This is a genomic window from Pseudarthrobacter sp. NamE5 (assembly GCF_005796225.1).
Lineage (GTDB): Bacteria > Actinomycetota > Actinomycetes > Actinomycetales > Micrococcaceae > Arthrobacter.
The window spans coordinates 1-56617 of sequence record NZ_VAHO01000008.1; the positions used below are offsets into that span (position 1 = coordinate 1).

Consider the following 56617-nt stretch of genomic DNA (forward strand, 5'->3'; position numbering starts at 1 on the left):
ACGTTCCCTCGAGATGCTGGCGCGCCGTGGCGAGGTTGACGCCCAGGCTCCAATGAAGGCAATCGAGAAGTACAGGCTCCACAACGTGAACGCCGGCACCACCGGCAACGCGGGCGGAGAGGCCTGACCTCACCGTTTGACCCCGTACAGTGACGGCGGCCCCCTCCGAAAGGCGGGGGCCGCCGTCGTCCGTTTGGACTGCCCCCCTGTGACGCACGGCAAAGCGGATTGTAGCCTTCGCACAAATGGAGGTTGGGCGGCACTGCCCGTATGCTCAAAGAATGCCAGCACCTGCCACTCCGTCGGCCCAGCGCAAACCGTCAACTCCGAAGGTCACGCCGGAGAAGTCAGAGACGCTCAAAAAGCTGCGGGCGAACGTGGGCCAGCTCTCCACCACCACTATGCGCGAGCTGGAAAAATCCCTTCCCTGGTACAGCCGCCTCAGCTCAGACGAGCGCTCGGCGCTGGGGATGGTGGCCCAAAACGGCATCGCCGCCTTTGTCACCTGGTATGAGCGGCCAAGCTCGCCCTCGTGGATCCTGACGGACGTTTTCGGAACAGCCCCCACCGAACTGACCCGCTCCATCAGCCTGCAGAAAGCCCTGCAGCTGATTCGGATCGTGGTGGAAGTGGTGGAGGACCAGGTCCCGGTCATCGCACCCGAAGCCGACCAGCCGTCGCTTCGCGAAGCCGTGCTGCGGTATTCACGTGAGGTCGCCTTCGCTGCCGCCGATGTTTACGCCCGCGCCGCCGAATCCCGCGGGTCCTGGGACACCCGGCTCGAGGCCCTGATCGTGGACGCCATCCTGCGCGGGGAGAACACGGACGCCCTGCGCTCCAGAATCGCTGCGCTGGGCTGGAAAGCCCAGGAGCGGTTCACCGTCATGGTGGGCAATTCCCCCTCCGAGCCCAGCGCCAGCTACGTCAGTGAACTCCGCCGCATGGCAGGCCGCTACGCAGAGGATGCCCTGGTGGGGATCCAGGGTGACCGGCTCATCCTCATCTTGGGCGGTGTCACGGATCGCGAAACCGCGTATGTGAAGCTCAGCGACATGTTCGCTCCCGGACCGGTGGTGTACGGCCCCGAAGCAACTTCCCTGCTGGAGGCCAGCGGGTCGGCCCAGTCAGCCTTCGCCGGCCTGACCGCGGCCAGGGCCTGGCCCTCCGCACCGCGCCCGGTGGCCGCGGACGACCTGTTGCCGGAACGGGTGATTTCCGGCGACGACGCGGCACGCCGTTCACTTGTGAAGAACATTTATCGGCCGCTCCTGGCGGCCTCCAACGGCCTGGTGGAAACGCTGGGAACCTACCTGGAACTCGGGCATTCATTGGAGGCCACGGCCCGGGAACTCTTCGTCCATGCGAACACCGTTCGGTACCGTCTGAAGCGTGTCTGCGACGTAACGGGCTGGGATCCCCTCCTGCCGAGGGAGGCATTCGTACTGCAGGCAGCACTGGTGGTGGGCCGCCTTTCCGCCCCGCCGAAGGCTGCCGCCGAACGTCAGGCGTCCCGGAACCAGCCCTGAGTCGTTGTAGACTTCCTACAACCTGACCCCGTGAGCTTGGTGCGGACAAACACCGCTGGATCACACCGCAATTTGGAAAGCTGGATACGTGCTTGCAATAGTCTGCCCTGGACAGGGCTCACAGACCCCGGGTTTTCTGGCCCCATGGCTCGAACTGCCCCCGGTGGCAGGCCAGCTGGCCTCCTTGAGCGACATCGCAGGCATCGACCTGATCGCCCACGGCACCACCTCGGATGAAGAAACCATCAAGGACACCGCCGTCGCGCAACCCCTGATCGTCGCTGCCGGCCTGGTGGCGGCAGCTTCCCTCTTTGACGTCGAACTAAGCTCGCTTCCGATCGTCCTGGCGGGTCACTCTGTTGGCGAGATCACCGCATCCGCCCTCGCCGGCGTGCTCACCGACGAGGAAGCCATGACGTTCGTCCGCGAACGTGCCAACAGCATGGCAGAGGCGGCATCGGTCACACCCACCGGCATGAGTGCCGTGGTGGGTGGTGATCCTGCTGACGTCCTTGCAGCCATCACCGCCTCCGGCGCTGCCCCCGCCAATGTCAACGGTGCTGGCCAGACCGTCGCCGCCGGAACTTTCGAACAGCTCAGGGCCCTTGCGGACAATCCGCCCGCCAAGGCCCGCGTGATTCCGCTGAAGGTCGCCGGCGCCTTCCACACCAGCCACATGGCACCCGCCGTAAGTGCGTTGAAGGCGCTGGAACCGCAGCTGAAGCCGCAGGCTCCCAAGGTTCCGCTGCTGTCCAATTTCGACGGCGCGGAAGTTACCGACGGCCGCGACGGCGTCGAGAGCCTCATTGCCCAGGTGTCACGTCCTGTCCGTTGGGACCTGTGCATGGAAACAATGGTCAAGCGGGGCGTCACCGGCGTCATTGAGCTTGCTCCCGCCGGCACCCTGGCAGGCCTTGCGAAGCGGGGCATGCCCGGCGTCAAGACCGTCGCCGTCAAGACCCCCGACGACCTTTCCGCAGCCCTGGCACTCTTCGCAGAACTGGAGGGAAACGCATGAGCGTTCCCACGCTGAAGCAGGCTCCCCTCCAGGAGCACACCCGCATCCTTGGACTGGGCGCCTACCGCCCCGATGTCATCGTCACCAACGAGGACGTGTGCCAGTGGATCGACTCCTCGGACGAGTGGATCCGCCAGCGCACCGGTATCGTCACGCGCCACCGGGCCGCAGCAGATGTCAGCGTCATTGACATGGCCGAGGGTGCCGCCCGCGAGGCAATGGACAAGGCCGGCATTGAAGCTTCCGACCTCGGCGCTGTCATTGTCTCCACCGTGACGCACCCCTACGCCACACCCTCTGCCGCTGCCAGCCTTGCTGACCGCCTCGGCGCCACCCCCGCCCCTGCGTTCGACATCTCGGCCGCATGCGCCGGCTACTGCTACGGGATTGCCCAGGGCGACGCGCTGGTCCGGTCCGGCACTGCCAAGTACGTCCTGGTGGTCGGCGCGGAAAAACTGTCCGACGTCATCGACAACCGGGAGCGCACCATCTCCTTCCTGCTCGGGGACGGAGCGGGCGCCGTCGTCATCGGACCTTCCGAAGCCCCCGGCATCGCCCCGTCGGTCTGGGGTTCGGACGGCAGCAAGTGGGACGCCATCGGCATGACGCGGTCCATGCTGGATGTCCGCGACCTTGGCATGGCCGCCCGGCAGTCCGACTCCACCGGTGACCTCGCGCTCCTTGAGGAGGCGCAAGCGCTGTACCCAACCCTTCGGCAGGACGGCCAGACGGTCTTCCGCTGGGCGGTATGGGAGATGGCCAAGGTTGCCCAGCAGGCCCTTGAGGCTGCGGGCATCGAGGCCGAGGACCTGGTGGCCTTCATTCCCCACCAGGCCAACATGCGCATCATTGACGAGATGGTGAAGAAGCTGAAGCTGCCCGAGACGGTTACAGTGGCACGGGACATCGCTGACGCCGGCAACACCTCTGCAGCCTCCATCCCGCTCGCGACGCACCGCCTCCTCCAGGAGAACCCGGAGCTCAGCGGCGGCCTGGCCCTCCAGATCGGTTTCGGTGCGGGACTGGTCTTCGGTGCCCAGGTAGTTGTCCTTCCCTAGAAATGCCCAAGGGCCGCACCCGCGGCCTGACCCATTTCCGGCAGTCCCTGCCGGCAATACAAGAAAAGGAGCCACCAATGGCTAGCAACGAAGAGATCCTGGCCGGATTGGCTGAAATCGTTAACGAGGAAACCGGCCTTGCCCCCGAGGCCGTGGAACTCGACAAGTCCTTCACCGAGGACCTGGACATCGACTCCATCTCCATGATGACCATCGTGGTTAACGCGGAAGAGAAGTTCGGCGTCCGCATCCCCGACGAAGAGGTCAAGAACCTGAAGACCGTTGGCGACGCCGTCAGCTTTATCGCCGGAGCACAGGCCTAGCTCCGAGCTTCCGCCGTCTTTTCGGCATGGCAGGGCTGCCGGTCCGGTTGACCGGACCGGCAGCCCGCCGCATTTTTCCGGCACATTTCCCGAAGCGGAATGCGCCGATCATTACAACGCGGGACCTCCGGCAGACGGATTCCCCACCGACGAAAGAGTGATCCCATGACACGCAAAGTAGTCATTACCGGTCTGGGCGCCACCACGCCCATCGGCGGCGATGTGCCCACGATGTGGAACAACGCGCTTAGGGGGGTCTCCGGTGCCCGCACCCTGGAGGACGACTGGGTCAGCAAGTACGAGCTGCCTGTCCATTTCGCTGCCCGCTGCAGCACGCCCGCCCTTGAGGTGCTCAGCCGCGTGGAAGCCAAGCGCATGGACCCGTCCACCCAGTTCGGCGTCATTGCCGCCCGCGAAGCCTGGGCCGATGCCGGCATCACGGAAATTGACAAGGACCGGCTGGCCGTTGCCTTCGCAACAGGCATCGGTGGTGTCTGGACGCTGCTGGACGCTTGGGACACGCTGAAGGAAAAAGGACCCCGCCGGGTCCTCCCCATGACCGTTCCCATGCTGATGCCCAACGGTGTTGCCGCTGCCGTCAGCCTGGACCTGGGTGCCCGCGCCGGCGCCCACACCCCGGTCTCGGCATGCGCCTCAGGCACCGAGGCCCTGCACCTGGGACTGGATCTTATCCGCTCCGGCAAGGCGGATGTGGTCATGTGCGGCGGCGCCGAGGCTGCCATCCACCCCATGCCCCTGGCCGCTTTCGCTTCAATGCAGGCCCTTTCCCGCCGTAATGATGAACCCGAGCGCGCCTCCCGCCCCTACGACACGGCCCGCGACGGCTTTGTCATGGGTGAGGGTGCGGGCGCGCTGGTCCTCGAGGCCGAGGAACACGCGCTGGCACGCGGTGCGCGCATCTACGGCGAACTGGCGGGCACGTCCGTCACCGCCGACGCATACCACATCACTGCCCCGGACCCTGAGGGTCTGGGCGCCACCCGTGCCCTCAAGGCTGCGATGTTCGATGGCAGGATCCAGCCGGAGGACGTGGTGCACGTAAACGCCCACGCCACGTCGACCCCCGTGGGCGACAAGCCTGAGTACACGGCCCTCCGCGCTGCCTTGGGAGCCCATGTGGACAGCGTTGCCGTATCTGCGACCAAGTCGCAGATGGGCCACCTCCTGGGCGCATCCGGTGCCGTCGAGGCTGTCCTTACAGTGCTCGCCGTCCACGAACGGAAGGCGCCCGTCACCATCAACCTGGAAAACCAGGACCCGGAGATCCCGCTGGACGTCGTCACCTCTGCCCGCGACCTGCCCTCGGGCAGCATAGTGGCGCTGAGCAACTCATTCGGCTTTGGCGGGCACAACGCCGTGATTGCCGTCCGCAGCGCCTGACAGACCGTGGCGGTCCTGATACCGCGCACGCATAAGAGGAGGCCCCGCCGGTTGGCGGGGCCTCCTCTTTGCTATGGAATAGCGTCTGCTCGACGGCGGTCAGCCCACCTGGTGGAGCCAGCGCACAGGTGCTCCCTCGGCGGCGTGCCGGAAAGGCTCGAGTTCTTCGTCCCAGGCTTCGCCGAGGGCGAGGGACAGCTCGTGGTAGACGGCGGCCGGATCGCCGGAGCCGGATTCGTACGCGTAGCGGATCCGGTCCTCCGACACCATGATGTTGCCGTGGACATCCGTCACGGCGTGGAAAATCCCCAACTCCGGCGTATGCGACCAGCGCCCGCCGTCAACGCCGGGGCTGGGCTCCTCGGTAACCTCGTAACGGAGGTGCGCCCACCCGCGCAGGGATGAGGCAAGCTTGGATCCAGTACCGGGGGCACCGGTCCAGGACAGCTCAGCCCGGAACATTCCGGGCGCAGCAGGCTGAGGGGTCCACTCAAGGTCCGTCCGCTTGTCCACGACGGATCCGATGGCCCACTCAACGTGGGGACACAAGGCCGTAGGGGCCGAGTGAACAAACAGCACACCGCGGGTCATTGCAACAGACATTCCATCCTCCATAGCTCTAGGTACGTCTTCCCCAACGACCTCTGCCTGGATGGAACTGCCGTGCCCTGCACTGCGGCGGTGGTTCCTGCCCGAATATTCAGATGTAGTACTGCTGTTGTCCGTACCCCCGTGGCGCAGGAAGCCGTAGAGCTTCAAGCGCGACTTGAAAGTTGCCGGACGTGACTCTTATTGTGCCGTACCCCACCGAATTACGCCAGTGCGATTCCTGCTGGCCCTTTATGCCCTGGGGTGTGCCTGTTGGTAGCTCTTCCGCAGCCGGTCCACGGAAACATGGGTGTAGATCTGGGTAGTGGCAAGGCTGCTGTGTCCCAGGATCTCCTGGACGGCGCGCAGGTCGGCGCCGCCGTCCAGCAGGTGGGTTGCCGCGGAGTGCCGGAATGCGTGGGGCCCTAATGCGGAGGTGTCGCCCAATTCGTCGAAGAGGGTGTTGACCATGGCCCGGACCTGGCGCTGGTCCACCCTGCCGCCTCGGGAGCCCAGGAAGAGGGCAGGGCCACTGGTGGCCTTGGCGAGCACGGGCCGGCCCCGCCGGAGCCAGTCATCCACCGCAAGGGCAGCCGGAACGCCGTACGGGACGGTCCGCTCTTTGTTGCCCTTGCCGATGACACGCAACGTCCGCCTGTCCGGGTCGAGGTCGTCAATGTCCAGCCCGGCCAGTTCGCCCACCCGGACACCCGTGGCGTAGAGCAGCTCCACGATGGCCCGGTTGCGGACGGCAAGCGGAGCACCTTCCGCCGCCGCCTCTTCCAGGCCTGCGAGCAGCCGGGCCAGCTGCCGGGCCTGCAGCACGGCGGGCAGGGAGCGTTCCCGTTTCGGGGCCTTGAGCCTCAGGGCAGGATCGGCGGTAAGGCGTTCCTCGCCCAGCGCCCAGGCAGTGAAAACCCTGATGGAAGCTGACCGCCGGGCAAGTGTCGTGCGCGCTGCACCGGCCTGGCTCTGCGTCCCGAGCCAGCGCCTAAGGGTGCCGAGGTCAAGGTCCTCGAGGGCGCGTGCACCTTCGCCTGAGGCATGGGCAAGGAGGCTGCGGACATCCCCTACGTAACCGCGGAGGGTATGCGGCGAAACGGCGCGCTCGGCGGTGAGGTAGCGCGCGAAGGCGCCAAGTGCAGCGCCGAGCTCCGCGGGCAGTTCCTCATTTTCCACTCTCCTACTGTCCCAGCTCCGGCCCGGAATGTAGCGCCTGACACGGTCCCTTTGGAGCCGTACCTGGCCGATTGGGGCCCTGGTCATGGCGCCTTCAGTCGTTGACCTTCCCACGTTTCCAGCCGCCGCGCTCCGAGACGGCAAGGCCCAGCAGTCCCAACCGGCCCAGCCCTGCACGGACTGATTCCTGCCCCAAACCGGCCACCACGGAGAGCTTGTCAACGGACGTGGTGGACCGCAGCGGAAGCGCGTCCAGAAGGATCAAGTCTTCGAGCGTCAGCCCGTCCTGCACCGCAGCCTCCCCGTGGCGGGCATCAGGAAGCGCCGAGCCGCTTGGGGCTGCAAGTTCGGCGATTTCCGCAGCGTCGGTCACGCAGACTGCTCCCCCGTCCCGCAGAAGCCGGTGGCAGCCCGCCGAGTTGGCGCTGTGAACCGATCCCGGGACGGCGCCGACAGCACGTCCAAGAGTCTCCGCGTGATGTGCGGTGTTGAGCGCTCCGGAGCGCCACCTGGCCTCGACCACCACCGTCACGGCAGACAGTGCGGCAATGATCCGGTTGCGTTGGAGGAACCGGTAGCGCGTCGGGGCGGAGCCCGGCGGCACCTCCGCGAGTACTGCTCCCTGGTTGCACACTGCCCGCAGGAGATCCTCATTGCCTGAGGGATAGAACCTGTCCACTCCCCCGGCCATCACAGCAATGGTGGGAACGGTACTGGAAGCTCCGGCCAGGGCGGCACGGTGGGCATGGGCGTCAATGCCGTACGCTCCGCCGGACACCACGGTAAGGCCTCTTTGTGCCAGGGAGTAGGCGATGTCCCCGGTGACGGCTGCCCCATAGCTGGTACTGTCCCGGGAACCGACAACGGCAACCGATGCAGCAACTGTGGGAAGCTGTTGTTCCTGCCCCCGCCACCAGAGGCAGATTGGCTCCTGGATCCCGAGGTCGGCCAACTGAGTGGGCCACAGTTCGTCCGCGGGAGTGATCAGCCGCCCGCCGAGGCGGGCCATGGTTGCGAGGTCCCGCTCGGGAGCAAGGTCGGGTATCCGGGGTTGCCACCGCTTCAGGGATGCGGCGAGCCCGGACCATGCGGAGGAAGAACCGCAACCGGCCAGGAGTGCGGTGATTTCCTGTTCCAACTCCGGTCCTGCCGTTAACTGGCCGGTGGCGACTCGCAGCGCATCCACTGCCCCGGTTGCCTGTACGAGTGCAAGGCCTGCCGCGTCCTGCGGCTCCATCAGGCGTGACAGGGCTGCCCGGGATAGGCGTTCGCTGTCGGCCATGGCTGCTTCCTTCATGCTGCGGCCGCCGCTGCCTGTCGAAGCCCCAGGGCCTGCCCGATATCGTTCGTGTCCGGCCTCTCTCCGTGACCCAGATCGGACAGCGTCCACGCCAGACGAAGTACCCGGTCGTACCCGCGGGCAGTCAGGACCCCGCGCTCCAGTGAGTGGTCCAGGATGCGGGTGACGGCGGGAGGCAGCCGCAGTTCGCCCCGCAATACGCGGCCGGGGACCTGCGCATTCGTCTCCAGTCCGTAGGGCGCGAGTCGCTCCTGCTGCCGAGCACGGGCATCCCGCACACGCCGGGCAACGGTGGCTGTGTCCTCTTCGGCTCTTGCCTGGCCAAAATCGGCGAGGGAGACTCTCTCCACCTGCAGCTGGATGTCCACCCGGTCCAACAGCGGCCCGGACAGCCGGGCCATGTACCGCCGCCTCATCAGCGGCGTGCAGGTGCACTCCAGCCCTTTTCCGGTGGCCTTGCCGCATGGACAGGGATTGGCCGCAAGGACCAGCTGGAAGCGGGCCGGATAGGCGGCGGTTCCGGCAGACCGGTGAATCACCAGCTCACCGCTCTCCAGCGGCTGGCGCAGCGCGTCCAGCACGCGGCGTTCATACTCCGGTGCCTCGTCCAGGAACAGGACGCCACGGTGCGCCCGCGACGCCGCTCCCGGCCGGGGAAGCCCGGAACCACCGCCGATGATGGCTGCGGCAGTAGCAGAATGGTGCGGGCTCTCGAATGGCGGCCGTCTCAGGAGCTGGACCGAGGATGACGGCAGTCCGCACAGCGAATGGATTGCGGTGACCTCCATGGACTCATGGTCACCCAAGTCCGGCAGCAGCCCGGGCAACCGTTCTGCCAGCATCGTCTTCCCGGCGCCGGGCGGACCGGTCAGGAGAAGATGGTGTGCACCGGCTGCCGCAACTTCCAGCGCGCGCCGGGCATCGCCCTGGCCGGAGACGTCAGACATGTCGGGGCAACTGCCGGTTTCCGCGCCAGCGTCCCCGGTGCTGTCCGTGTCCTCTGGTTCGAAGTCCAGGGCCAGCTCCTGGGGGTCGGCCCCGAAATCGAGCGCCAGCCGCGCCAGCGTGCTGTACCCGCGCACGTTGGCGTCCGGCACCAGCGCCGCCTCTGCCAGGTTTGCCTGCGCAACAACGATGTCTGGGTAACCGGCCCGGACTGAGGCCATGACAGCCGGGAGGATGCCCCTGACAGGGCGCAGCCTGCCGTCGAGTCCCAGCTCGGCTATGAAGACTGTGCGCCCGGTGGGTTTGATGTCATTGGCGGCCCGCAGCACCGCTATGGTGACCGCCAGATCGAAACCCGAGCCCCGCTTGGGCAGTGAGGCAGGAATGAGGTTGGCGGTGATTTTCCGGCGGCTAAGGGGAATACCGGAGTTCTTGGCAGCGGACCGGATGCGTTCCTTGGCCTCGTTAAGGGAAGCGTCCGGCAGGCCCAGGAGCACGAACGCCGGAAGGGTTTGGCCGATGTCGGCTTCCACCTCGACCAGGTATCCGTTCAACCCCACCAGGGCGATGGAGTAAGTACGGCCCAGGGGCATCACCCCACCCCCTTGAGATGTTCCACCAGGGGGGAGCCGCCGCCGTCGTCAATCACCGCAATGACATCAACGCGCCGCAGCGGCATTCGCAGCTCGCGGTCACGGCACCAGGCGGCACCAAGCCGATGAAGGCGGGCGAGTTTGTCGGGGCCGACGGCCTCGAACGGATGGCCGTAATCCAGGGAACGGCGGGTCTTTACTTCGGCGATCACCAGGGCGTCGCCGTCAAGGGCGACAATGTCTATTTCACCTTCGGTGCACCGCCAGTTGCGCTCCACCACCAGCATGCCAAGGGCTTCCAGATAACCAACGGCAAGGTCCTCGCCGTGGCGGCCAAGCAGGTCTTTTGATTTCATTTCTACCTCCGCAACCAGCCTGATACGGCTGGTTTACAGAGGACAGGGGCCCCGTCCCGTATGTGGACTAGTGTGGGGCCGGCCACCCCTGTGCAGGACAAGTCCGGGCGATGGGCGGAAAGCTAGTGGCCCAGGTCGACGTCCTTGGGCAGCGCCAGTTCCTCGCTGCGCGGCAACTCTTCGACGTTGACGTCCTTGAAGGTCAGGACGCGGACACTCTTGACAAAGCGCGCCGAACGGTAGACGTCCCAGACCCAGGCGTCCTGCAGCGTCAGGTCGAAGTAGACCTCGCCGTCCGCGCTGCGGGCCTGGAGATCCACATGGTTGGCCAGGTAAAAGCGCCGTTCGGTCTCGACCACGTAACTGAACAGCCCGACGACATCGCGGTATTCACGGTAGAGCTGAAGCTCCATGTCGGTTTCGTAGTTTTCAAGGTCCTCAGCACTCATGCTTCCATCTTGCACCATCCGCACGTCAGCTGGTGTCCGAGGCGGGAAGCTCAGCCTTCGCCGGCGGGCACTTCCCCTTCAGCCCGCTCCTCGTCGCCCAGCTCTTCGCCGCCGGCCAGCCCGCCGTCGAGCAGGTCACCGCCCAGAAGCCGCCAGCTGACCCGGTGGTAGGGCGTGGGGCCGGCTGCGCGGAGGACATCGCGGTGCAGTACCGTGGCATACCCCTTGTTGATGTCCCAACCGAAGTCGGGAAACTCAAGGTGCAGTTCCCGCATCATCCGGTCGCGTTCAACCTTGGCGATGACGCTTGCCGCCGCGACGCTCAGGCACTGCATGTCGGCCTTGACCTTGGTGTGCACGGGAGCGTCGCAGCTGACCTCGAAGACCGGCTCCTCAAAGAGAGAGAGCTGTTCGGCGGGGGAAAGCCAGTTGTGGCTTCCGTCCAGGAGCACGGCCTCCGGGCGGATCCCCGTTGAGACAACGTCCTGCCAGGCCCGGGTCCCGGCCAGGCGCAGCGCAGCGATGATCCCGAGGGAGTCGATCTCCTGGGCGGAGGCGTGTCCAACGGCGGCTGCCACGCTCCACCGGCGGACCAACGGGTCCAGGCGTTCCCGCTCGGCAGGGGTCAGCAGCTTGCTGTCCCGCACGCCGGCCAGCGGTTTCTGGCGTTCCAGGTCCACCACGGCGATGCCTACGCTGACGGGGCCGGCAAGGGCACCACGCCCCACTTCATCCACTCCTGCCAGGTAGCGGATACCCTGCGCCTTAAAAGTCCGCTCATGCCTGAGGGACGGCGCCTTGCTGCGGAGGGGCGCCTTGGACCCCGGGCGGGCCTTGACTGCGGGAGGCATGGTCAGGGTGCCGACGGCACGTTCCGGAAAACGTCCGGGTAGTTGTCGAGGGTGGTGATGCGGTTCAGCGGCCAGGCAATGACGGCGGCCTTGCCTTCGAGGTCGTCAAGATCGATGAAACCGCCGTCGGAATCCATGTGGGCGCGGGAGTCGGCGGAGTGGTTCCGGTTGTCGCCCATCACCCACACCTTCCCTTCGGGAACAACCACGTCGAAGTTGCGGATCTGCGGGACCTCAGCGGGATTGACGTAGGTCTCGTCAATCGCAGTCCCGTTGATGGTCAGTTTACCGCCGGCGTCGCAGCACACCACGTGGTCACCCGGCAGTCCGATGACTCTTTTGACCAGGTGCTGTTCGGAGTTGTCCGGCAGAAGGCCTACGAACGTCAGGCCTTCCTGAACCCATGTGAAGGGTCCCTGTGGCTGCTCCGGCGCGGCCGGCAGCCAGCCTTTGGTGTCCCGGAATACCACCACGTCGCCGCGGCTGAGAGAGAACGGCTCGGGTACCAGGAGGTTGACGAAAATGCGGTCGTCCACGTCCAGCGTGTTGACCATGGACTCCGACGGAATGAAAAAAGCCCGGAACAGGAACGTCTTGATCAGGAAGGAGAGTACGACGGCGATGACCACCACCGTGGCGATTTCCTTCAGCCAGGCAAAGACCGGGTTGCCTGCAGGCTTTCCTGCCGCTTTCGCGGCGGATCGGCTGCCTGCGGTGGCGGGAGCAGGAGCGTCAGGACGCTGGCCGGACGCCGCGGGGGCATCGGCCGGAACGTCCGAAGCGCCGTCGTGGCGCGGCTCAGGAATCCGCGCGTGGTTCTCGGGCATCTACTGTCCGTTCTCTGTTGTTTGTCCTGCCGCAGGCGGACGAGGTACTGGAGCAAATCTATCAAGGGGCCAGATGATCTGGACGGGCCTGCCGATCACCCTGTCCAGGGGAACCATGCCGCCGCCGGGGGCGCCAAGCAGGCTTCGGGAGTCGGCTGAAAGGGACCGGTGGTCGCCCATCAGCCACAGCCGCCCCTCGGGGACCAGGGCACTGAACTTCTGGGTGCTGGGCACGTCGCCGGCGAAGATGTACGGCTCTTCCAATGGCTGCCCGTTGACCGTCACCTTGCCGTCGGGACCGCAGCAGGCCACCGAGTCGCCAGGCAAACCAATGACCCTCTTGACATAGGTGGTGTCACTGCCGGAGAGCCCGAGCCACTGGGTGATGCCGGCAGCAGTTTCCGCCAGCGGGCCCCGGCCGCTGTTCAGCGGGGCGAAGGTGCCCCGGCCGTCGAAGACGACGATGTCCCCGCGCCGGATTGGTTCCTCCTGGAAGTCGGTCCGGGAAACCAGGATTCGGTCCCCGCCGTCCAGGACAGGTTCCATGGAATCGGAGGGGATGAAGTAGACATCAAGCCACAGTGACCTCACCAGCCCGCTGATGGCGACTGCCAGAAGTACGGCAAGGAACGCAAAACGCCAGCCCATGTTCCGGGGCTGGCGTTTTGTCTGGTCCATAATCCGTATCCTGGCGCTGGTGCATGGCTCCGGCGCTGGCCGGATACGGCTGCGGCCCAGCCTTTGTAGGTCCGAAGGACTTACTTGGCGGTGCTGAAGTCGCGCTTTTCCTTGATCTTCGCAGCCTTACCGCGCAGGGCGCGCATGTAGTAAAGCTTGGCACGGCGGACGTCACCCTTGGTGACGACCTCGATCTTTTCGATGATCGGGGAGTGCACCGGGAAGGTACGCTCCACGCCGACGCCGAAGGAGACCTTGCGGACCGTGAAGGTCTCGCGGACGCCCTCGCCCTGGCGGCCCATGACGAAGCCCTGGAAAACCTGGACACGGGTGTTCTTGCCTTCGATGATGTTCACGTGCACCTTGAGGGTGTCGCCCGCGCGGAACTCGGGAACATCGCTGCGCAGCGAAGCGGCATCTACGGAATCGAGAATATGCATGATCGCACTCCTGGTGAACGCCACAGGTCATTCACTTTGGGTCACGGCAGGAAAGCCAGGGACGCCGTACTGGCGGACCGACGATTTCTGCCGAAAGTTAGGTGGTCCGGTCCCTTCACTGTTTGACGGGGCCGGTTGTCTTGGCTGTTGGTTGCGCTCCCCCTGTGGCAGGTGCGGACCCAGCAGACACAAGGACTAATTTTGCCACACCGCGGAGGTTACAGCCAATCCCGGCAGGTCAGCCCTGCGGGGCACCCCCGCTGTCCGGCCGGCGGCGCAGACGGCCGTCTACGACGTCGTACCCCAGGTCCTGCAGTTCCGCGCGGTCGGCACGCGGCAGCTTGCCGGCGTCCAACCCATCGAGCAGGTCAGGACGCCGCTCAGCGGTCCGGCGAAACTGTTCGTGCCGCCGCCACTGTGCGATCCTGCCGTGGTTGCCGCTCAGCAGCACCGCCGGCACTTCCCGCTCCCGCCAAACCGAGGGTTTGGTGTAGACGGGGTACTCCAGCAGCCCGTCCGAGTGGGACTCCTCCACCAACGATTCGGGGTTGCCCACCACACCGGGCAGGAGGCGGCCAATCGCCTCCACCATGGCCAGGACAGCCACCTCCCCGCCGTTCAGGACATAGTCCCCAAGGCTGACGGGACGGACGTCGAAGTGCTCCCGGGACCACTCCATCACGCGCTCGTCAATCCCCTCGTAGCGGCCGCACGCGAACGCCAAGTGCTCTTCTTCCGCCAGTTCGTAGGCAAGAGCCTGGGTGAAGCGTTCACCCGCGGGCGACGGGACAATCAGGACAGGCTTTCCCGCATTTTGCGGGCTGTCTTCAACGATCGCCGCAAGGGCCTGGGCCCAGGGTTCGGGCTTCATCACCATGCCGGCGCCGCCGCCATAGGGGGTGTCATCCACGGTCCGGTGCCTGTCCGTGGTGAACGCGCGGAGATCATGGACGCGCAGGTCCAGCAGGCCGTCCTGCCGGGCCTTTCCGATCAGCGAGAGCTCCAGCGGTGCCAGGTAGTCCGGAAAAATGGTGACGACGTCGATCCTCATCTACGCTTTGCCCTCCGCCTCAGGAGAGGCAGGCACATCTTCCGAATTCAGTTCGAAGAGGCCGTCCGGCGGGGTGAGGAGGATGTACCCTTCGTCGACGTTGACTTCGGGAACAATCTGCTCCACGAAGGGGATCAGGATCTCGTCGCCGTCCGGGGTAGTCACCACCAGCAGGTCCTGGACAGGCATGGTGTTGAGGGCGGCAACCTTGCCGACGACCCGGGAGCCCACCCGCGCCTCAAGTCCAACGAGCTCATGCTCGTACCAGCCTTCGTCGTCGTCCTCGTCCAGTTCTTCCGTTTCGATGAAGAGCTTGGCCCCGCGGAGGGTTTCCGCTTCAGTGCGGGTGGCAATTTGGTCGAACCCCAGAAGCAGGATGTCCTTGTTCCAGCGGGCGCTGCTCACGGTCAGCGGGCCATGGGACGCCGGTTCAACCACGAACTCGGTGCCAGGCACAAACCGTTCCTCAGGGGCATCGGTCAGGACCTGGACCGTAACTTCCCCGCGGATGCCGTGGGGTTTGCCGATTCGTGCCACCTGAAGCTGCATGTGTTCCTCTGTTTGGGTTGTGGTTGGTCCACGTGTGTACTGGTGAAAGCACTCCGGCCCCTCCACCGCATTGGTGAAGGGGCCGGAGCCAAAAACTGGAGGTTGCCGAGCGCTCAGCGGCGGCGGTCGGTGTCGACGACGTCGACCCGCACCGGCTCCCCGCCGGCCAGGGCTGCCACCACGGTGCGCAGTGCGCGCGCCGTGCGGCCCTGGCGGCCAATCACCCGTCCGAGGTCGTCCTGGTGCACACGCACTTCGAGGGTGTCCCCGCGGCGGTTGCTCTTGGAGCTGACCTTGACATCTTCCGGAGAATCAACGATCCCCCGGACCAGGTGTTCCAGCGCTTCTGCCAGCAATCTACTCAGCCTCGGTGGTCTCTGCTTCGGCCTCGGCAGGTGCTTCGGCGGCGTCAGACTTGGATGCCTTCTTGGTGATGGCTTCCGGGATGATCACGGAACCCTTTTCCGGGGCAACGAAGGCTTCCTTTTCAGACTTGGTCTTCAGGGTGCCTTCCTGGCCCGGCAGGCCCTTGAACTTCTGCCAGTCACCGGTGATCTTGAGGATCGCGGCGACCTGCTCGGACGGCTGGGCGCCCACGGACAGCCAGTACTGCGCACGCTCAGAGTCGACCTCGATGTACGAGGGCTCTTCGGTAGGGTGGTACTTGCCGATCTCCTCGATGGCGCGGCCGTCACGCTTGGTGCGTGAGTCCGCGACGACGATGCGGTAGTACGGGGCGCGCATCTTGCCGAAGCGCTTAAGGCGAATCTTTACGGCCACTGTTGTGGTCACTCCTGTTTCAGAAAAGGGGTGAACCCGACGTTCTGCACCCGTGGGGCGGGCCGTACTTGCGGGTTCGAAGGACAGGATCCTGACGCGGAGAGAGGGGCCACGCCGATCGAGTACCTGTTTATTGTGCCAGATCAGCGTCCGGATTTCGACTTGGCACCGGCGCCGGCCCCGACAGGTTGCGCGAGGGACAGCTCAGACGGACCAGACATAGAGGCCGGTGCGCTCCGAGTCGCCAACTCCGCCGGCGAGTTCGGCCACCTGCTGCACATACGTCCGTGCCTCGGCGGCGCCGAAGGGCATGTCTTCCTGGGCAGCCCATTGTTCGGCAACATCATCGAGGACGTTGCCTTCGCCTTCGGTTTCATAGGACAACAGGTCGGCCAGGGCGCGCACCATGGCCGGCGGAACCGCCAGGAGCGAGTCGCTCGCCACGTCGACCATGGTCAGCTCGTAATCCGCCCCGCCGGCGTGCACCGCGGTCCCGGCCAAATCGCCCAGCTGTTCAACCTCGAAGTCAGTGATTCCCGGGATTCGGACTGCGTCGCCGGCAGGCGCATGGCCGCCCTGGTCAAGGATGCCTGCGCGTTCCAGCGCGGCATCATGGGTGGCGACAAAGATTTCGGTGAAGCCCATGGGAAGTGCCCTCATTCCGTTGATGGTGCGGCCCGTCGGGAAGCAAAACTGCCGCCCGGCCGTTCGGGTTCAGCAGGTTCGGATTCAGCCTAGTACAGCCGCCGCCGGCTTCCCCGGCGGCGCGGCCCTCGTCAACGCACCGCAACCCGGATCCGGTTGCGCCATGGATCCTCAAACCGCAGTTCGGCTCCAGTGTGGTGGGCAGCAACGCCGGCGACCCTGAGGCGGTCTGCGAGGGCGCCGACGTCGTCCCCTGACGGGACCTCGATGAGCACCTCGCCGAGGCCGAGGGTGTCCTTCCGCGGCCCGGCGCCGCGGCTGTTCCACACGTTCATGGCCATGTGGTGGTGGTAGCGCCCCGCCGAGACAAACAGCGCCTGCCCATGCCAGCCGGCGGTCTTCTCGAAGCCAAGTGTCCCCACGTAGAAGTCGCGCGCCGTCTGGACGTCGCCCACCTGCAGGTGCACGTGGCCCACTCCTGCCACACTGCCGCGCTGGCGTTCGAGGGATTCCTCGGTGAGGTGCTGCTCAAGGTACCGCTGCGGCGGCAGCGCCAGGCTGTCCATCACCACATCCGTGCCGTTCCAGGACCAGTTGCTGCGCGGCCGGTCCCAGTAGAGCTCAATCCCGTTGCCCTCGGGATCGTTGAAGTAGAACGCCTCGCTGACCAGGTGGTCGGCACTGCCCGTGAAGGAACGGGGTTCGTACTGCGCTGCAGTGGCGATGGTGGCAGCCAAATCCGCCTGGTTCTCGAACAGCAGCGCAGTGTGGAAGAGCCCGGCTTCCCCCCTGCCCGGAAGGTTCAGCCCGGGAGCCGGAGCAAGGTGCACCAACGGCTTCTGCAGCCGCCCGAGGTACAGGCCGCCGTCCTGTTCGGCGACAACCTCAAGGCCAAGGGCCCGCTGGTAATAGTCAGTCATGACCCTCATGTCGCCCACCTTGAGCATGACAGTGCCCATCGCGAGGTCGGCAGGAAGAAGATCCTGGCTGGCGGCTTGTGCAGTCATTGAGAACTCCCGGTGGTCGGGGCCGTCCTGGAGCAGAGGCCTTTCACTCTTAAGATTACTTGAAGCTTCAATTTATTCCAAGCCTGCAGGTAAAACTTGTGCCGCCGGTTCTCAGCCGACCACCTGCCCGCGGAGGACAACATGCGCGGGCTCCTTCACCGCTCCGGGCACCTTCCGCGGATCGTCGCGGAAGACGACGACGTCCGCGGGTGCTCCCTCCCGGATTCCCGCCGCCCCGAGCCACGTCCGCGCACTCCACGCAGCCGCATCCAGGGCAGCTGGCATGGGCAGTCCTGCTGCGTGCAGGGCAAGGATTTCGTCGGCGATCCTGCCGTGCCGGATGACGCTGCCGGCATCGGTACCGGCATAGATCCGCACCCCTGCCTCATATGCCTCAAGCACCCGCTCTGCCCGCTGTTGCCACAGCGACCGCATGTGCGCAGCGTACCGCGGAAACTTCCGTTCTGCCCGGGCGGCAATGTCCGGAAAGGTGGCGATGTTGATCAGGGTGGGCACAATCGGTACCTGCTGCTCCATGAACCGGGCAAGGTGCCGTGGCAGCAGTCCAGTGGCGTGCTCCACGCAGTCGATCCCGGCATCGAGCACGTCGTCGAGCGTGTCTTCGGCAAAGCAGTGCGCCGTGACCCGTGCGCCCTCGTCGTGGGCTGCATGCACAGCATCACGGACGACGGCGGGCGGAAAGGAAGGCGCGAGGTCGCCGGCGTCCCGGTCAATCCAGTCGGCAACGAGTTTGACCCACCCGTCGCCGGCCCGGGCCTGCTTTCGGACGGCTTCCACCAGGCCATCGGGTTCAACCTCCTCCGCGAACCCCCGCAGGTACCGGCGGGTGCGTGCAACGTGCCGGCCGGCGCGGATGATCACCGGGACGCCGCTGCGGCCCTGCAGCCATCGTGTATCAGCAGGGGACCCCGCGTCGCGGACCAGCAGGGTGCCGGCGGCAAGATCCGTCCGGGCCTGTTCTTCGGCAACGGCAGGATCAACCGGCCCGTCCGGACCGAGACCAATGTGGCAGTGCGCGTCCACGAAACCCGGCAGCACCCAGCCGTCCAAAAGCATGTCGGGCCCCTGCTTGGGGCGGGTGAAGGTCAGTGTTCCGCCAACTGACCAGAGCCCTTGCTGCTCACGGTGGGGCCCGGTCAGAACCGTCCCGGTGAACCCGATGATTTCCGGCATGCGCACCCCTTCTTCTTCGCCCGTCAGGCTAGCACCGCAATATGACAACCGTTTTTCCTTTACCCGCCGGGGCGCTGTGGTAGCTTCGTTCCTGACCACACGGGTGCCCCTGCAGGGGCTGAGATCGGGCTGAGGCAGCCTGCGACCGTCGAACCTGTCCGGGTAATGCCGGCGAAGGAAGTGAGTATTCCTTGAGTACACCAAAAGAACAGTTCCACCCTGCCCAAAATCAGGCCGGTAGTGCCCGGTCCGGGGCTGCAGGGGCGCAGCCAGCCACACAGTCGCTGAAATCCCATTCACTGGCCTTTATCGAGGACGCGGAGTCCGGCATCCGGGTTCCGGTGACGGAGATTGCCCTGGAGCCCTCGCCCAGCGGAGAGGCGAACGCCCCCTTCCGGACCTACCGCACGGCAGGTCCCGGCAGTGACCCTGTCCGCGGCCTCCGCCCCTTCCGCTCCGGGTGGATCGTAGAGCGGGGGGACACGGAGGCGTACGGCGGCCGGGAGCGGAACCTGCTGGACGACGGCCGCTCGGCCGTCCGCCGCGGCGCAGCATCAGCGGAGTGGAAAGGGGCGCAGCCGGTGCCCCGCCGCGCCGTCGAAGGTAAGACTGTGACGCAGATGCACTATGCCCGGCAAGGTGTCATCACCCCCGAAATGCGTTTCGTGGCGCTGCGGGAGAACTGCAGTGTGGAACTCGTGCGGAGCGAAGTGGCCGCAGGCCGGGCCATCATCCCCAGCAACATCAACCACCCTGAGTCCGAACCGATGATCATTGGCAAGGCCTTCCTGGTCAAAATCAACGCGAACATCGGCAACTCGGCCGTCACCAGCTCCATAGCCGAAGAGGTGGACAAGCTGCAGTGGGCAACCCAGTGGGGCGCGGACACGGTGATGGACCTTTCCACCGGCGACGACATCCACACCACCCGCGAGTGGATCATCCGCAACTCCCCCGTCCCGATCGGCACCGTCCCCATTTACCAGGCGCTGGAGAAGGTCAACGGCCAGGCCAACGAGCTGACCTGGGAGATCTTCCGCGATACCGTGGTCGAGCAGTGCGAACAGGGCGTGGACTACATGACCATCCACGCCGGGGTCCTGCTGCGGTATGTGCCGCTCACCGCACACCGGGTTACGGGGATCGTCTCGCGCGGCGGTTCGATCATGGCCGGCTGGTGCCTGGCGCACCACCAGGAAAACTTCCTGTACACGCACTTCGACGAGCTCTGCGGGATCTTCGCCAAGTACGACGTCGCGTTTTCCCTCGGCGACGGGCTGCGGCCGGGTTCAACAGCAGATGCAAACGATGCAGCCCAGTTCGCTGAACTGGACACGCTGGCGGAGCTGACCGAACGCGCGTGGAAATACGATGTGCAGGTCATGGTGGAAGGCCCCGGGCACATTCCCTTCCACCGTGTCCGCGAAAATGTGGAGCGCCAGCAGGAACTGTGCAAAGGTGCGCCGTTCTACACGCTGGGGCCGCTGGTCACGGATGTCGCGCCGGGCTACGACCACATCACCTCGGCCATAGGAGCTACGGAAATCGCCCGGTACGGCACGGCAATGCTGTGTTACGTTACGCCAAAGGAACACCTTGGCCTTCCCAACAAGGATGACGTGAAGACCGGCGTCATCACCTACAAGATCGCCGCGCATGCGGCCGATCTCGCCAAGGGCCACCCGGGAGCGCACGAGCGCGATGACGCCCTGTCCAAGGCGCGCTTCGAGTTCCGCTGGCGTGACCAGTTCGCGCTGTCCCTGGATCCGGTAACGGCTGAGGCGTTCCACGACGAGACCCTGCCCGCCGAGCCGGCCAAGACCGCGCACTTCTGCTCGATGTGCGGGCCGAAGTTCTGCTCCATGCGCATCAGCCAGGACATCCGGGACGAATACGGGTCAGCCGGATCACAGGCAGCCCTGGCGGAAGCGGCCGCGGGAATGAAGGGAAAGAGCGAGGAATTCCTGGCAGCCGGGGGCAAGGTCTACTTGCCTGAACCTGCCGTTCCCATGACCGGACAGCGCTAGCGGTCCCTACACGCACCCGTCCGGCTGGCAATTTGGGGGCCGGCCGGACGGGGCTGCACCCCGGGAGGGAGTCAGGACGCGCGTGCCTGCACCCGGCTGGCGTCGCTGATGAAGGACCGGATGATGCGGTCCCCCTCGGCGGAGTCATGGGGCCGGTGACCGCCTGCGGCAGTGCGGTGGATGGCCCCGGTCTCCCGGAGGTAGCCGGCAATTTCCTCATACAGTGGTTCCCAGCCGCCGGTGAGGACGAGCGTGGGCACCCCGGGCACGATGTGCAGCGGAGCTTCCCAGGAAGGCGCCTGCAGCCGCAGCCGCCTGGCAGAGCGTTTCTCCTCCGCCGTGGCCGGCAGCTGAAGATCGGTGGCGTAGACTCTGCGGACGAATTCCCGCTGGAAGTCCTCGTCATTGAGCTGGTGCCGGACGGCGAACAGGGGCTGCATTAACCCGATGTGTGCCGACGTGGCCGGCAGTTCGGCGGTCAGGGACAGGCAGTCCGGTTCCACCAGCGTCAGCGAGTAGACCAAATCGGGACGTTCGACGGCGGCCATCATCGCTGCGATGGCGCCCTGGGAATGTGCCACAACGTGTCCGCCGGCGATGCCGCGGCCGTCATCGACAAGGGAACGCAGCAGGATGCGGGCATCCTCCTCGAAAGAGGACTCGACGGGTTCAGCTGTGGGATGGTATCCGTGCCGGCGCAGGAACAGGGCGTCGAAGGACAGGGCCATGCCATGCTGCCGGGGCCATGCCGCAGCACCGAAGCTCCCCGCGCCGTGCACGAACACTACCCTCTGCTTGAACATGACCCAACCCTATTCCACGACAGCGACAACCCAAGTAAGTAGCAGCAGGTGGCGTTCTGAGCCTTCACAACGACATCTGCTGCTACCGGGTTGGGGATGCTGTTACTTGCCGAGGAACTTGTCGAAGCCCTTGGGCAGGTTCAGCTGGGAAGGATCGAAATCACCCGGCTGCTGGCCGAAGGCTGCTCCGGTTGGAAGCGCCTTGGCAGCGTTGGCCCGGCGGGCCTCGGCTTCCTTGCGCTCCTGCGCAGCCTTGGCCGGGTTGCCGGACTTGGCCTTCTTCTTGGGCGCGTTCTTGGCGTTCTTCCGGGCCCCGCCGCCGGCACCGGGCAGTCCCGGCATTCCGGGCATTCCCGGCATGCCGCCCTGGGCCATCTTCTTCATCATTTTCTGGGCCTGGGCAAAGCGCTCCAGCAGGCCGTTGACCTCGGACACGTGGACTCCGGAACCGCGGGCGATGCGGGCACGGCGTGAACCGTTGATGATCTTGGGAGCCACGCGCTCGTGCGGGGTCATGGACCGCACAATGGCCTCCACGCGGTCGATCTCGCGCTCGTCGAACTGCTCCAGCTGCTGGCGGATGTTCTGGGCACCCGGCATCATCATGAGCATCTTCTTCATGGAGCCCATGTTGCGGATCTGCTGCATCTGGGCGAGGAAGTCCTCAAGGGTGAAGTCCTCCTGGTCGGCGAACTTCTTCGCCATCCGGGCTGCCTCGTCCTTGTCCCAGGACTTCTCCGCCTGCTCGATCAGGGTGAGGACATCACCCATGTCCAAGATGCGCGAAGCCATCCGGTCCGGGTGGAAGAGTTCGAAGTCGTCCAGGCCTTCGCCGGTGGACGCAAACATGACCGGCTTGCCGGTGACCGACGCGACCGAAAGGGCGGCGCCGCCGCGGGCGTCGCCGTCGAGCTTTGACAGGACGATGCCGGTGAAATTGACGCCCTCATCGAAGGCAAGCGCCGTGTTCACGGCGTCCTGGCCGATCATCGAGTCGATGACGAACAGGACCTCGTTGGGAACGATGGCGCGGCGGATCTGGCGCGCCTGCTCCATCATGTCAGTATCCACGCCCAGGCGGCCGGCGGTGTCAACGATCACGACGTCGTGCAGCTTCTGCCGGGCTTCCTCCACGCCCGCACGGGCAACCGCTACAGGATCGCCTGCGGGCTGGTCGAGCTCGGTGGACGTGGCACCGGGGTGGGGCGCGAACACCGGTACCTTGGCGCGCTGGCCCACCACCTGGAGCTGGGTGACGGCGTTGGGTCGCTGGAGGTCGCACGCCACCAGCATGGGGCTGTGGCCCTGGGCTTTGAGCCACTTGGACAACTTGCCGGCGAGGGTGGTCTTACCGGCACCCTGGAGGCCGGCCAGCATGATGATGGTGGGGCCGTTCTTGGCCAGGCGGATCCGGCGGGTTTCGCCGCCGAGGATCTCCACGAGTTCCTCGTTGACGATCTTCACGATCTGCTGGCTCGGGTTCAGTGCACCCGAAACCTCGGCACCCAGTGCGCGTTCGCGGACCCGGCCGGTGAACTCACGGACTACTGGTACGGCAACGTCGGCGTCCAAAAGGGCACGGCGGATCTCGCGGACTGTTGCATCAACATCGGCCTCGGTGAGGCGGCCTTTTCCGCGGAGATTCCTAAAGGTTGCTGTCAACCGGTCAGAGAGTGAATTGAACACGCGACGTGCACTTCTTTCAGTGGATGATCGGGACTCGACTATCTAGGGTACCAAGTCGGGACCTCAAGGTGGCATGCTGGCAAAATGACGAGCCAACCAACTGTAAGAACCCTGCTCATCCTCGGCGCCTCAGGAGACCTCACCGGCCGGCTGCTGCTGCCTGGCCTCGCCCGGCTGGTGGCCAAGGGCCGGGCGGCAGGGCTGCAGCTTGTGGGGGCGGGCTCCGATCCCTGGACTCCTGAGCAGTGGCGGGAGCGGGTGCAGGCTTCCTTTGCAGTAGCAGCAGGGTCCGCGGGCCCCGAGGGGAAGGAAGCCCTCCAGGCCCTGGAAAAGGAAACGGTGTACCACCAGCTGGATGTCACAGCCGACGGCGCCCTCGCGTCGCTGCTTGCCACTCTCGATGGGCCCACCGCCGTCTACTTCGCGCTGCCGCCCCGGATCAGCCAGCTCGCCTGCGAGTCCCTCCGGCCCGGGCAGGTCCCGGCGGGCACCCGGCTGGTGATGGAAAAACCCTTCGGTTCCAGCGAGGAATCTGCCCGGTCCCTGAACCAGACCCTGGTCCGGCTGGTCCCCGAAGACCACGTCCACCGCGTTGACCACTTCCTGGGCAAGGCCACAGTGCTGAACATCCTTGGCCTGCGCTTCGCGAACAACTTCCTGGAACCTGTGTGGAACCGGCAGCACGTGGAAAAAGTGGAAATTATCTTTGACGAGGACCTGGCGCTGGAAGGCCGGGCGCGGTATTACGACGGTGCCGGTGCCCTGCGGGACATGATCCAGAGCCACCTCCTGCAGATCATGGCACTGATGGCCATCGAGCCTCCGGCAAGCATCGGCGAACGTGACCTGCGTGACGCCATTTCCACGGTGCTGCGCGCCAGCAACGTCCGGTCCCCGTATTCCGGCTCCACCCGCCGGGCACGCTACACCGCGGGGCAGGTGGCGGGGAAGGACGTTCCGGACTACGCCCGGGAGGAAGGCGTGGACGCGGCGAGGGGAACCGAGACCCTGGCTGAGGTCCAGGTGAACATCGATAACTGGCGCTGGAAAGGCGTGCCGTTCATCCTGCGGTCCGGCAAGGCGCTGGGTGTGAAACGCAAGGAAGCCGTGGTCACCTTCCGCCCGGTCCCCCACCTGCCGCAGGGTTTCACCGGCGTCGACTCACCCAACCAGCTCCGGATCGGCTTCGGGCCGGACACCCTGGCCTTTGACGTCGATGTCAACGGGCCGGGCAACATCTTCAGCTTGGGCCGGGTGACCCTGGATGCGGTGCTGAGCGCATCCGAACTCCTCCCCTACGGCGAAGTCCTTGAAGGTGTGCTGGCCGGCGACCCGCTGCTGTCGGTCCGCGGCGACACGGCGGAGGAATGCTGGCGGATTGTCGAGCCCGTACTGAAGGCGTGGCAGCAGGATGCGGTGCCGTTGGAGGAGTACGACGCCGGCTCTGCAGGTCCCGCCGGCTGGCCCACCACTGCAGCCAGGGACTAAGAGGGACAACAGCAGGGCGGGCAGGAAACCTTCCGGTTTTCCTGCCCGCCCTGCTGTTGTTGCCTTGTGTTGCTGCCCTAGATGGCTGCGACGCCGCGTTCGCCGGTGCGGACCCGGACCGCCTCGGAGACGTCCATGGTCCAGACCTTGCCGTCCCCGGCCCGGCCCGTGTTCGAACTGGCGATAATGACGTCCAGGATGTCGTCGGCCTGTTCGTCCGTGGCCAGGACCTCGACGCGGATCTTCGGCAGCAGGTCCACGTTGTACTCCGCACCGCGGTAGACCTCCGTATACCCGCGCTGCCGGCCGTAGCCGCTGGCCGCGCTGACCGTCAGACCCTGCACGCCGTAGGCCTCCAGTCCTTCCCGGATGGCTTCGAGCTTTTCCGGCCTGACGATCGCAGTAATCAGTTTCATGCCCCCACGCTTTCCTTACCTGTTGCTGATTCGGTCTTCTGCGCATCCGCCGTTGCTGCGGAAGCCTGCGCCTTGTCCGTCTGGGTCTTGCCGGTAATCATGTCGTGCAGCGGCTGGAAGCTTCCGCCGTGGCCACCGACGCCGAACTCGTAGGCGGTCTCGGCGTGCAGGCTGAGGTCTACACCCACCGTTTCCTGTTCCTGCGAGACCCGGAAGCCCATGGTCTTGTGGATGGCCAGGGCGATGATCGCCGTCAGGATGGCCGAATAGGCGATGGCGATGCCTGCCGCTGCGAGCTGTGCCCACATCTGTGCCATGCCGCCGCCGTAGAAGAGGCCGCCGCCCACACCGTCGGTGGGCAGTGCAATGAAGCCCAGTGCAACGGTGCCGATAATGCCGGAGACAAGGTGTACGCCCACGACGTCCAGCGAGTCATCGAAGCCCCAGCGGAACTTCAGGCCCACGGCCAGGGCAGAGGCCACACCGGCCACGACGCCGAGGCCGAGTGCTCCGACCGGGCTGACGTTGGCACAGGCGGGGGTGATGGCGACGAGGCCTGCAACGACGCCGGAGGCTGCACCCAGCGAGGTGGGGTGGCCGTCGCGGATTCGCTCGGTAACAAGCCAGCCGAGCATTGCGGCAGCGGGGGCGGCGAGGGTGTTCACCCAGATCAGGCCGCCCTGTTCCGCGGTGGCGGCAGCGCCGCCGTTGAAGCCGAACCAGCCGAACCACAGCATGGCTGCTCCAAGCATCACGAACGGGATGTTGTGCGGGCGGTGGTTCGGGTCCTTGCCGAAGCCCTTGCGGTTGCCGATGATCAGGACGAGGACCAGCGCTGCAACGCCGGCGTTGATGTGGACAACGGTGCCGCCTGCGAAGTCGATCGCCGGGCCGAGGGCCTGACCCACTGCGCCTTCGGGACCGAAGAGTCCGCCGCCCCACACCATGTATGCCAGGGGGCAGTAGACCAGCGTGACCCAGACCGGCACGAAGACACTCCAGGCGCCGAACTTGGCCCGGTCCGCGATGGCGCCGCTGATCAGGGCGACGGTGATGATGGCGAAGGTGGCGGCGTAGCCGACCTTGATCAGCCCGTCAGGGGTGTCGATGCCTTCCAGTCCGAACGTGGCAAACGGGTTGCCGACGATCTGCAGGAAGCCCTCGCCGGAGCTCATGGAAGCGCCCCAGAGAACCCAGACAACTCCCACCATGCCAATGGAGATAAAGCTCATCATCATCATGTTCAGCGCGGCTTTGGCCCGGGTCATGCCGCCGTAGAAAAATGCCAGACCCGGTGTCATGAGCAGCACAAGCGCCGCCGACACCATAATCCATACGTGACCTGCGGAAAGTTCCATGGTGCACGTCCTTCCTGATCGAAACTGCGGAGATGATCCGCCTGCCAACGCCTTTTGCGTCCTGTAAAAAGTGTGTCGGCGCTGTGTTTCGCCCACGAAGGTTTTAGGTTGCGTGGCTGTTACAACAACCTCTAGGAAGTAAATGGTGCATATCCGGCTTGTTACGGTTATGTTTCCCCTCCCCCGCCGGTGCCCGGCACAGACGTATGCAAGGACCTCTCGACCATGACGGCAGAACCCCGCGTGAGCCGCGCCACAGCAAGGATTTTTTCGATGCTGCGTCGGGACAGGCAGAAGCTCCCGCGCGATATCAAGGTGATGCTGGCGGCGGCCTTCCTGATTGCCCTTGGATTCGGGCTTGTTGCGCCCGTATTGCCGCAGTTCGCCACAACCTTTGGCGTGGGAAATACCGAAGCGTCCGTGATTGTGGCGATCTTCGCGTTCATGCGGCTGGTCTTTGCCCCTGCAGGCGGTGCCTTGATCGGCCGGCTCGGTGAACGCCCCGTCTACGTCACTGGCCTGCTGATCGTGGCTGCGTCCACGGCTGCCTGCGCCTTTGCCCAGGACTACTGGCAGCTGCTGCTCTTCCGGGGTCTTGGCGGGGCCGGTTCGGTGATGTTCACCGTGGCTTCGATGGCGCTGGTGGTGCGTCTCGCTCCGCCTGAGAGCAGGGGGCGGGTTTCGGGAGCCTATGCCTCGGCTTTCCTCGTCGGGAACGTCTGCGGCCCGATCGTGGGCGGGCTGCTGGCCGGTTTCGGGCTGCGGGTTCCCTTCCTGGCCTACGCCGCTGCGCTGGTGGTGGCCGCCGTCGTGGTCCAGACCCAGCTGAGCCACCAGCGCCAGGGCAGCGGACCGCGGGAGGACCGCGCACCCGACATGCCACTGGCCGAGGCCCTCGGCGCAGGCGCGTACAGGACAGCCCTGCTGTCCAGCTTCGTGAACGGATGGGCGACTTTTGGTGTCCGGATGGCCACGGTTCCGCTGTTCGCCGTCGCCGCCCTGGGTTCGGGACCTGAAGCGGCAGGCTTTGCGTTGGCTGTCTTTGCTGCCGGCAACGCTGCAGCCCTTACCTTCTCCGGCCGGCTGGCAGACACCCTGGGCCGCAGGCCCATGATGGTCGCCGGGCTGCTGGTGGCCGGAGCCGCCACGGCCGCCATCGGCTTCACGTCCGGGCTGGGCTGGTTCCTGGCAGCGTCAGCAGTCGCCGGTGTCGGATCAGGCCTTTTCGGCCCTGCCCAGCAGGCCGCGGTGGCCGACGTCATCGGCAACGGGCGCTCCGGCGGCAAGGTCCTGGCTGTGTACCAGATGACGGCCGACGTCGGCGCGATCGTTGGGCCTGTCCTGGCCGGCGTGCTCGCTGACCAGTTGGGCTACGGCTGGGCCTTCGGCGTCACGGGCGGCATCATGGTGCTGGCTGCGGCCAGCTGGCTCGCCACCAGGGAAACCCTCCGGACAGTAAAGTCCTGACAGTGGACCCTGTTCACTGACAAAACGGCGGCCGCCCCAAGGGACGGCCGCCGTTTTCATGGCTTTCTTGATACAGGTCAGTTCAGGAGTGCATCGACGAACCCTTCGGCTTCGAAGGGGGCGAGGTCGTCGGCGCCTTCGCCCAGTCCGATCAGCTTCACCGGAACGCCCAGCGTTTTTTGGATGGCGACGACGATGCCGCCCTTGGCGGTTCCGTCCAGCTTGGTGAGGACGATTCCGGTGATGTTCACGACTTCCGAGAAGACCTTGGCCTGGTTCAGGCCATTCTGGCCAGTGGTGGCATCAAGTACCAGGAGGACCTCGTCCACCTCGGCGAGTTTCTCCACGACGCGCTTGACCTTGCCCAGCTCGTCCATGAGGCCCACCTTGTTCTGGAGCCGTCCGGCGGTGTCGATCATGACCACATCGACTTCCTGGTCAATGCCGGCCTTGACGGCTTCATAGGCTACGGAGGCGGGATCGGCGCCGTCGATGTCCGACTTGACGGTGGGAACACCCACCCGCTGGCCCCACGTGGCCAGCTGCTCCGCCGCGGCGGCCCTGAACGTGTCCGCTGCGCCGAGCAGGACATCCTTGTCCTCGGCCACCAGGACCCGGGCGAGCTTGCCGACCGTGGTGGTCTTGCCCACGCCGTTGACGCCCACCACCATCATCACTGCCGGCTTGTCAGCGTGCCGCTGCACGTTGAGGCTGCGGTCCATGGTGGGGTCCACGAGCTTGATGAGTTCCTCGCGGAGCAGCTCCTTGACCTGTTCCGGGGTGCGGGTGCCCAACACCTTGACCCGTTCGCGCAGGGAATCCACCAGCTGCATGGTGGGTTCGGTGCCGAGGTCAGCCAGGAGGAGGGTTTCCTCCACTTCGTCCCAGACGTCCTCGTCGATCCTGTCGCTGGACAGCAGCGCGAGCAGTCCCTTGCCCATGATGTTGTTGGACCGTACCAGCCGTTCGCGCAGGCGGACCAGGCGCCCGGCTACGGGCAGCGGGGTTTCGACCGGGATGACTTCCAGGCCCGCGGCGTCGTCCGGAACCTCCGTGGTCTCCAGCCCGTCGAGGTCCACAGGGGCCGGCGCCGTCCGGTCCGCCGCCCCAGGCCTGTCAGCCACCGCTGTACTGCCGCCCCGTGGCATTTCCGGGTCATTGGCATCACGGGTGCCTGGGTACCGGGTGATGTTCCTCCGGGTCTTCACCAGGACCGGAATCAGCCCGCCGACAACCACCAGGGCAGCAAGGATGGACAGAATTATGGGAAGGATGTCATTCACTCCCCTAGCTTCTCACAAACGCCGGAGGCCTCCCGGAGGCCGGGGAGCGCCTGACCTGCCGTTACACGACTGTGCGCCCGTGCCTTAGAGGTTGGCACCCAGCCGCTGGCTGATCACGGTGGACACGCCGTCGCCACGCATGGTGACGCCGTACAGGGCGTCCGCAACTTCCATCGTCCGTTTCTGGTGGGTGATGACAATGAGCTGGCTGGATTCCCGGAGTTCCTCGAAGATGGTGATCAAACGTCCCAGGTTGGTGTCATCCAAGGCGGCTTCCACCTCGTCCATGACATAGAACGGCGAGGGCCTGGCTTTGAAGATCGCCACGAGCAGGGCCACCGCCGTCAGTGAGCGCTCGCCACCGGAGAGAAGTGAAAGGCGTTTGATTTTTTTGCCGGCAGGGCGCGCCTCCACCTCAATACCGGTGGTCAGCATGTCCGAGGGGTCGGTAAGGACAAGCCGCCCCTCCCCGCCGGGAAAAAGCCGCTCAAACACCCGGACGAACTGCGTCTGTGTGTCCTCGAAGGCTTCGGTGAAGACGCGCTGGACGCGGCCATCCACCTCTTTGATGATGTCCAGCAGATCCTTCCGGCTGGCCTTCAGGTCCTCCAGCTGGGTGCTGAGGAACTGGTGGCGCTCCTCGAGGGCCGCAAATTCCTCGAGCGCCAGGGGGTTTACCCGGCCCAGGCCGGCGAGGTCCCGTTCAGCCTTGCGGAGCCGCTTCTCCTGCTCGGCGCGGACATAGGGCTGGCCCTCGATGATCTCCGTTCCGGCCTCGTCCACCGGGGCACGCAGGGCTGCCCACTTGTCGCCGCTGTCATTGGCCGGGACCGGAACCGGTACGTCGGGCCCGTATTCGGCCACGAGGGCGTCCGGGGTGATTCCCAGCTCATCGATGGAACGGGTCTCAAGGGCTTCAATCCTGGCCCTTTGCTGGGTCCGGGCAAGCTCATCGCGGTGGACGTTGTCGGTGAGCTCGGCAACTTCCCGGGCCAGCAGCTCGTTGGCGCTCCTGGCCTCCGCGAGCGCCTGGTCCCGTTTCTCCCGGTTTTCTTCAGCCAGGTCCCGCTCGTGTTTTGCGGCGTCCACGGACACGTCCACGTACCGCAGCGCCTGCCCGACGGCGGCGGATACCGCAGCGGCCCGGCGCGCCTGGATGCGGCGCAGGCGGGCGCGTTTGGCGGCTTCCTCCCGCGCGCGGCGCTCAGTGGCGGCGGCGCGCTCCAGGGACGCCGCGCGGTTGCGGATGGCCGCCAGCTGCTCCTCGGCGGTGCGGAGTGAGAGGCGCGCCTCCACCTCGGCGGTCCGGGCCCGGGAGGCAGCCTGCGCCAGTGCGTCGCGGCGTTCGGTGGAAGGCTCCTCTTCCAGCGGTGCTTCCTGGGCTACCGCCAGGCGGGCCGCCACAGCGGCGAGGACTTCCTCTTCTGCCGCGACGTTGGCTTCCGCCCTGGCCAGGGAAGCGCCAAGGCGTTCGCTTTCGCCGACGGCGCTGCGGAGCACGGAGTTAAGGTGGCCCAACCGTTCTGCGACGGCGGCCAGCCTGGCGTCGGACTCATGCAGCCTCTCCAATGCAGCGTCCGCCTGATCCTGCGCCTCGGCCCTCCTGGCCTCGCCAGCGGCAAGTTCGAACCTGTTCCGTTCCAAACCCCCCCGGACCTCGGCGAGCCGGCTCTCGGCGTCGTCCACTGCCGCCTGCACCTCGAGGAGTGACGGTGCCTTGGCCGAGCCACCCGTGACGGACACGGCAGTGAAGATGTCCCCCGCGCGGGTGACGGCCGTCAGCTCCGGGTGCCGGGCAACCAGGGCGGACGCCGCCTGGATGTCCGGGACGACGGCGGCCCCGGACAGCAGGTGCGCAACCAGCGGGGCGTAGGGATCCTCGCAGCTGACAAGCCCGGCGGCCCAGCGGGCACCGGCGGGGAGGGCGACGGCGTTGCCTTCCGGTGCAGCCTCCAGCCCCGAAGCCGAGGCGAACAGCAGCGCCGCACGCCCGGCGTCGTCATCCTTGAGCAGCTGAAGCACGGCAGCGGCAGTTCCGGCATCCTTGACCAGGACTGCCTCGGATGCCTCACCAAGGGCTGCGGCTATGGCCTGTTCAAAACCTGCCTCCACCGTCAGTCCAGCTGCCACTGTGCCCAGTATTCCGTCAAGGCCCGCCTGCAGCGCGTGCCTCGCTCCGTCTTTCCGCTCGAGGCCCAGCTTCAATGCATCGAGCCTCGCTGACAGCGCATCGCGCTTCCGTAGTCCATCGGCCACGGCCTCCTGGAGGCCGGCGATCTTTTTTACCACGGTGTCCAGCGCCTCGCTGGCGGCCTCGTAATCGGCGTCGAGGGACTCCTCCCCCGCCTCCACGCCTGCAACCTGGTTTTCCAGCGCCGTGAACTCAGCCTGGGCGCGGGCGCGGCGTTCAACCCCCGCCGCCAGGGATTCGCGCAGCCGGCCCAGTTCGGCCTGGGCGGACTCCACCCGCGACCTCGCAGCGGCCACCTGCCCCGCCAGCCTGGCCAGTCCTTCCCGGCGGTCAGCGGCTGCCCTCAGTTCCGCCGTCAGGCGTTTGTCCTCGGCGAGCGCCTCGCGCTCCGCCTCGGCTTTTGCCGCACTGGCTTTTACAAGGGCGCTTTGCCGTTGGAGAATGACCCGCTCCAGTTCGGCAAGCTCCTCGCGGACCCTGGCCGCCTGGCGTTCCAGTTGTTCCGGATCCCGGCCGGCCGGCGGCGGCTCCACAGAGCCGAGGAGGCGGTGGCGTTCCTGCGCCAGGGAGCCCAGGGAGCGAAGGCGCTCCCTGGTGGCCGATAACCGGTACCAGGTGTCCCTTGCCGCGTTCAGCTGGGGGGTTGCCTCGGCCGCGAGTTGCTCCAGCCCGGCCTGCCGCCGGCGGCCGGCCTCCAGCTGCTGGCCGGCAACGGCACGGCGTTCCTTCAGGGCAGCTTCGTCCGCGACATCCTTTTTCAGTGCGAGCTGCAGCTGGACAAGGTCATCCGCGAGCAGGCGTGCGCGGGCGTCCCGGACATCGAACTGGACGCGCTGGGCCCGCCGGGCCACTTCGGCCTGCTTGCCCAACGGCGTCAGCTGCCGGCGGATCTCGCCGGTGAGGTCGGTGAGGCGCTGCAGGTTGGCCTGCATGGCCTCCAGCTTGCGCACCGTCCTTTCCTTGCGGCGGCGGTGCTTCAGGATGCCCGCGGCTTCTTCGATGAACCCCCTGCGGTCCTCCGGGGTAGCGTGCAGGACACGGTCCAGCTGGCCCTGGCCGACGATGACATGCATCTCCCTGCCAAGGCCCGAATCGGAGAGCAGTTCCTGGATGTCGAGCAGCCGGCAGCCGGCGCCGTTGATGGCGTACTCCGATCCGCCGGCGCGGAAGAGGGTCCGCGAAATGGTCACTTCGCTGTATTCGATGGGCAAGGCACCATCCGTGTTGTCGATGGTCAGCGAGACGTGGGCGCGGCCCAGCGGCGGCCGGCCGGACGTACCGGCGAAAATGACATCCTCCATCTTGCCGCCGCGGAGGGTTTTTGCGCCCTGCTCACCCATGACCCAGGCAAGGGCGTCCACCACGTTGGACTTCCCCGAGCCGTTGGGACCCACCACGGCAGTAACGCCGGGTTCGAAAATAAAGGTGGTGGCGGACGCGAATGACTTGAACCCCCGTACGGTCAGGCTTTTGAGGTGCAAGGTTTTTCGGATCTCCTGGGTGGTTGAGGCGGGTGCTTCGCTTCCTAAATCTACTGCGTTGCCGGCGAAAGTCCCGGATTCCGGAAGGCTGTGCCCTGTCAGGCAGCTTCACCCGTACCCCAAGGGCCACCCTGGGTAAGCGCACCACGGCGGGCGGCCAGGCGTGCCCGATGAACAGTTCCGGCGCCGACCCGGCTGCGGCGGACAATTCCGGATGTCACTGCCGGGACTGGCTTCGTCCCAGGGCCTCAAGAAATCCGAAAACTAAGGGCGCTCGCTTACCATCGTCCGTTCCGGGGCCGGGGCTGGCAGACAGGGCACGTGTGCGAGGACCGGTTCATGAACTGCTCCCGTCGGATGGAGGCCTGGACTCCGGCATTGGCGCACCGTTTGCAGGCCTGCCCTGCACGGCCGTAGGCATTAAGGGACCGGTCGAAGTATCCAGAGGCGCCGTTAACGTTGACGTAGAGCGAGTCAAAGCTGGTTCCGCCCGCCGCCAGGGCATCCAGCATGACCTCCCTGGAGCAAGCGAGGACCCTTTCGGCATCGGCGCGGCGCAACGTGTCGGTGGCCCTGGCGAAGTGCAGCTTCGCGCGCCACAAGGCCTCGTCCGCGTAGATGTTGCCAATGCCGGACACCAGTCCCTGGTCCAGCAGGGCCCGCTTCAGGCCGGTCCTGCGCTTCCGGAGGCGCCCGTAGAACAGGTCGAAGGAGAAGGCGGGGTCAAGGGGATCCCGGGCGATATGCGACGCCTCCTCCGCTATCAGCGGCAGGGGCGATTCGGCCAGGCCTCCCGGACCGCCGTCGTCGGTAGGAACCATCGCTGTGACGAAAAGCCCGCCGAAGATCCGCTGGTCCACGAACCGCAACTGTGCAGGCATGGCGTCCCGGGGACTGAGCCGGAAACGGACTTTCAGGTGTTTTTCATCCGGCACCTCCCGGTCCTGCATCAGGAGCTGTCCGCTCATGCCCAGGTGGGCCATGAGCGCAACTTTCGGACGGGGGGATACTGCGGCGTTGGCGCCCCTGCCTCCGCCAGCCATATCCACCAGGGGCATCCAGAGGAACTTGCCGCGGCGGACAACGTCAGCCACAGTGGCGCCCTCAAGGTTCCCGATGAAATCCTCCACGCCCAGTGCGTGACGGCGGATGGAGCGGGGGTCGAGGACCTCGACGCCGGTAATGGTCCGTCCACGGACCCAGCTGACCAGGCCGCGGCGGACCACTTCAACCTCGGGGAGTTCAGGCACGGCGCTAAGTAGCGGTGACGGAACCGGCGGATTTGCGTGTCCCGGCGCTGGCAGCAGTTCCGGAAAGCACCCGCCAGGCGTCGGCGGCGGCTTCCTGCTCGGCTTCCTTCTTGGAATGGCCTGAGCCCTTGCCGTAGGCAGTCCCGCCCAGATGGAGGACAGCGGTAAACGTCCGGGCATGGTCCGGTCCGGAACCCTCCACAGCGTAGTGGATCGCGCCCAGCTGACGGCTTGCGGCCAGCTCCTGGATGCTGGTCTTCCAGTCGGTACCCGCGCCCAGCGCAGCAGCGTCCTTCAGCAGCGGTCCGATGAGGCGCATCACCAGCTGGCGGGCTGTTTCAATGTCGTTGGACACATAGGTGGCACCAATCAGCGCTTCCATGGTGTCAGCCAGGATGGAGGCCTTGTTCTTGCCCTGCGTGAGCTTTTCGCCCTGGCCAAGGTAGATATAGTCGCCAATTCCGAGGCTGCGTCCGATGCCTGCCAGTGCGCGTGTGCTGACCACGGCAGAGCGCCGCTTTGCCAGGTCGCCTTCGGGAAGGTCGGGGTTGTCCCGGTAAAGTGCGTCCGTCACGGAAAAGCCCAGGATGGAGTCCCCCAGGAATTCAAGACGCTCGTTGGTGGGTATGCCGCCGTTTTCGTAGGCGTAGGAACGGTGCGTGAGCGCAAGACGAAGCGTCCCGGCGTCAATAAAGACACCGAGACGCTTCAGAAGCTCTTCAGTTGAAGACATCATGTCAGCCTGAGTGGCCGATTAGACGTCCGCGACCTTGCGTCCCTTGTACTCAAGGAACAGCGCAGTGCCGGCCGAGTCGGTGACGACCTTCGCCTGGTGCGGCAGGCTGTAGGTAACCTGGCCGTTCTCTACGGTCTTCACCAGGTGGGGGGCAGTCGCCTTCCACTGGGAGCGGCGGGCGCGGGTATTCGAGCGAGACATTTTCCGCTTGGGAACAGCCACGGCTAACTCATTTCTCTCTAGACAAACACGTACACATCAATTTTGCCGGTCAGGCTTAGCCAAATCAGCTAGGGCAGCCCAGCGAGGATCCGTGACCTCGTGGTGGTGCCCCGGCTCGTCTTCCAGGCGAACTCCGCATTCGGAGCAAAGGCCCTGGCAGTCTTCCCGGCACACCGGCTGGAACGGCAGCGCGGTCACCACTGCGTCCCGCAACACCGGTTCAAGATCGATTAGATCGTGCTCGACTCGACGTTGCTCTTCGTCATCTTCTTCGTTCGAGAGCTCAACGCCCTCGTAGAAGAAAAGTTCCTGCACATTGACTTCAAGGTCATACGCAAGGGGATCCAGGCATCGGCCGCACTCACCAGTTACCTCGGTAAGAACGGTTCCTGATACCAGAATTCCTTCGTGTACGGCCTCAAGCCTCAGGTCCAGCTCGACATCCGAGCCTTCCTGAACGCCAATGAGCGCCACACCAAGGTCACCTGGTGCGGGTACATGTTCCTTCAGTGTCCGCATGCTTCCCGGGCTGCGCCCGAGATCCTTGACGTCGAACACCAAGGGCGAACCAGCATCTCTTTTAATGAGAACTCCTGTTGAACATATGACCGACGTACCATGTTAGCCCGAAGAGCCGCAGGGACTCAAACCGGCAGGCCGGCGGCGCCGAAGTACCGGACAAGCCTACCCTTTCGGATGCGGGGCCGGAGCAGGCTCGCCGGTGGCGAACCTGCGCTGCACCGAACGTGGGACGTAATCGGCCACGTTGCCGCCCAGGCCGGCCACCTCCTTGATAAGGGTGGAGGACAGGTGGACATAGTGGGCCTCGGCCGGCAGGAATACAGTCTCTACTCCGCTCAGCTGGCGGTTCATGGTGGCCATGGGCAATTCGTAGTCAAAGTCCGAGGACGACCGGAGGCCCTTCACGATGGCCGAAACCCCGCGCTGGCGGCAGTACTCGGCGAGCAGGCCCTCACCTACCGGTTCCACCACGATGCCCTTTAGCGAGGCCAGGGTTTCCCGGGCCATGTCCAACCGTTCAGCCAGCGCGAACCGGTACCTCTTGGCCTGGTTGGTGGAGACAGCCACAATGACCTCATCAAACAGGCTGGCAGCGCGTGCAATAACCTCGAGATGGCCATTGTGGATGGGGTCGAAGGAACCGGGGCACACAGCGCGTCTCATGCTCCGAACCTACCCCATGGGAGCGCCGGGATACCATGACTGGATGCATCCACCAAGGGAAGTTTCCACCCCCATGGCTACCGCTCCCTGGCACCGTGCCGCGCTCGGAGCAAATCTCCTGGCCCCCGATGGAGGGCTGGGAGTCACGATCTTTGAAGAAATGACCACGCTGGCAGTCCAGACCGGTGCCATCAACCTGGGCCAGGGGTTCCCGGACGAGGATGGTCCCCTGGAGATCAGGGAAGCGGCCCGGGCCGCCATCGCCGCCGGGGCAAACCAGTACGCACCAGGCAAGGGCATCCCTGAACTCCGGGAAGCCGTAGCGGCACATCAGCGGCGTTTCTACGGGCTCTCCCCGGACCCGGCAACCGAGGTCATCATCACCACCGGTGCCACCGAGGCCATCGCCGCGTCGCTCCTCGCCTTCGCCGGTCCCGGTGACGAGGTGCTGACCCTCGAGCCGTTCTACGATTCCTACGGTGCGCTGATCGGGCTGTGCGGCGCAACCCATGTGACTGCACCACTACTGGCTCCCGACTTCATGCCGGACATGGCAGCCCTGGAGGCTGCCTTCTCGGAACGCACCAAGGTAGTGCTCCTCAACAACCCCCACAATCCGACCGGCGCCGTGTTCCCCCGCGAAGTGCTGCAGAAGATCGTGGAACTTGCGGCCAGGCACAACAGCATCATCGTCTCGGATGAGGTCTATGAACATCTCACCTTCGGTGCCAGGCACATCCCGGTCGCATCGTTGCCCACTGCCGCGGAGCGGACCATCACCATTTCTTCCGCCGGGAAGACCTTTTCCCTGACCGGCTGGAAAATTGGCTGGCTGACTGGCCCTGAAGAGCTTGTGTCCGCCGCCCGCACCGTCAAGCAGTTCCTGACCTACAGCTCAGGCACGCCGTTTCAGCAGGCCATCACCGCCGGACTTGCTTTTCCCGACTCCTTCTTCGCGGGCATTGCCGCAAACCTCAAAGCTAAGCGCGACATCCTCACCGAAGGGCTGCGGGCGGCAGGGTTCAATGTTTTTTCCCCGCAGGGGACCTACTTCGTCAACGTCGATACGGAGCCCCTTGGCATCACGGATGCCGTGGACCTGGCCCGGCGGCTGCCCAAACTGGTGGGCGTGGCCGCCATACCGGTCCCGGTCTTCTGCCATCCGGAAGGAGCGGAACGGACCCGGAGCCTGCTTCGCTTCGCCTTTTGCAAGCGGACCGAGGTCCTCGAAGAAGCTGCCGGGCGGCTCGCCAAGCTCAGCGGCAGGCTCTGATGGCCGGAGGGCCGGAGAGTCGGACGCGGTTCCTGCGGACCACAGGGCAGCACGCGTCCATAGAACCGGATGCTTTCACCGCAGGCAGCTACGTCCTCAGTATTGGGGGCGCGGAACAGTCGCATGTGAACCTTGACCGGCCGGAGGAGATCTTTTACGAGTACCTTCGCCGCATCGGACACCTTGTGGACCTTGCGGCCCCTGGCGGCCACCCGGTCACTGCACTGCATTTGGGGGCCGGCGCGCTGACGCTGGCCCGGTATGTCCAGGCCACGCGGCCAGGGTCGGTGCAGTACGCAGTGGAACTGGAGCGTGAGCTGCTCGATTTCGTCCTGCGGCAACTCCCCTTGCCCGAGGGGACGCAGCTTCAGGCCATCATCGGCGACGCGAGGGAATCACTCACCCGGCTTGACCCTGCGCTCCGGTTCGACGTGGTAATCCTGGATATCTTTTCCGGGCCGGATGCACCGGAGCACCTGGCGTGCAGCGCGTTCTATCGGGAGGTACGGGAGCGGCTAAGCCCTGCAGGACTGCTGATTGTCAACGTGGGTGACGAACCGGGGCTGACCCTGGTCCGGAGCCAGGCCGCCGCTATGCGGCAGGCGATGGCACATGTGGCCGCGGTGGCGGAAGCAGGAATGTTCGAGGGCCGCTACCCCGGAAACATCGTCCTCGCCGGCACCCAGAACCCCTGGCCCCTGGAGTGGACGGCGGAACTTACGGCCCGCGGACCGCACCCGGCAAGGGTGCTGGCGGGAGTGGACCTTGACCCCTTGGCCGATGACCGGCGCTAAGGCATACACGGAGCTGAGGGCCGGCCCGCTACTGCTGGCCTTCTGCCACTCCCGAAGCCTCGGAAAGATCATCACCGTCAACGGCATCGGGGTCAATGGCATCGGGCACGAACGGCTCGGCAAACCATAGCCTTGTTTCCCCGTATTTTTTCTCCGCGAACCGGGTGAGGCCGTCAGGCCACCACGGCTCCGGCGACCGGGACGAGCGCTCAACCACCACCACCGCGCCGGGCGCCAGGTGCGGGCAGAGCTTCTGCAGCACGGCCTGCAGGGCCACCTCTTCCAGCGGGTACGGCGGATCCAGGAAGACAAGGTCCCACATGTCACCCGCGGCCGCGCGGTCCAGGAAGGGCTCGACTTTGGAGCGGTGGACAGTAACAGCCTTGCGGCCCAGGACGCCGTTAATCAGGTCGGCATTGCGCTGGCAGACTCCGCTTGCCTTGGCATCGGACTCCACCAGGTCCACTGCCGTTGCTCCCCTGCTGCCGCTCTCCACACCAAGGGAGCCGGAGCCAGCGTAAAGGTCCAGCACGCGCGCGCCGGTGATGACGTTGAAGGCGTCGAGGCGGGAAAAGAGCGCCTCCTTGACCCGGTCCGTGGTGGGCCTTGTGAGGGAACCTGGAACGGCCGTCAAAGGGGTGCCGCCGGCGGCACCTGCGATGATCCGGGTCATGCCATGGTCCTGTCTGCGCCGCCGGGCCTCCCGGTGTGCACCTTGTTATCCGCGTTCAAGGAACGCCTCCTTTTCCGGGTTGAGGTACTTCTCGATGGCGTAGGCCAGTTCCGGACGGGCGGCAAGCGCCGGGTCCTCGGCAACAATTTGCTGGGCGTCTTCCCGGGCGCGGGCGATCACGTCCCCGTGTTCCAGGACCCGGAGCAGCTTCAGGGTGGAGCGTCCGCCTGACTGGGAAGCTCCCAGGATGTCGCCCTCACGCCGCAGCTTCAGGTCCTCCTCGGACAGGGCGAACCCGTCGGTGGTGGCTGCCACCGCCTCCAGCCTTCGCCGACTGGGGTGGCCGGGCTCAAGTGCAGTGACCAGCAGGCAGGTTCCCGGCAGTCCGCCGCGCCCCACCCTGCCGCGGAGCTGGTGCAGCTGGGAAATCCCGAACCGGTCGGCATCGAGGATGACCATCAAGGTGGCATTGTGGACGTCCACACCTACCTCGATCACGGTGGTGGAGACGATCAGTTTGGTCCGGTTGGCAGCGAAGTCATCCATGACACCGAACTTCACGTCGGCCTCCTGCCGTCCGTGGAGCGGCGCCAGGGGGACCCCGGCCAGCGCGGGCTCCGCCAGCATATGCTCGACGACGGCCGTCACCGATGCGAGTTCGCGTCCGCCGTCATCCTCGCTGTCCGCCTCCGGAGGTGCCGACTCCCCCGGACTGAAATCGCCGTCGTCGTCCGTTCCGATCCTGGGGCAGACAACGTACACCTGGTGCCCCGCGTCAATCTCCTCGCGGGCGCGCTGCCAGATCCGGCGCACCCAGCCCGGATTCTCGGCGAGCCCCACCAGGTGGGTGGCGATCGGTGCCCGGCCGGCAGGCAACTCATCCAGCACAGATGTTTCGAGGTCGCCGAAGACTGTCATGGCGACAGTACGCGGGATGGGGGTTGCCGTCATGACGAGCAGGTGCGGAGGCTTCCGGGCTTTGGCCCTCAGGGCATCGCGCTGCTCCACGCCGAAGCGGTGCTGCTCATCCACCACGATCAGGCCGAGATCGTAGAAAGTGACATTGTCGCTCAGCAGGGCATGCGTGCCGATGACGATTCCGGCCGTCCCTGATGCGGCATCGAGGAGCGCCTGCTTGCGTGCGGCTGTGGGCATGGAACCTGTGAGCAGCGTGACCTGGACGGAGGCGGCGGCTGTCCCGCCCAGCAGTCCGTCACTGGACAGGGGTCCCAGGGTGCGGCGGATCGATTCGAAATGCTGGGCGGCGAGAACTTCCGTTGGAGCGAGCAGGGCAGCCTGCCCGCCGGCATCCACAACCTGCAGCATGGCCCGGAGCGCCACCACAGTCTTGCCCGAGCCCACTTCACCCTGCAGCAGCCGGTTCATGGGGATGTCCCTGGCCAGTTCGGTTGCGAGGGTCTCACCGACTGCGGCCTGCCCGGCTGTCAGCGTGAACGGAAGCGTGGCATCGAAGCTGGCCAGCAGTCCCTGCGGTACCGGCCGCCGGGCGGTGGCTTCCTCTGCGGCAAGCTGGGCGCGCCGCCGGGCGAGGGCGGACTGCAGTACCAGGGCTTCCTGGTACCGGAAACGGCGGCGCGCCTGCTGCCAGTCAGCGGCTGACTCCGGCGCGTGGATAAGCCGGTAGGCGTCCGGGACCGGCAGGAACTTCTCGCGGGCTGCGACAGCTGGCGGCACCGGGTCCGGCAGCGACCCAAGATCCACGGTTTCGAGCAGTGTTGAGACAGCCTTTTCAATTCTCCAGCTGGGAAGCTTCGCCGTAGCCGGATAAATGGGGATCGGCATGGCTGCCAGTTTTTCCGGATCACGGTCGTCTCCGCTGAAGGGGTCGTCGTCCAGCAGCTGGTAGTCGGGGTTGGTGAGGCCGAGGGTCCCTTTGAAGGATGTGACCTTGCCGGAAAAAAGCGCCCGCCGGCCCTGGAGCAGCTCCGCTTGGGCCTTGTAACCATTGAAGAAACTGATCTTGAGCGTCCCCGGCGCTTTGCCGCGGTAGTCCGTGCCGCCCACCAGCCGAAGGCCCTGCCTCCCGTCGTCGTCGGAGACAACGACGTCGGTGATGGTGCCGCGGCGTGCCTGCATCCGGCGGGTGCTGCTGGACAGCACCCGTGCGATCAGGGTGACTTCTTCGTCCCGCGGGATCTCGCTGATGGGAGTCAACTCCCCCCGGTTGAGGTAACGGCGGGGGAAGTAGTTGAGCAGCCCCTCCACAGTGGTGATGCCCAGGTGCTTCTCAATGACTGCGGCGGAGCGCTTACCCAGCCGGCGTTCCAGCGGCAGCTCCAGCTCAGCGTTCATGCCCGCTGGAGTTCACGGCATCGGTTGCCGGATCCCCCGGCAACGCGAGCTCACTGATGCTGATGTTGGCCGGCTCCCCCAGGGACCGGATGATTCCGACTGCCGGGTCTGCGTCAGGAACATGGACGTGGACGCGCCACCGGTAATTGCCGTCGTCGTCCGGCCCGCCGCCAACCTGGCTCATGATGACAGACTCGCCGATCTCATCCAGCCGCTGGCGCAACGTGGCTGCATTGAGGGGGGAAAGACTGATGGTGCACATGACTTCCACGCCGTCGTCGTCAGGCATTGCTGTATGGATATGCGGATCGGACACGTCGTAGCCGTGCAGCCCGTCGAGGAGTTCGCTTTGGAGTTCCTCCCCCAGGATGGCGGAGCGCAGGCAGTCCAGGATGAGCAGCATGCCAACCCCGCCTGCATCAACAACGTGCGCTGACGCCAGTGCGTCCAGCTGGTCCTCCGTGTGGATGACCGCGGCGAGGGCCCCTTCCACGGCGGCGTCCAGGGCAAGTCCCAGGGCGTGGTTGCTGTCGTCGCCGTTCTGCCCGGCGTCGACGGCGGCTGCGGCACGCGCTGCGGCTTCCATGACGGAGAGCATGGTTCCGGGAACGGGGTCGCTAAGGGCAGACCAGGCACGGATCTGGGCGCGATTCAGGGCTGCTGCCAGCAGGGTGGAGGTCAGGCGGGTGTGCCCTGCCAACGGCTCTGCCGCTGCGCACAGGAAAACCGACAAAAGGGTTCCGGAATTGCCGCGGGCCTCTTCCATGGCGGCCTGCCCGGCAGTGGCCAGGACAGCACCCACGTCCATCTGTGCAGGTTCGTCCCCGCCGCTTGTGATAGACCGCGCGGCCGCCCGCACCGTGACGTATAGGTTTGTGCCGGTGTCCCCGTCGGCCACCGGGAAGATGTTGATGGCATTCAGTCGGTCGCTGTGATTGCCAAGGGCGGTCTCAGCGTTGCCCAACCACCTCTTCATCGCTTGCGCGTTAGCGGCAACCTTAGTCTGCAAAGTGATCCCATCCCCCGGTGTCAGCTGACCGGCCCGCAATCTTGACGCCCGGGCCTTCATTGATTCCCAGTGCTTGTACTGAGCCTATCGCAGTGAATCCCGGAGGCAGCGGCAGCGCGGAAGGGAATGTGGCCAGCAGTCCGTGGTCCTCCCCGCCGCCAAGGACCCATTCCCGGGCATCCGCCGCAAGGAGTTCGGCAGCAGGACGCAGCTTGTCCGCCAGTGTCTGCAGCGGGGCCGGCAGGAGGTCGACGGCGACCCCGCTGGCCTTCGCCAGCCGCTCGCCGTCGCGCAGCATTCCGTCCGAAATGTCCAGCATGGCTGTGGCGCCGCCTGACCGGGCGGCCGGCCCTGCGGCCAGTGGCGGCCGCGGCCTGCATTGGAGTTCCACCAGTGTGCGCTGTTCGGTGGTCAGCGCTTCCACGTCCACCTCTGATTCCAGCAGTGCGAGTCCAGCGGCCGCATGCCCTACAGTGCCGGCCAGGGCCAGGACGTCCCCCGGTTTGGCTCCCGACCTTAGTACGGGCCGGCCGCCGTCGAGGGCTCCGAGCACGGCCACCGTTACCGATATCTCCCTCCCCCGCCCCAGGTCGCCCCCGGCCACCGAACAGTTGGCCGCACCCAGCTCCCTGATGCCGGAGGTAAGACCGTCCGCCAGGTCCTCCACCCAGGCGACGGGAGTGTCGGGGGGAAGGGTGAGGCTGACCACCAGCGAGGTAGCGCTGGCTCCCATGGCGTTGATGTCGCTGAGGTTCTGGGCCGCAGCTTTCCAGCCAACATCGAAACCGGTGGTGCGGTAGCCGTTGGGCCATTCAAGCCGGAAGTCCTGGTCCTGGACCTGGGTGTCGATGCTGATGACGGTCCTGCCGTCGGGAGCCGCCACCACTGCCGCGTCGTCCCCGGGACCGATCAGAGTGGCGTCGCCGTGCGCGCCTCCCATCTCGAGGCGGGGAAATATCCGCGCCAGCAGTTCACCCTCGGACAACGCGGAAACCGTCAGCGGCTGCCCGGCGGCGGGCAGTGGGTCATGGTGGCTCCGCCCACCGTGGTGCAGGGGCTCTTGAGGATGCAGTGGTTGTTCTGGATGCAAAGACTTTTCAGGCAGCAGGGGCTTTTCTGGCACGCCACTACGCTATCGCGGGCCCCGGACATTGTTGCAGTGCACCGGGTGGAGGCCGGAGTGTGAGGGCGGGCTCCAGCGCCCGATAGGCTGGAGAAATGCACCATCCCCGCCCTTCCCTGCCCCTGCGTGCTGCCCGGCTGGCACTGATCGGCACTCTCGCGGCCATTCCGCTGGCGTCCTGTTCGCCTCCGGTGGACGTTCCGGCTGCCAAGGACGCAGCCAACCCTGCCTGCGCCCCCATGATGGTGGCCTTGCCCGACGCCATCGGGGACTCGCGGCTGCGGAAGACGAACAGCCAGGCCACCGCCGCCTGGGGCGATCCGTCCCTGGTGATCCTGCGCTGCGGCGTTAATGTTCCCGGACCCACCACGGACCGCTGTGTCACCGTCAACGGCATCGACTGGGTCATCAAGGAAGGCGACCCGGTGTGGACCCTGACCACGTATGGCCGGGAACCTGCAACGGAGATACTCATGGACCCGGACAAGATCAGCTCTGCCACCGTGCTGGCCGACCTCGCAGCGGCTGCCGGCAAGATCCCGGCGGCAAGGAACTGTGTAGGCCAGGAAGACCTGCAGAACCTGCCGCCGAGCCAGTAGCGGGTGGGCCCAGGGAGCCGGCGGGTGGGCCCACGCCGGCAGGGTTACCTGGCCGAAGCGGAGCGAGGTCAGGGAGCCGGCGGGTGGGCCCACGCCGGCAGGGTTACCTGGCCGAAGCGGAGCGAGGTCAGGGAGCCGGCGGGGATCAGCGCAGGCCGGTTTTCCGGTTCAGTGCCAGGTAGATCAGCTCATCAATGAGGTCTGCATAGGCCAGCCCTGACGCAGCCCACATTTGCGGGTACATGCTCTTGGGCGTGAACCCGGGCATGGTGTTGATCTCGTTGATGATCAGTTCACCGGCGGGCGTGTAGAAGAAGTCGACGCGGCTCAGGCCCTCGGCACCAACAGCATCAAAGGCCGCCGCTGCAAGCTCCCGGACCCGGGCGATGGCTTCCTCCGGTATGTCCGCGGGGCAGCTGAGCGAGGCGGCGTCGTCCTCCACGTACTTGGCGTTGAAGTCATAGAACTCGTGGGTTCCACCGGCCACGGAGATCTCCCCGGGCATGGAGGTCCGGGGGGCATCAGTGCCCCTGCCTTCGAGGACGGCACATTCGATTTCGCGGCCCGTGATGCCGGCCTCGATGACGAGTTTGAGGTCATGCCGGCGGGCTTCCCCGATGGCTGCGTCCAGCTCCGCCAGGGAATCCACTTTGGAAATACCCATGGATGATCCGGCCCGGGCGGGTTTGACGAAGACCGGATATCCCAGCCGGTCAACCTGTTTGCGGACCAATTCCGGGTCTTTGCGCCACTGCCTGTCCGTAACGGCCACATAAGGACCCACGTTCAGGCCGGCGGCCTCAAACACAACCTTCATGAAATGCTTGTCCATGCCAACGGCGGAGGCCAGGACCCCGGCCCCGACGTAGCGGGTGTCGGAAAGTTCCAGCAGCCCCTGGATGGTTCCGTCCTCGCCGAACGGTCCGTGGAGCAGCGGGAAGACAACGTCCACGGCACCAAGTTCCCGGGGAACCTCATTCGGCGATGCGACGATCAGCTGCTGCTCACCTCCGATTTCTGCCAGCGTCACTGTTTGCGGCGACGGCGGCACTTCCGGCAGGGAGGTTGCGGCAAGGGACCATTGGGCGGTGTCGGGGGCCATCAGCACCCATTGCCCGGACTTGGCGATCCCGATGGGGATCACCTCGTATTTGTCCTGGTTAATGGCACCGAGAACGCCGGCGGCCGTCACGCAGCTCACGGCGTGCTCGCTGGAGCGGCCGCCGAAAAGTACAGCCACGCGGGGCTTCGTCCGCCGGGTGGGCTCCCCTGGGGCCAGGTTGTCGTGGGACATCGTCAGTAATCGCCTTCAGGTTTCAGTTCCCGGGACAGCAGGACGGGCCCCAGTTGGTCAACGGACAGCTTGCCGGCCAGAACGGCAACGACGGCGGCAGTGATGGGCATCTCGACACCCAGCTTGCCTGCAAGTTCATGGACGGCCTGGCCCGATTTTATGCCCTCGGCGGTCTGGGTCATCTTCTGCCCCACCTCCTCCAGCGTGAGTCCCTGGCCGAGCAGCCGGCCGGCGCTATGGTTCCGGGACAGCGGCGACGAGCAGGTGGCCACGAGGTCGCCCAGCCCTGCCAGGCCTGCCATCGTCTTGGCTTCACCGCCAAGGGCCAGGGCGAGCCGGGACGTTTCCGCAAGGCCGCGGGTGATGACCGAGGCCTTGGTGTTGTCCCCCATCTGCTTGCCCTCGCAGATGCCGACGGCCAGCGCAATGACGTTCTTGACGATGCCGCCGATTTCCACGCCCACGATGTCGGCTGTGGTGTACGGGCGGAAGTAGGGAGCAGTGCAGGTCCTGGCAAGCCAGCCGGCAGCGGCAGGATCGGTACACGCCACCACCGAGGCGGTAGGTTCTTCCCGGGCAATCTCCATGGCAAGGTTTGGTCCGGAGACAACGGCAATGCGCTCGGTGGGCAGGCCCAGTTCTTCGCTGATGACCTCGCTCATCCGCGCGTCGGTGCCCAGCTCCAGGCCCTTCATCAGGGAAACAACCATCGCGTCCGGGGCGATCATGTCCTTCCACTCGCGCAACTGCGGCCGAAGGGACTGGGCAGGAACCGCGATGACCACGAGGTCGGCACCGTCCAGTACCGCCGCGACATCGGTGGACGCCGTGATGCTCCCGGGCAGCGGGATGTCCTTCAGGTACTGCTGGTTGCGGTGAGTGGTGTTGATCTGCTCCACGATTTCAGGGCGCCTGCCCCATAGTCTGATGGTCCGCGGATGACCGGTGGCAGCTGCGGCGTCAGCCAGGATCTTGGCGAAGGTTGTTCCCCAGGAACCGGCGCCAAGAACGGCAACCGAACGGGCGGAACCCGTCCGCCTGTTGTCAGCGGTCACGGGGTTTCCGTTCCAGGCCCGGCCTGCTGGCCGCCGCGCTCCACGAACCTGCCGTGCTTCGCCTGCTGCTGCTTGGCCGGATCCCACCGCTGCGCGGGAGGTTCCTCTCCCCTGAGCTCCGCCAGGAGGGCAGTGATTGCCTCCATGATGGCGTCAGTGGCCGCAGCCAGCGTTGCCTTGTCGAGGGGACGTCCGCGGAAGGCGCTCAGGTCCACCGGCTCGCCCACCACCACTCGCGATGTCTTGCGGGGGAACAGGTGGAACCGCTTGCCGTAGCGCGGAAAGACCTCGTGGGCCCCCCAGTGGGCGATCGGAACCACAGGAATGCCGCCCTCAAGGGCAAGCCGAGCCGCCCCGGTGTGGCCCTTCATCGGCCACAGGTCCGGGTCGCGGGTCAGGGTGCCTTCGGGATAGATGATGATGGCGCCACCCTCGGCGACCACCTCCTGGGCGACCTGGAGGGAGCGGTTGGCTCCCGCCGTCGAACGTTCCACCGGTACCTGCTTGGTGGCCCGCAGGACCCAGCCCAGGACCGGAACCTTGAAGAGCCCGGACTTGGCCAGGAAGTGCGGAGCACGTTTCTGGTTATAGAGGAGGTGGCCGATGATCAGGGGGTCAATCTCGGTGCAGTGGTTCGGCGCGGCAATGAAGCCTCCCGCAGGCAGCCTTTCGGTGCCTTCCCACTTCTTGTTCATCATGAGGTTGAACAGGGGACGCACTATCGCGGCGACCACCACAAAGGTGGCGCGGCTCTTGGCCGATTCCTTCACTGTGGTCCGCTACTTCGTGGTGGTGATGTCGAAATCGGCACCCAGCCCGGCCAGCTTTTCGGTAAAACGCTCGTAGCCGCGGTTGATGATATCGATGCCCGTGACGCGTGAGGTGCCGGTCGCCGCCAGCGCGGCGATCAGGTGGCTGAAGCCGCCGCGCAGGTCCGGGACGTCGATGTCGGTTCCCTTGAGCTGGGTGGGACCGGAAATGACGGCGGAGTGGAGGAAGTTGCGCTGGCCGAAGCGGCACGGGACGCTGCCCAGGCATTCGCGGTGAACCTGGATGCTGGCACCCATCCGGATCAGGGCGTCAGTGAAGCCAAAGCGGTTCTCGTACACCGTTTCGTGGACGATGGACACGCCTTCGGCCTGGGTCAGGGCCACGACCAGCGGCTGCTGCCAGTCGGTCATGAAACCAGGGTGCACGTCCGTCTCCAGCACCAGCGGGGTGAGCTTTCCGCCGCGGTGATAGAAGCGGATGCCGTCCTCGCCGATGTCCATGCCGCCGCCCACCTTGCGGTAGGTGTTCAGGAAGGTCATCATGTCCCGCTGCGAGGCGCCTTCAACGAAGATATCACCGCGGGTGACCAGGGCAGCGGAGGCCCACGATGCCGATTCGTTGCGGTCGGAGAGCGCGCGGTGGTTGTAGCCGCCGAGGTCGCGGACGCCCTCGATGCGGATGGTACGGTCCGTCTGGACGCTGATGATAGCGCCCATCTTCTGCAGCACGGCGATGAGGTCGATGATCTCAGGCTCGGTTGCAGCACCGGAAAGCTCGGTGATGCCCTCGGCGCGCGTCGCGCTCAGCAGCACCTGCTCCGTGGCGCCGACGGAGGGGTACGGCAGCGAAATCTTGGCCCCGTGCAGGCCCTTCGGCGCCGAGATGTGGATACCGCCGGGGCGCTTCTCCACTACCGCGCCGAACTGGCGCAGGACGTCCAGGTGGTAGTCGATGGGCCGGTCGCCGATCTTGCAGCCGCCGAGGTCCGGGATGAACGCTTCACCAATGGCATGGATCAGCGGTCCGCAGAGCAGGATGGGAATCCGGGAGTCGCCCGCGTGGGCGTCGATCGCAGTGCTGGGCGCCGTCTTGGCCGCCTTCGGATCCAGGGTGAGATCCCCGTTGACCGGGTCCTTCTCCACTGTCACGCCGTGCAGTTGCAGGAGGGAGGTGACCACCTCCACGTCCTTGATCTCCGGAACGTTCCGCAACACCGACGGTTCGTTGCCCAGCAACGCTGCCACCATCGCCTTGGGAACAAGGTTCTTTGCTCCCCGGACGCTGACGCGGCCTGTAAGCGGGACTCCGCCGCGAATTGTCAGAACACTACTCATATACCGGTTTCCTTACGATCATTCGCCCCCAAATCCTGGCAAAGGCTCCAACCAAGCATAGGAGGTCGCGTTACCGAACCGAAATAAGCGCGCGACGGCGGCAGGGCGTGGCGCGCCGCCGTGACCCTTGCCAGGGCTGCTTCAGCCCCTCAGGAAAGGCGGGCGGGCAGGGTTTTGGGCAGAAACGCGGGACGGGTTGCTTCATAGGCCGTGATATCCGACTCATGCTGCAGGGTCAGCCCGATATCGTCCAGCCCTTCGAGCAGGCGCCAGCGGGTGTAGTCGTCAATGTCGAACGGGGCCACGATGTTCCCGCACACTACCGTCTTGGAGACGAGGTCAACGGTGACTTCTGTTCCGGGGGCGTTCTCCAGCTCTTTCCAGATCAGCTCGATGTCGTCCTGGGCAACCTGCGCGGCCAGCAGGCCCTGCTTGCCCGAGTTGCCCCGGAAGATGTCGGCGAACCGGGAGGAGAGCACGGCCTTGAAGCCGTAGTCCTTCAGCGCCCACACAGCGTGTTCGCGGGAGGAGCCGGTGCCGAAGTCAGGGCCAGCCACGAGGACTGATGCCGCGTTGAAGGGTTCCTGGTTCAGGATGAAGGACGGGTCCTTGCGCCATGCCGAGAACAGGGCGTCCTCGAAGCCGGTGCGGGTGATCCGCTTGAGGTAGACCGCGGGGATGATCTGGTCCGTGTCCACGTTGCTCTGCCGCAGCGGGACGCCGATTCCGGTGTGGGTGGTGAACTTTTCCATGGCTTTGTCCTAGGCTGCGTCGGTGCGGATGGCGGCTGATTCAGGGGCCGGATCAAGGTCCGACGGCGAACTGAGCGTGCCACGGACGGCGGTGGCTGCAGCAACCACCGGCGAGACCAGGTGCGTGCGGCCGCCCTTGCCCTGGCGCCCTTCGAAGTTCCGGTTCGAGGTGGAGGCACAGCGCTCCCCAACCTCCAGCTGGTCAGGGTTCATGCCCAGGCACATGGAGCAGCCGGCAAAGCGCCATTCCGCTCCGAAGTCCTTGAACACCCGGTCAAGGCCTTCAGCCTCGGCCTCGAGGCGCACGCGCGCGGAGCCTGGCACCACCAACATGCGGACGTTGGGGTCCTTCTGGCGGCCGCGGATGATGTCCGCGGCGGCCCGCAGATCCTCCATGCGGGAGTTGGTGCAGGAGCCCAGGAACACGGTGTCCACCCGGATGTCCTTCATGGGCGTGCCGGCTTCGAGACCCATGTACTGCAGGGCGCGCTCCGCGGCTGCCTTGGCGTTCTCGTCACCGAAGTCCTCGGGTGACGGCACGGCTTCGGACAGGGAGACGCCCTGGCCGGGGTTGGTGCCCCAGGTGACGAAGGGCTCAAGCGTGTCGGCGTCCAGGTCCACCTGTGCATCGAAAACTGCACCGTCGTCCGTGCGCAGCGTGTTCCAGTACTCGACGGCGGCGTCCCAGTCAGCGCCCTGTGGTGCGTGCGGACGGCCCTTCATGTACTCGTAGGTGGTTTCGTCCGGCGCCACCATGCCGGCGCGGGCTCCTGCCTCGATGGACATGTTGCAGATGGTCATGCGCGCTTCCATCGACAGGGCGCGGATGGCTGAGCCGCGGTATTCCAGGACGTAGCCCTGACCGCCGCCGGTGCCGATCTTCGCGATGACCGCCAGGATGATGTCCTTGGCGGTCACCCCGGGAGGCAGCGTTCCCTCAACGTTGATGGCCATTGTCTTGAACGGCTTCAGGGACAGCGTCTGGGTGGCCATGACGTGTTCCACCTCTGAGGTTCCGATACCCATGGCCAGCGCGCCGAAAGCACCGTGGGTGGAAGTGTGGGAGTCGCCGCAGACAACGGTCATGCCGGGCTGGGTCAGGCCCAGCTGGGGACCGACGACATGCACAATCCCCTGCTCGGCATCACCCAGGGAGTGCAGCCGGACGCCAAACTCGGCACAGTTGTTGCGCAGCGTTTGGATCTGCGTCCGGCTGGTCAAGTCGGCGATAGGCTTGTCGATGTCCAGCGTGGGAGTGTTGTGGTCCTCCGTGGCGATGGTCAGGTCCGGCCGCCGCAGCTTCCTGCCGGCCAGGCGCAGGCCCTCGAACGCCTGCGGGGACGTGACCTCGTGGACCAGGTGAAGGTCGATGAAGAGAAGGTCAGGCTGGGCGTTGGCTCCGTCGCCGTCGCCTTTGCGCACCACGTGTGCGTCCCAGACTTTTTCGGCCAATGTCTTTGCCATGGCCATCTCCCTTCACTGCTGTTTGGCTGATGAGATCCACTGAACCAGTACCGCTTCGCACTGCGCCAGCCCAAAGATTTGCATCTCAGATATTGAGACGGCAATATCATTACATGGACAATTCTAGTGGAGTCGGTGTCATTGATAAAGCGGCCCAGGTGCTTGATGCACTCGAAGCCGGCCCCACTACTCTGGCGCAGCTGGTGGCGGCCACCGGCCTTGCCCGGCCCACTGTCCACCGCCTCGCCCTTGCCCTGGTCCATCACCGGCTGGTGAGCCGCGATATCCAGGGACGCTTCGTCCTGGGCAGCCGCCTGGTTGAGCTGGCATCCGCTGCCGGCGAGGACCGGTTGATCGCGTCCGCCGGCCCAGTGTTGATGCAGTTGCGCGATGCCACCGGCGAGAGCGCCCAGATTTTCCGGCGGCAGGGCGACTGGCGCGTCTGCGTCGCTTCAGCTGAGCGCCCAATCGGCCTGCGGGATACCATCCCGGTGGGGACCCAGCTGTCCATGAAGGCAGGATCGGCCGCCCAGGTGCTGCTCGCCTGGGAGGACCACGACCGCCTGCTCGAGGGGCTGCAGTCGGCCCGCTTCACGCCTACTGTCCTGGCGGGCGTACGACGGCGGGGCTGGGGCCAGAGCCTTGGCGAACGTGAGCCGGGGGTTGCCTCAGTCTCGGCGCCGGTGCGGGGACCTTCCGGCCGGGTCATTGCGGCTGTTTCGATTTCCGGCCCCATTGAACGCCTCACCCGCCAGCCCGGGCGGCTGCATGCAGAAGTGGTCTGCAACGCGGGCCGGATCCTCACCGAGGCCCTCCGTAAAAACAACGACTGACGCGGGAACAACGGCCCCTGCCGCCGCAGCCCTGACCTCCGCCCTCCCGGCGCTAGGCTTTTCGGCATGGGCAGCTATGCAGTCTTCCTCCGCGGCATCAACGTCGGCGGCATTACCATCAAAATGGCAGACCTCCGGGAGGCATTGAAGGGCTGCGGCTTTCCAGCTGCCAAGACCCTCCTGGCCAGTGGGAACGTGGTGCTGACCAGCAGCCTCGATGCCCGCGCCGTCAAGCAGGAATGCGAGAAGTGCCTCCGGGAAGCGTTCGGTTATGACGCTTGGGTTGTGGTCCTGGAGGCAGCCCGGGTGGCAGAACTGGTGGCTGCCTGCCCCTACCCGGACAACGACAAAACCACCCACACCTACATCACGCTTTCCTCTGATGAAGAAACGCTGGATGAACTCGACAAAGCAGGGGCGGCGCTTGAGGGCCATCAGCAGAAGAGGCTGGGACCCGAGGCTCTCGCGTGGCTGGCCCCTGCCGGCGGAACACTCGACAGCCCCTTCAGCAGGATCTCGGCCAAGCCCCGGTTTAAAGGCGCCACTACAACCCGCAATTTGCGGACCCTGGTCAAGGTGCGGGACGCAGCTGCGGATCTCGCGGCCGCAGCGAGCCAAGGCGACTTAGCCCCTCCCGCCGGTTGAATCCAGCTAGCCGGCGGCGGCTGTCTTCAAGGCGGCACTGAAAGCAGCCTGCCTGCTGACTTCCACCTCCACCGGTTCCACCACCAATTCCTGGGCCACTGCGGCCACTGCGGCATTGAGCCGTTTCCGCGCTTTCGCCGCCCGTGCATTCGCGGCGGCGGCGGCGATGACCCGGCCGGTGACAGCAAGGAAAATCCCCAGTGCCACCCCGCCGGCTATCATCAGCGTGGGGACCGGCCAGCCTTCCACCCGGAGCACCTCCGGCACCGGCATCTGGAAATATCCCAATGCCGCCAGTACGCCGAGCCACCCCAGTCCAGCGAGCACGGTGAGCAGCGCCAGCCACTGGATGACGTTGAACACCCCCCACCACCAGGACTTCCGGTTGGCGGCAAGGTCGGTTCCCGCGATGGCCTGGTCAAGTGCATCCGGCAGCCTCTCCCTGCCCTCGCGGGCGGCGGCCCGGATGGCGGCACGCCAGGGACCCGGGGCGCCGGCGCTGGCGGCGTCGGCGAATTCGCGCACCGCCGCGTCCGTACGCGCCCGCTCCGGGGCTCCGGCCGCCGGCAGGGAGGTGCGGTTCAACTCGGAAGGTGAAGTACTGCGGAGATTCAGCCGACGCAACGGGTCTGCACGGAACCTGGAGAGCCACCGGGTCACCGGCCAGCCCGTGCGCCTCACCGACTCCAGGCGGTAGGACTGTCCTACCGCCCGGACTACCACCGGCACGTTGGCTGCCACCGCCAGCTCGTCCGCCAGGCGCCGTGTTGAGGCAGGCCGGACACCTGCGGCCGTCCCCTCGCCGGAAGCGGCACCCAGTTCCGCCGAAGCTTTCGTGATATCGGCGGCAAGGCGCTGCGACTGGGCATTCCGCTTGACGGCCACATCGCGAATGGCTCCCCGGACCTGGTTAACGCCCGCCCCGGTCAGGGCGGAGGCCGCGAGGACCTGGACCTTGCCGAGGCCGTCGCGGGAAAGGATTGACCGCAGGGACTCCATGACGGGCTGCACGTCGCGCTCGGGCAGCCGGTCCACCTGGTTCAGCACCACCAGGGTCACCGCCCCATGGGAAGCCAAACGGGACAGGAAGTCATTGTGCACTGCCGCGTCGGCATACTTCTGCGGATCAAGGACCCACACCAGGACGTCCACCAGCCCTACCATCCGCTGCACCACTTCCCGGTTGGAAGCCTTGGTGGAATCGAAGTCGGGAAGGTCCAGCAGGATCAGGCCGGTGCTTTCGTCAGCGAAACCCTCCACCGCAGCAGCGTGGTGGCGGTTGCGAACCTCCAGCCAGTCCAGCAGGGGCTCGCTGCCCTCGGCTCCCCATACCCCTGCCAAAGGCTCGGACGTCGTGGGACGCCGGGCGGCCGCCGTCGCGATTTCTGCTCCGCTAACCGCATTGAAAAGGGAGGACTTGCCGCTTCCGGTGGCGCCGAAGAAGCCGACGACGGTGTGCTCGGCAGACAGCGAGCGTCGTGAACTGGCACGCTCCAGGACGCTGAAAACCTCCTGCAGGGACTCGTCGGGGAGCACCCCTTCGCCGAGCTCACGTGCGTCGTTGAGGGCCGAGAGACGGCGGTCCAGCCGGGATGATTCGCGCGTGTCACTGTGCCGGCTCATCCGCGGTCCGCCAGCCGGACCAGTGCGTCCGCGTGGGCGGCCAACGCCTCCGGTGCGTGCTCATCGCGTTCAGGCAGGCGGGACAGGAACTTCTGCCGCTCTTCCTGCAGCAGGCGCTGGCAGCGTACGTGCAGGTCCTCCCGGGCCTTCTCCGCCATGCGCCGGACCGCGTCCTCCCCGAAAACTGCCTCCAGCAACCGCTGGCCCACGACGGCGGTGCCTCCTGCCACGCCTACCTCCAGTCCTGTCAGTCCCGCCGTCATGGAAAACACCACGATCATCAGGGCGGCGCCCAGGCCGTTGATGCCGAAGGACAGCCAGCGCGCCTGGGTGCGCTTTCCCTGGCCTTCGGTGCGGATCAGATCCATCAGCGCTTCCTGCCAGGCCCTGATTTCCGCAGCGGCCCGATCCTCGAAGCCGGACGTCGTTCCCGAGAGGTCGTCCTTTCCCAGGAGCTGGCGCCCGGCGGGGTCGGTGCGCCAGCGCTGGTCCGTGTCCTCGGCGGCATTGGCAGCTTCGTCGACGATGACTGCCTGCAGGCCTGTCTCGATGGCTGCTTCCACCCTCACCGCAGGGGGCGGCTCGCCCCGGAAGAAGGCGCCCACCCGGTCGCGGAACCGGCCCACGTTCTGCTCGAGGGTCCGGAAGAACTCCCCCGTGCCCACGAAATCCTGCCAGCGGGCCAGAACTTCTCCCCGCAGGAGCGCACCGTCCCTGGTCGAATCCAGGATCCGTTCGGCGGCGTCCCGGTAAGCGGCCATGGCGGCAGCCTCCAGGGCGTCTGCTGCATGGTGCTGATCCTTTGCCGCCTGTGCCACTGCCGCAACCCGGCCCGCCAGGGCCCTGACAGTCCCGTTCAATGTGCGCCGGGCGATGTCGGACCGGCCGGCAGCGTCGGCAGCCAGATCCGCCAGCCATGTCTTCAGCGGCAGGACACTCCCGGCCGGCAGCATGCCCAGGGAATCGAGGTTGGTTTCCGGTATGACGAAGAGCTGGGCTGCGCCCAGGCCTTCGCGGTCCAGGAGCCTGCGCAGGTCCGCGCTCACTTCTGCCTCTGCGCCCGCCGGCACCCGGTCCAGGACTACGCCTACCATGATGTCCCGCGAGGCGGCGTCCAGGAGCAGTTTCCAGGGGACGGCGTCAGCGTAGCGGTTGGCGGTGGTGACAAAGATCCACAGGTCGGCAGCGGCCAGGAGCTGTGCGGCCAGTTTGCGGTTGTCGTCTGAGATGGAGTCGACGTCAGGGGCGTCCAGGACCGCGATTCCGGCCGGAACGCCGGGGTCGGCCACAAGCACCAGGGAAGACATGGCGCCCGCGTCCGGGGCGGCGCCGGCCCGGCTGGCCGGTACCGGACTGCTGGTGACGTAACCCCGGATCCTGCTCAGGCTGGGCAGGACACGCTGGCCTTCAAACCACGCGGCCTCGGACGGGTGGTGAAGGAGGATCGGCTGCCGGGTGGTGGGGCGGATGGCCCCGGAACGGGTGACGGGGTGGCCCACGATACCGTTGACGAGCGTTGACTTCCCGGCGCCCGTGGAACCGCCGACAACTGCCAGGAGCGGCGCGTCAAGGCTGCGGTACCGCGGGAGAATGTAGTCGTCGAGCTGCGCTACTGCGCTGCCGGCTTCGCGTCGGGCCTGTTCGGCTTCAGGCAGGGCCAGCGGCAAAGTTGCGCCGGTCAAGGCATCACGCACTTCCTCCAGCAGTGTTACGGCTGCCAGTGCAGTACCGCCGTAGGACGGCGCCGTTGGCGCACCCTGCAGGTCATCGTGCTCGTTGAATGAGGTCACAGGATCATCATGCCAGTTCAAGCACCCGCAGTTCTCGGTTCCGGCGCGCCTGCAGCTGCTGCCCCACGTTGGCTTGTGCAACACTGACGCTTTCCGCACTCCTGCGGGCCGCGTCACCAGGGGAAGCAAAATGGCCCCGGGCGCCTGCCCGGGACCATTTCCTTGGTGACCCCAGCGGGATTCGAACCCGCGTTACCGCCGTGAGAGGGCGGCGTACTAGGCCGCTATACGATGGGGCCGTGTACTTTACCGTACTTTTTCAGCGTTTCCGCTGGTCAAGCTCAGTGATTGTTTCACACACTTCGCTCTGGTTTCAAATCGGCGAACCGCATGAAACCTTCTGTCCTGAACACCGAATCAGTCCTCAAACCAGAGCTGGGATACCAGGACTCGAACCTAGAATGACGGTACCAGAAACCGTAGTGTTGCCAATTACACCATATCCCAATGGCACTTTCGGGCCGGTTTTCAAGGGCTTTCCCCTGCTCCGTGCGCCTCAGCACGAGAAATTACTTTACCCGACACTTCCGGCCCGCACAAATCGGAGCACTGTGATCTAGGTGACCAGTTCGTCCAGGGAGGCCACCATGCCGCCGTCGAACCCCTCCACCTGCTCCCCCGCCCGGTTGAGCCAGACGCCCAGGAGGCCGGCCGCCGTCGAGCCCTCGGCGTCCAGCAGGCGGTTGTCACCCACGTAGAGGGTCTCGAAAGGCGCCGTGCCCAGCAGCCGGACTCCTTCAAGGTAGATGGCCGGATTCGGCTTGGCCACGCCCAGTGTGTCTGTGCCCACCAGGCGCCGCACCCGTTCAAGGCCGGCACCGTCGAGCTTCGCGCGCTGGTAGTCGTGGACGTTGTTGCTCACGGCGCCATAGGGGATGCCCGCCCTGTCCAGCACGTCCAGCAGTGGCATCACGTCCGGAA

The 56617-nt window shown here is 66.0% G+C and carries 54 protein-coding genes, 2 tRNA genes and 1 riboswitch (1 of these 57 cut by a window edge); of the genes, 13 read left to right on the forward strand and 43 right to left on the reverse strand.

The window, feature by feature from the left end:
• The first annotated feature begins 281 nt into the window (after nt 1-281).
• The 5 genes from FDW84_RS11070 to fabF all read left to right on the forward strand — a co-directional run bounded on the left by FDW84_RS11070 (nt 282) and on the right by fabF (nt 5326).
• On the forward strand, nt 282-1526 hold the full coding sequence (locus tag FDW84_RS11070) for a PucR family transcriptional regulator (RefSeq protein WP_138609402.1): 1245 nt from the start codon (nt 282-284) through the stop codon (nt 1524-1526).
• Nucleotides 1527-1614: 88 nt separating this feature from the next.
• Nucleotides 1615-2544: an ACP S-malonyltransferase gene (locus FDW84_RS11075; RefSeq protein WP_171046754.1), complete on the forward strand. Its 930-nt coding sequence runs from the start codon at nt 1615-1617 to the stop codon at nt 2542-2544.
• Nucleotides 2541-3602, forward strand: coding sequence for a beta-ketoacyl-ACP synthase III (locus FDW84_RS11080; RefSeq protein WP_138609406.1), 1062 nt, complete (start codon nt 2541-2543; stop codon nt 3600-3602). The genes FDW84_RS11075 and FDW84_RS11080 overlap by 4 nt, the downstream gene beginning before the upstream one ends.
• Nucleotides 3603-3679: 77 nt before the next feature.
• The gene (locus tag FDW84_RS11085) at nt 3680-3925 is read left to right on the forward strand and encodes an acyl carrier protein (protein ID WP_009359314.1); all 246 of its coding nucleotides are present in this window, start codon (nt 3680-3682) and stop codon (nt 3923-3925) included.
• A 165-nt stretch (nt 3926-4090) separates the two neighbouring features.
• Nucleotides 4091-5326 carry a beta-ketoacyl-ACP synthase II gene (gene fabF, locus FDW84_RS11090; protein WP_138609408.1) on the forward strand — a complete coding sequence of 412 codons (1236 nt, stop codon included), beginning with the start codon at nt 4091-4093 and terminating at the stop codon, nt 5324-5326.
• Nucleotides 5327-5425: 99 nt separating this feature from the next.
• Here fabF and FDW84_RS11095 read toward each other — a convergent pair whose 3' ends face one another.
• From FDW84_RS11095 to FDW84_RS11175, 17 genes are all read right to left on the reverse strand, one after another.
• Nucleotides 5426-5929, reverse strand: a complete 504-nt coding sequence (locus FDW84_RS11095; protein WP_138134581.1) for a DUF3145 domain-containing protein — start codon at nt 5927-5929, stop codon at nt 5426-5428.
• Between the two features lie 237 nt (nt 5930-6166).
• Entirely contained in the window at nt 6167-7093 is a 927-nt protein-coding gene (locus tag FDW84_RS11100; protein ID WP_171046755.1) for a tyrosine recombinase XerC, read from the reverse strand.
• Between the two features lie 94 nt (nt 7094-7187).
• Entirely contained in the window at nt 7188-8375 is a 1188-nt protein-coding gene (gene dprA, locus FDW84_RS11105; RefSeq protein ID WP_171046756.1) for a DNA-processing protein DprA, read from the reverse strand.
• Between the two features lie 11 nt (nt 8376-8386).
• Nucleotides 8387-9931: a YifB family Mg chelatase-like AAA ATPase gene (locus tag FDW84_RS11110; RefSeq protein ID WP_138609414.1), complete on the reverse strand. Its 1545-nt coding sequence runs from the start codon at nt 9929-9931 to the stop codon at nt 8387-8389.
• Nucleotides 9931-10287, reverse strand: a complete 357-nt coding sequence (locus FDW84_RS11115; protein ID WP_138609417.1) for a YraN family protein — start codon at nt 10285-10287, stop codon at nt 9931-9933. Before FDW84_RS11115 ends, FDW84_RS11110 begins: the two co-directional genes overlap by 1 nt.
• A 122-nt stretch (nt 10288-10409) precedes the next feature.
• Nucleotides 10410-10736 (reverse strand): DUF2469 domain-containing protein, encoded by a 327-nt coding sequence (locus tag FDW84_RS11120; protein ID WP_138134597.1) that lies wholly within the window; start codon nt 10734-10736, stop codon nt 10410-10412.
• A 50-nt stretch (nt 10737-10786) separates the two neighbouring features.
• Nucleotides 10787-11587, reverse strand: coding sequence for a ribonuclease HII (locus FDW84_RS11125; RefSeq protein ID WP_138609419.1), 801 nt, complete (start codon nt 11585-11587; stop codon nt 10787-10789).
• Between the two features lie 2 nt (nt 11588-11589).
• The gene (gene lepB, locus FDW84_RS11130) at nt 11590-12414 is read right to left on the reverse strand and encodes a signal peptidase I (RefSeq protein ID WP_138609421.1); all 825 of its coding nucleotides are present in this window, start codon (nt 12412-12414) and stop codon (nt 11590-11592) included.
• Nucleotides 12415-13092, reverse strand: coding sequence for a signal peptidase I (gene lepB, locus FDW84_RS11135; RefSeq protein WP_138609423.1), 678 nt, complete (start codon nt 13090-13092; stop codon nt 12415-12417).
• Between the two features lie 80 nt (nt 13093-13172).
• Nucleotides 13173-13532: a 50S ribosomal protein L19 gene (rplS, locus tag FDW84_RS11140; protein WP_138609425.1), complete on the reverse strand. Its 360-nt coding sequence runs from the start codon at nt 13530-13532 to the stop codon at nt 13173-13175.
• Between the two features lie 238 nt (nt 13533-13770).
• On the reverse strand, nt 13771-14583 hold the full coding sequence (gene trmD / locus FDW84_RS11145; protein WP_138609427.1) for a tRNA (guanosine(37)-N1)-methyltransferase TrmD: 813 nt from the start codon (nt 14581-14583) through the stop codon (nt 13771-13773).
• Nucleotides 14584-15132: a ribosome maturation factor RimM gene (gene rimM, locus FDW84_RS11150; RefSeq protein WP_138609429.1), complete on the reverse strand. Its 549-nt coding sequence runs from the start codon at nt 15130-15132 to the stop codon at nt 14584-14586. It lies immediately after the preceding gene.
• Between the two features lie 113 nt (nt 15133-15245).
• The gene (locus FDW84_RS11155; protein WP_138134603.1) at nt 15246-15488 is read right to left on the reverse strand and encodes an RNA-binding protein; all 243 of its coding nucleotides are present in this window, start codon (nt 15486-15488) and stop codon (nt 15246-15248) included.
• A 1-nt stretch (nt 15489) separates the two neighbouring features.
• Complete coding sequence (rpsP, locus tag FDW84_RS11160) at nt 15490-15912, reverse strand: 30S ribosomal protein S16 (RefSeq protein WP_138134604.1); 423 nt, start codon at nt 15910-15912, stop codon at nt 15490-15492.
• A gap of 204 nt (nt 15913-16116) precedes the next feature.
• Entirely contained in the window at nt 16117-16557 is a 441-nt protein-coding gene (locus tag FDW84_RS11165; protein ID WP_171046761.1) for a hypothetical protein, read from the reverse strand.
• Between the two features lie 131 nt (nt 16558-16688).
• Nucleotides 16689-17564 (reverse strand): VOC family protein, encoded by an 876-nt coding sequence (locus FDW84_RS11170; protein WP_138609433.1) that lies wholly within the window; start codon nt 17562-17564, stop codon nt 16689-16691.
• A 111-nt stretch (nt 17565-17675) separates the two neighbouring features.
• Nucleotides 17676-18758: an amidohydrolase family protein gene (locus FDW84_RS11175; protein ID WP_138609435.1), complete on the reverse strand. Its 1083-nt coding sequence runs from the start codon at nt 18756-18758 to the stop codon at nt 17676-17678.
• Nucleotides 18759-18847: 89 nt separating this feature from the next.
• Nucleotides 18848-18955, forward strand: a riboswitch (TPP riboswitch).
• On the opposite strand from FDW84_RS11175, the gene thiC reads away from it, so the two are divergent.
• Nucleotides 18950-20785, forward strand: a complete 1836-nt coding sequence (gene thiC, locus FDW84_RS11180; protein ID WP_138609437.1) for a phosphomethylpyrimidine synthase ThiC — start codon at nt 18950-18952, stop codon at nt 20783-20785. (Overlaps the previous riboswitch by 6 nt.)
• Nucleotides 20786-20856: 71 nt before the next feature.
• Here the strand turns inward: thiC and FDW84_RS11185 are convergent, their stop codons facing one another.
• A complete protein-coding gene (locus FDW84_RS11185; RefSeq protein WP_138609439.1) occupies nt 20857-21588 on the reverse strand; it encodes an alpha/beta hydrolase in 732 nt (243 codons plus the stop codon).
• Between the two features lie 102 nt (nt 21589-21690).
• The gene (gene ffh / locus FDW84_RS11190; protein WP_138609441.1) at nt 21691-23274 is read right to left on the reverse strand and encodes a signal recognition particle protein; all 1584 of its coding nucleotides are present in this window, start codon (nt 23272-23274) and stop codon (nt 21691-21693) included.
• A gap of 84 nt (nt 23275-23358) precedes the next feature.
• Here ffh and FDW84_RS11195 point away from each other — a divergent pair, with 84 nt between their 5' ends.
• Nucleotides 23359-24762, forward strand: a complete 1404-nt coding sequence (locus FDW84_RS11195; RefSeq protein WP_138609443.1) for a glucose-6-phosphate dehydrogenase — start codon at nt 23359-23361, stop codon at nt 24760-24762.
• Between the two features lie 77 nt (nt 24763-24839).
• Here the strand turns inward: FDW84_RS11195 and FDW84_RS11200 are convergent, their stop codons facing one another.
• Together FDW84_RS11200 and FDW84_RS11205 are read right to left on the reverse strand one after the other, a co-directional pair.
• Nucleotides 24840-25178, reverse strand: a complete 339-nt coding sequence (locus tag FDW84_RS11200) for a P-II family nitrogen regulator (RefSeq protein WP_138609446.1) — start codon at nt 25176-25178, stop codon at nt 24840-24842.
• On the reverse strand, nt 25175-26536 hold the full coding sequence (locus FDW84_RS11205) for an ammonium transporter (RefSeq protein WP_138609448.1): 1362 nt from the start codon (nt 26534-26536) through the stop codon (nt 25175-25177). Before FDW84_RS11205 ends, FDW84_RS11200 begins: the two co-directional genes overlap by 4 nt.
• Nucleotides 26537-26761: 225 nt before the next feature.
• Between FDW84_RS11205 and FDW84_RS11210 the strand changes: the two genes are divergently transcribed.
• Nucleotides 26762-28003 carry an MFS transporter gene (locus FDW84_RS11210; RefSeq protein ID WP_371419166.1) on the forward strand — a complete coding sequence of 414 codons (1242 nt, stop codon included), beginning with the start codon at nt 26762-26764 and terminating at the stop codon, nt 28001-28003.
• A 77-nt stretch (nt 28004-28080) separates the two neighbouring features.
• Here FDW84_RS11210 and ftsY read toward each other — a convergent pair whose 3' ends face one another.
• The 7 genes from ftsY to coaD all read right to left on the reverse strand — a co-directional run bounded on the left by ftsY (nt 28081) and on the right by coaD (nt 36351).
• Nucleotides 28081-29286 (reverse strand): signal recognition particle-docking protein FtsY, encoded by a 1206-nt coding sequence (gene ftsY, locus FDW84_RS11215; RefSeq protein ID WP_138609450.1) that lies wholly within the window; start codon nt 29284-29286, stop codon nt 28081-28083.
• A gap of 84 nt (nt 29287-29370) precedes the next feature.
• Nucleotides 29371-32958, reverse strand: a complete 3588-nt coding sequence (gene smc, locus FDW84_RS11220; RefSeq protein WP_171046757.1) for a chromosome segregation protein SMC — start codon at nt 32956-32958, stop codon at nt 29371-29373.
• 278 nt (nt 32959-33236) lie between these two features.
• The gene (mutM, locus tag FDW84_RS11225) at nt 33237-34208 is read right to left on the reverse strand and encodes a bifunctional DNA-formamidopyrimidine glycosylase/DNA-(apurinic or apyrimidinic site) lyase (protein ID WP_138609452.1); all 972 of its coding nucleotides are present in this window, start codon (nt 34206-34208) and stop codon (nt 33237-33239) included.
• A 4-nt stretch (nt 34209-34212) separates the two neighbouring features.
• Nucleotides 34213-34941, reverse strand: coding sequence for a ribonuclease III (gene rnc / locus FDW84_RS11230; protein ID WP_138609665.1), 729 nt, complete (start codon nt 34939-34941; stop codon nt 34213-34215).
• A 21-nt stretch (nt 34942-34962) separates the two neighbouring features.
• Nucleotides 34963-35166, reverse strand: a complete 204-nt coding sequence (rpmF, locus tag FDW84_RS11235; RefSeq protein ID WP_009356569.1) for a 50S ribosomal protein L32 — start codon at nt 35164-35166, stop codon at nt 34963-34965.
• A 36-nt stretch (nt 35167-35202) separates the two neighbouring features.
• Nucleotides 35203-35727 carry a YceD family protein gene (locus tag FDW84_RS11240; RefSeq protein ID WP_138609454.1) on the reverse strand — a complete coding sequence of 175 codons (525 nt, stop codon included), beginning with the start codon at nt 35725-35727 and terminating at the stop codon, nt 35203-35205.
• A 123-nt stretch (nt 35728-35850) separates the two neighbouring features.
• Nucleotides 35851-36351: a pantetheine-phosphate adenylyltransferase gene (gene coaD / locus FDW84_RS11245; RefSeq protein WP_138609456.1), complete on the reverse strand. Its 501-nt coding sequence runs from the start codon at nt 36349-36351 to the stop codon at nt 35851-35853.
• Nucleotides 36352-36394: 43 nt separating this feature from the next.
• Here coaD and FDW84_RS11250 point away from each other — a divergent pair, with 43 nt between their 5' ends.
• The gene (locus tag FDW84_RS11250; protein ID WP_240721481.1) at nt 36395-37624 is read left to right on the forward strand and encodes an aminotransferase class I/II-fold pyridoxal phosphate-dependent enzyme; all 1230 of its coding nucleotides are present in this window, start codon (nt 36395-36397) and stop codon (nt 37622-37624) included.
• A complete protein-coding gene (locus FDW84_RS11255; RefSeq protein WP_171046758.1) occupies nt 37624-38418 on the forward strand; it encodes a spermidine synthase in 795 nt (264 codons plus the stop codon). The genes FDW84_RS11250 and FDW84_RS11255 overlap by 1 nt, the downstream gene beginning before the upstream one ends.
• A gap of 28 nt (nt 38419-38446) precedes the next feature.
• On the opposite strand, the gene rsmD is transcribed toward FDW84_RS11255, so the two are convergent.
• The 4 genes from rsmD to thiL are packed head-to-tail and all read right to left on the reverse strand — an operon-like array spanning nt 38447 to nt 43434.
• On the reverse strand, nt 38447-39091 hold the full coding sequence (gene rsmD, locus FDW84_RS11260; RefSeq protein ID WP_138609462.1) for a 16S rRNA (guanine(966)-N(2))-methyltransferase RsmD: 645 nt from the start codon (nt 39089-39091) through the stop codon (nt 38447-38449).
• Nucleotides 39092-39136: 45 nt separating this feature from the next.
• Nucleotides 39137-41404 (reverse strand): ATP-dependent DNA helicase RecG, encoded by a 2268-nt coding sequence (locus FDW84_RS11265; protein WP_138609464.1) that lies wholly within the window; start codon nt 41402-41404, stop codon nt 39137-39139.
• Nucleotides 41394-42380 (reverse strand): DAK2 domain-containing protein, encoded by a 987-nt coding sequence (locus tag FDW84_RS11270; protein WP_138609466.1) that lies wholly within the window; start codon nt 42378-42380, stop codon nt 41394-41396. Before FDW84_RS11270 ends, FDW84_RS11265 begins: the two co-directional genes overlap by 11 nt.
• A gap of 22 nt (nt 42381-42402) precedes the next feature.
• A complete protein-coding gene (gene thiL / locus FDW84_RS11275; protein ID WP_138609667.1) occupies nt 42403-43434 on the reverse strand; it encodes a thiamine-phosphate kinase in 1032 nt (343 codons plus the stop codon).
• Between the two features lie 197 nt (nt 43435-43631).
• On the opposite strand from thiL, the gene FDW84_RS11280 reads away from it, so the two are divergent.
• Nucleotides 43632-44135, forward strand: coding sequence for a DUF3515 domain-containing protein (locus FDW84_RS11280; RefSeq protein WP_138609468.1), 504 nt, complete (start codon nt 43632-43634; stop codon nt 44133-44135).
• Nucleotides 44136-44280: 145 nt separating this feature from the next.
• Here FDW84_RS11280 and FDW84_RS11285 read toward each other — a convergent pair whose 3' ends face one another.
• From FDW84_RS11285 to leuC, 6 genes are all read right to left on the reverse strand, one after another.
• Complete coding sequence (locus tag FDW84_RS11285) at nt 44281-45429, reverse strand: D-alanine--D-alanine ligase family protein (RefSeq protein ID WP_138609470.1); 1149 nt, start codon at nt 45427-45429, stop codon at nt 44281-44283.
• Nucleotides 45430-45431: 2 nt separating this feature from the next.
• Complete coding sequence (locus FDW84_RS11290; protein ID WP_138609471.1) at nt 45432-46484, reverse strand: NAD(P)H-dependent glycerol-3-phosphate dehydrogenase; 1053 nt, start codon at nt 46482-46484, stop codon at nt 45432-45434.
• Nucleotides 46481-47254 carry a lysophospholipid acyltransferase family protein gene (locus FDW84_RS11295; protein WP_138609473.1) on the reverse strand — a complete coding sequence of 258 codons (774 nt, stop codon included), beginning with the start codon at nt 47252-47254 and terminating at the stop codon, nt 46481-46483. Before FDW84_RS11295 ends, FDW84_RS11290 begins: the two co-directional genes overlap by 4 nt.
• 9 nt (nt 47255-47263) lie before the next feature.
• Entirely contained in the window at nt 47264-48589 is a 1326-nt protein-coding gene (gene murA / locus FDW84_RS11300) for a UDP-N-acetylglucosamine 1-carboxyvinyltransferase (RefSeq protein WP_138609476.1), read from the reverse strand.
• A 149-nt stretch (nt 48590-48738) separates the two neighbouring features.
• Nucleotides 48739-49341 carry a 3-isopropylmalate dehydratase small subunit gene (gene leuD, locus FDW84_RS11305; protein WP_138609478.1) on the reverse strand — a complete coding sequence of 201 codons (603 nt, stop codon included), beginning with the start codon at nt 49339-49341 and terminating at the stop codon, nt 48739-48741.
• Between the two features lie 9 nt (nt 49342-49350).
• Nucleotides 49351-50805, reverse strand: coding sequence for a 3-isopropylmalate dehydratase large subunit (gene leuC, locus FDW84_RS11310; RefSeq protein ID WP_138609480.1), 1455 nt, complete (start codon nt 50803-50805; stop codon nt 49351-49353).
• Nucleotides 50806-50918: 113 nt separating this feature from the next.
• Between leuC and FDW84_RS11315 the strand changes: the two genes are divergently transcribed.
• Together FDW84_RS11315 and FDW84_RS11320 are read left to right on the forward strand one after the other, a co-directional pair.
• Nucleotides 50919-51638 carry an IclR family transcriptional regulator gene (locus FDW84_RS11315; protein WP_009356552.1) on the forward strand — a complete coding sequence of 240 codons (720 nt, stop codon included), beginning with the start codon at nt 50919-50921 and terminating at the stop codon, nt 51636-51638.
• 66 nt (nt 51639-51704) lie between these two features.
• Nucleotides 51705-52283 (forward strand): DUF1697 domain-containing protein, encoded by a 579-nt coding sequence (locus FDW84_RS11320; protein WP_138609482.1) that lies wholly within the window; start codon nt 51705-51707, stop codon nt 52281-52283.
• 6 nt (nt 52284-52289) lie between these two features.
• On the opposite strand, the gene FDW84_RS11325 is transcribed toward FDW84_RS11320, so the two are convergent.
• From FDW84_RS11325 to FDW84_RS11345, 5 genes are all read right to left on the reverse strand, one after another.
• Nucleotides 52290-53906: a GTPase gene (locus tag FDW84_RS11325; protein WP_138609484.1), complete on the reverse strand. Its 1617-nt coding sequence runs from the start codon at nt 53904-53906 to the stop codon at nt 52290-52292.
• The gene (locus tag FDW84_RS11330; protein ID WP_138609669.1) at nt 53903-55669 is read right to left on the reverse strand and encodes a dynamin family protein; all 1767 of its coding nucleotides are present in this window, start codon (nt 55667-55669) and stop codon (nt 53903-53905) included. The genes FDW84_RS11325 and FDW84_RS11330 overlap by 4 nt, the downstream gene beginning before the upstream one ends.
• Before the next feature lie 190 nt (nt 55670-55859).
• Nucleotides 55860-55935 (reverse strand) — tRNA-Glu (locus FDW84_RS11335).
• Between the two features lie 136 nt (nt 55936-56071).
• Nucleotides 56072-56143, reverse strand: a tRNA-Gln gene (locus tag FDW84_RS11340).
• Nucleotides 56144-56252: 109 nt separating this feature from the next.
• Nucleotides 56253-56617, reverse strand: partial view of an HAD family hydrolase gene (locus FDW84_RS11345; protein WP_138609486.1) — the final stretch only. 373 nt of this gene lie beyond the right edge of the window; only the last 365 of its 738 coding nucleotides appear in the window; the start codon falls outside the window, past its right edge; it ends in the stop codon at nt 56253-56255.

Coding starts and splice junctions, on each gene's coding strand:
- FDW84_RS11070 (WP_138609402.1), top strand. CDS start 282: ATGCCAGCACCTGCCACTCCGTCGGCCCAGCGCAAACCGTCAACTCCG.
- FDW84_RS11285 (WP_138609470.1), bottom strand. CDS start 45,429: ATGTCCCACGACAACCTGGCCCCAGGGGAGCCCACCCGGCGGACGAAG.
- lepB (WP_138609421.1), bottom strand. CDS start 12,414: ATGCCCGAGAACCACGCGCGGATTCCTGAGCCGCGCCACGACGGCGCT.
- FDW84_RS11320 (WP_138609482.1), top strand. CDS start 51,705: ATGGGCAGCTATGCAGTCTTCCTCCGCGGCATCAACGTCGGCGGCATT.
- FDW84_RS11270 (WP_138609466.1), bottom strand. CDS start 42,380: ATGAAGAGGTGGTTGGGCAACGCTGAGACCGCCCTTGGCAATCACAGC.
- FDW84_RS11185 (WP_138609439.1), bottom strand. CDS start 21,588: ATGTTCAAGCAGAGGGTAGTGTTCGTGCACGGCGCGGGGAGCTTCGGT.
- coaD (WP_138609456.1), bottom strand. CDS start 36,351: ATGAGACGCGCTGTGTGCCCCGGTTCCTTCGACCCCATCCACAATGGC.
- FDW84_RS11120 (WP_138134597.1), bottom strand. CDS start 10,736: ATGAGTGCTGAGGACCTTGAAAACTACGAAACCGACATGGAGCTTCAG.
- FDW84_RS11205 (WP_138609448.1), bottom strand. CDS start 26,536: ATGGAACTTTCCGCAGGTCACGTATGGATTATGGTGTCGGCGGCGCTT.
- FDW84_RS11265 (WP_138609464.1), bottom strand. CDS start 41,404: ATGAACGCTGAGCTGGAGCTGCCGCTGGAACGCCGGCTGGGTAAGCGC.
- FDW84_RS11125 (WP_138609419.1), bottom strand. CDS start 11,587: ATGCCTCCCGCAGTCAAGGCCCGCCCGGGGTCCAAGGCGCCCCTCCGC.
- FDW84_RS11110 (WP_138609414.1), bottom strand. CDS start 9,931: ATGCCCCTGGGCCGTACTTACTCCATCGCCCTGGTGGGGTTGAACGGA.
- FDW84_RS11170 (WP_138609433.1), bottom strand. CDS start 17,564: ATGACTGCACAAGCCGCCAGCCAGGATCTTCTTCCTGCCGACCTCGCG.
- rsmD (WP_138609462.1), bottom strand. CDS start 39,091: ATGACCCGGATCATCGCAGGTGCCGCCGGCGGCACCCCTTTGACGGCC.
- FDW84_RS11085 (WP_009359314.1), top strand. CDS start 3,680: ATGGCTAGCAACGAAGAGATCCTGGCCGGATTGGCTGAAATCGTTAAC.
- FDW84_RS11165 (WP_171046761.1), bottom strand. CDS start 16,557: ATGGGCTTCACCGAAATCTTTGTCGCCACCCATGATGCCGCGCTGGAA.
- FDW84_RS11080 (WP_138609406.1), top strand. CDS start 2,541: ATGAGCGTTCCCACGCTGAAGCAGGCTCCCCTCCAGGAGCACACCCGC.
- FDW84_RS11195 (WP_138609443.1), top strand. CDS start 23,359: ATGACGAGCCAACCAACTGTAAGAACCCTGCTCATCCTCGGCGCCTCA.
- fabF (WP_138609408.1), top strand. CDS start 4,091: ATGACACGCAAAGTAGTCATTACCGGTCTGGGCGCCACCACGCCCATC.
- FDW84_RS11325 (WP_138609484.1), bottom strand. CDS start 53,906: ATGAGCCGGCACAGTGACACGCGCGAATCATCCCGGCTGGACCGCCGT.
- murA (WP_138609476.1), bottom strand. CDS start 48,589: ATGAGTAGTGTTCTGACAATTCGCGGCGGAGTCCCGCTTACAGGCCGC.
- leuD (WP_138609478.1), bottom strand. CDS start 49,341: ATGGAAAAGTTCACCACCCACACCGGAATCGGCGTCCCGCTGCGGCAG.
- dprA (WP_171046756.1), bottom strand. CDS start 8,375: ATGGCCGACAGCGAACGCCTATCCCGGGCAGCCCTGTCACGCCTGATG.
- FDW84_RS11210 (WP_371419166.1), top strand. CDS start 26,762: ATGACGGCAGAACCCCGCGTGAGCCGCGCCACAGCAAGGATTTTTTCG.
- FDW84_RS11095 (WP_138134581.1), bottom strand. CDS start 5,929: ATGTCTGTTGCAATGACCCGCGGTGTGCTGTTTGTTCACTCGGCCCCT.
- rplS (WP_138609425.1), bottom strand. CDS start 13,532: ATGCATATTCTCGATTCCGTAGATGCCGCTTCGCTGCGCAGCGATGTT.
- FDW84_RS11115 (WP_138609417.1), bottom strand. CDS start 10,287: ATGAAATCAAAAGACCTGCTTGGCCGCCACGGCGAGGACCTTGCCGTT.
- FDW84_RS11255 (WP_171046758.1), top strand. CDS start 37,624: ATGGCCGGAGGGCCGGAGAGTCGGACGCGGTTCCTGCGGACCACAGGG.
- FDW84_RS11200 (WP_138609446.1), bottom strand. CDS start 25,178: ATGAAACTGATTACTGCGATCGTCAGGCCGGAAAAGCTCGAAGCCATC.
- leuC (WP_138609480.1), bottom strand. CDS start 50,805: ATGGCAAAGACATTGGCCGAAAAAGTCTGGGACGCACACGTGGTGCGC.
- FDW84_RS11250 (WP_240721481.1), top strand. CDS start 36,395: ATGCATCCACCAAGGGAAGTTTCCACCCCCATGGCTACCGCTCCCTGG.
- FDW84_RS11280 (WP_138609468.1), top strand. CDS start 43,632: ATGCACCATCCCCGCCCTTCCCTGCCCCTGCGTGCTGCCCGGCTGGCA.
- rimM (WP_138609429.1), bottom strand. CDS start 15,132: ATGCAGCTTCAGGTGGCACGAATCGGCAAACCCCACGGCATCCGCGGG.
- FDW84_RS11175 (WP_138609435.1), bottom strand. CDS start 18,758: ATGCCGGAAATCATCGGGTTCACCGGGACGGTTCTGACCGGGCCCCAC.
- rnc (WP_138609665.1), bottom strand. CDS start 34,941: ATGTCTTCAACTGAAGAGCTTCTGAAGCGTCTCGGTGTCTTTATTGAC.
- FDW84_RS11315 (WP_009356552.1), top strand. CDS start 50,919: ATGGACAATTCTAGTGGAGTCGGTGTCATTGATAAAGCGGCCCAGGTG.
- trmD (WP_138609427.1), bottom strand. CDS start 14,583: ATGAGGATCGACGTCGTCACCATTTTTCCGGACTACCTGGCACCGCTG.
- lepB (WP_138609423.1), bottom strand. CDS start 13,092: ATGGACCAGACAAAACGCCAGCCCCGGAACATGGGCTGGCGTTTTGCG.